General features: G+C 59.1%; 52 protein-coding genes, 2 pseudogenes and 1 riboswitch (1 of these 55 only partly in view). Of the genes and pseudogenes, 38 read left to right on the top strand and 16 right to left on the bottom strand.

Annotation, left to right across the window (positions count from 1 at the left end; all coding sequences use genetic code 11):
• The 19 genes from mshE to tldD form a co-directional block, all read left to right on the top strand.
• Nucleotides 1–1,185, top strand: the 3' portion of a protein-coding gene (gene mshE / locus BN1129_RS16520; protein WP_042037974.1) for an MSHA fimbrial ATPase MshE. Its footprint begins 525 nt before the window's first position; only the last 1,185 of its 1,710 coding nucleotides appear in the window; its start codon lies beyond the left edge, outside the window; the stop codon is at nt 1,183–1,185.
• 68 nt (nt 1,186–1,253) lie between these two features.
• Nucleotides 1,254–2,474: an MSHA fimbrial biogenesis protein MshG gene (mshG, locus tag BN1129_RS16515; RefSeq protein WP_042037972.1), complete on the top strand. Its 1,221-nt coding sequence runs from the start codon at nt 1,254–1,256 to the stop codon at nt 2,472–2,474.
• Between the two features lie 69 nt (nt 2,475–2,543).
• On the top strand, nt 2,544–3,005 hold the full coding sequence (locus BN1129_RS16510) for a hypothetical protein (RefSeq protein ID WP_042038053.1): 462 nt from the start codon (nt 2,544–2,546) through the stop codon (nt 3,003–3,005).
• A gap of 77 nt (nt 3,006–3,082) precedes the next feature.
• Nucleotides 3,083–3,754, top strand: a complete 672-nt coding sequence (locus BN1129_RS16505; protein WP_042037971.1) for a prepilin-type N-terminal cleavage/methylation domain-containing protein — start codon at nt 3,083–3,085, stop codon at nt 3,752–3,754.
• 14 nt (nt 3,755–3,768) lie between these two features.
• Nucleotides 3,769–4,248, top strand: a complete 480-nt coding sequence (locus BN1129_RS16500; protein WP_042037969.1) for a prepilin-type N-terminal cleavage/methylation domain-containing protein — start codon at nt 3,769–3,771, stop codon at nt 4,246–4,248.
• A 60-nt stretch (nt 4,249–4,308) separates the two neighbouring features.
• Nucleotides 4,309–4,812 carry a prepilin-type N-terminal cleavage/methylation domain-containing protein gene (locus tag BN1129_RS16495; protein ID WP_042037967.1) on the top strand — a complete coding sequence of 168 codons (504 nt, stop codon included), beginning with the start codon at nt 4,309–4,311 and terminating at the stop codon, nt 4,810–4,812.
• Nucleotides 4,799–5,458: a type IV pilus modification PilV family protein gene (locus BN1129_RS16490; protein WP_042037966.1), complete on the top strand. Its 660-nt coding sequence runs from the start codon at nt 4,799–4,801 to the stop codon at nt 5,456–5,458. Before BN1129_RS16495 ends, BN1129_RS16490 begins: the two co-directional genes overlap by 14 nt.
• A complete protein-coding gene (locus BN1129_RS16485; RefSeq protein WP_042037965.1) occupies nt 5,458–6,285 on the top strand; it encodes a PilW family protein in 828 nt (275 codons plus the stop codon). Before BN1129_RS16490 ends, BN1129_RS16485 begins: the two co-directional genes overlap by 1 nt.
• A 37-nt stretch (nt 6,286–6,322) precedes the next feature.
• Nucleotides 6,323–6,745 carry an MSHA biogenesis protein MshP gene (locus BN1129_RS16480; protein ID WP_157013445.1) on the top strand — a complete coding sequence of 141 codons (423 nt, stop codon included), beginning with the start codon at nt 6,323–6,325 and terminating at the stop codon, nt 6,743–6,745.
• Nucleotides 6,742–10,419, top strand: a complete 3,678-nt coding sequence (locus BN1129_RS16475) for a DUF6701 domain-containing protein (RefSeq protein WP_042037963.1) — start codon at nt 6,742–6,744, stop codon at nt 10,417–10,419. The genes BN1129_RS16480 and BN1129_RS16475 overlap by 4 nt, the downstream gene beginning before the upstream one ends.
• Before the next feature lie 204 nt (nt 10,420–10,623).
• The gene (locus BN1129_RS16470; RefSeq protein ID WP_005308111.1) at nt 10,624–11,664 is read left to right on the top strand and encodes a rod shape-determining protein; all 1,041 of its coding nucleotides are present in this window, start codon (nt 10,624–10,626) and stop codon (nt 11,662–11,664) included.
• 42 nt (nt 11,665–11,706) lie between these two features.
• Nucleotides 11,707–12,615 carry a rod shape-determining protein MreC gene (mreC, locus tag BN1129_RS16465; RefSeq protein WP_042037962.1) on the top strand — a complete coding sequence of 303 codons (909 nt, stop codon included), beginning with the start codon at nt 11,707–11,709 and terminating at the stop codon, nt 12,613–12,615.
• Nucleotides 12,615–13,100, top strand: coding sequence for a rod shape-determining protein MreD (gene mreD / locus BN1129_RS16460; protein ID WP_042037959.1), 486 nt, complete (start codon nt 12,615–12,617; stop codon nt 13,098–13,100). The genes mreC and mreD overlap by 1 nt, the downstream gene beginning before the upstream one ends.
• 51 nt (nt 13,101–13,151) lie before the next feature.
• Nucleotides 13,152–13,739 carry a Maf family protein gene (locus BN1129_RS16455; protein ID WP_042037957.1) on the top strand — a complete coding sequence of 196 codons (588 nt, stop codon included), beginning with the start codon at nt 13,152–13,154 and terminating at the stop codon, nt 13,737–13,739.
• 194 nt (nt 13,740–13,933) lie between these two features.
• On the top strand, nt 13,934–15,403 hold the full coding sequence (gene rng / locus BN1129_RS16450; protein ID WP_042037955.1) for a ribonuclease G: 1,470 nt from the start codon (nt 13,934–13,936) through the stop codon (nt 15,401–15,403).
• On the top strand, nt 15,404–19,303 hold the full coding sequence (locus tag BN1129_RS16445) for a YhdP family protein (RefSeq protein ID WP_042037953.1): 3,900 nt from the start codon (nt 15,404–15,406) through the stop codon (nt 19,301–19,303). It begins immediately after the preceding gene.
• A gap of 29 nt (nt 19,304–19,332) precedes the next feature.
• Nucleotides 19,333–19,929, top strand: a complete 597-nt coding sequence (locus tag BN1129_RS16440; RefSeq protein WP_244463071.1) for a nucleotidyltransferase domain-containing protein — start codon at nt 19,333–19,335, stop codon at nt 19,927–19,929.
• 19 nt (nt 19,930–19,948) lie between these two features.
• On the top strand, nt 19,949–20,755 hold the full coding sequence (locus tag BN1129_RS16435; RefSeq protein WP_042037951.1) for a carbon-nitrogen hydrolase family protein: 807 nt from the start codon (nt 19,949–19,951) through the stop codon (nt 20,753–20,755).
• Between the two features lie 70 nt (nt 20,756–20,825).
• The gene (tldD, locus tag BN1129_RS16430) at nt 20,826–22,274 is read left to right on the top strand and encodes a metalloprotease TldD (protein WP_042037948.1); all 1,449 of its coding nucleotides are present in this window, start codon (nt 20,826–20,828) and stop codon (nt 22,272–22,274) included.
• A gap of 144 nt (nt 22,275–22,418) precedes the next feature.
• Here the strand turns inward: tldD and BN1129_RS16425 are convergent, their stop codons facing one another.
• From BN1129_RS16425 to BN1129_RS16415, 3 genes are all read right to left on the bottom strand, one after another.
• Complete coding sequence (locus BN1129_RS16425) at nt 22,419–22,622, bottom strand: hypothetical protein (RefSeq protein ID WP_042037946.1); 204 nt, start codon at nt 22,620–22,622, stop codon at nt 22,419–22,421.
• Between the two features lie 162 nt (nt 22,623–22,784).
• The gene (locus tag BN1129_RS16420; RefSeq protein ID WP_042037945.1) at nt 22,785–23,501 is read right to left on the bottom strand and encodes a MarC family NAAT transporter; all 717 of its coding nucleotides are present in this window, start codon (nt 23,499–23,501) and stop codon (nt 22,785–22,787) included.
• Between the two features lie 144 nt (nt 23,502–23,645).
• Nucleotides 23,646–24,953, bottom strand: a complete 1,308-nt coding sequence (locus BN1129_RS16415; RefSeq protein WP_042037942.1) for an MFS transporter — start codon at nt 24,951–24,953, stop codon at nt 23,646–23,648.
• 248 nt (nt 24,954–25,201) lie between these two features.
• Here BN1129_RS16415 and BN1129_RS16410 point away from each other — a divergent pair, with 248 nt between their 5' ends.
• Nucleotides 25,202–25,876, top strand: a complete 675-nt coding sequence (locus BN1129_RS16410; RefSeq protein ID WP_042037941.1) for a Dph6-related ATP pyrophosphatase — start codon at nt 25,202–25,204, stop codon at nt 25,874–25,876.
• Nucleotides 25,877–25,981: 105 nt separating this feature from the next.
• On the top strand, nt 25,982–26,701 hold the full coding sequence (gene aphA / locus BN1129_RS16405) for an acid phosphatase AphA (protein ID WP_042037940.1): 720 nt from the start codon (nt 25,982–25,984) through the stop codon (nt 26,699–26,701).
• 181 nt (nt 26,702–26,882) lie between these two features.
• Here aphA and BN1129_RS16400 read toward each other — a convergent pair whose 3' ends face one another.
• Nucleotides 26,883–27,146 carry a hypothetical protein gene (locus tag BN1129_RS16400; protein ID WP_042037939.1) on the bottom strand — a complete coding sequence of 88 codons (264 nt, stop codon included), beginning with the start codon at nt 27,144–27,146 and terminating at the stop codon, nt 26,883–26,885.
• A 175-nt stretch (nt 27,147–27,321) separates the two neighbouring features.
• Here BN1129_RS16400 and BN1129_RS16395 point away from each other — a divergent pair, with 175 nt between their 5' ends.
• Nucleotides 27,322–28,143 (top strand): HDOD domain-containing protein, encoded by an 822-nt coding sequence (locus BN1129_RS16395; protein ID WP_042037937.1) that lies wholly within the window; start codon nt 27,322–27,324, stop codon nt 28,141–28,143.
• A 116-nt stretch (nt 28,144–28,259) separates the two neighbouring features.
• Nucleotides 28,260–28,760: a GNAT family N-acetyltransferase gene (locus tag BN1129_RS16390; RefSeq protein WP_042037936.1), complete on the top strand. Its 501-nt coding sequence runs from the start codon at nt 28,260–28,262 to the stop codon at nt 28,758–28,760.
• Nucleotides 28,761–29,003: 243 nt separating this feature from the next.
• Here the strand turns inward: BN1129_RS16390 and BN1129_RS16380 are convergent, their stop codons facing one another.
• The 4 genes from BN1129_RS16380 to BN1129_RS16370 all read right to left on the bottom strand — a co-directional run bounded on the left by BN1129_RS16380 (nt 29,004) and on the right by BN1129_RS16370 (nt 33,108).
• Entirely contained in the window at nt 29,004–29,240 is a 237-nt protein-coding gene (locus tag BN1129_RS16380; protein WP_042037933.1) for a hypothetical protein, read from the bottom strand.
• A 68-nt stretch (nt 29,241–29,308) separates the two neighbouring features.
• A complete protein-coding gene (locus BN1129_RS16375; RefSeq protein ID WP_042037931.1) occupies nt 29,309–30,514 on the bottom strand; it encodes a J domain-containing protein in 1,206 nt (401 codons plus the stop codon).
• 673 nt (nt 30,515–31,187) lie between these two features.
• Nucleotides 31,188–31,364, bottom strand: coding sequence for a hypothetical protein (locus tag BN1129_RS23535; protein WP_021139540.1), 177 nt, complete (start codon nt 31,362–31,364; stop codon nt 31,188–31,190).
• A gap of 466 nt (nt 31,365–31,830) precedes the next feature.
• A complete protein-coding gene (locus BN1129_RS16370; protein ID WP_042037929.1) occupies nt 31,831–33,108 on the bottom strand; it encodes a cation:proton antiporter in 1,278 nt (425 codons plus the stop codon).
• Between the two features lie 203 nt (nt 33,109–33,311).
• Between BN1129_RS16370 and metH the strand changes: the two genes are divergently transcribed.
• Both metH and rimK read left to right on the top strand, forming a co-directional pair.
• Complete coding sequence (gene metH, locus BN1129_RS16365; RefSeq protein ID WP_042037927.1) at nt 33,312–37,007, top strand: methionine synthase; 3,696 nt, start codon at nt 33,312–33,314, stop codon at nt 37,005–37,007.
• A gap of 239 nt (nt 37,008–37,246) precedes the next feature.
• Nucleotides 37,247–38,143 carry a 30S ribosomal protein S6--L-glutamate ligase gene (rimK, locus tag BN1129_RS16360; RefSeq protein ID WP_042037925.1) on the top strand — a complete coding sequence of 299 codons (897 nt, stop codon included), beginning with the start codon at nt 37,247–37,249 and terminating at the stop codon, nt 38,141–38,143.
• A gap of 120 nt (nt 38,144–38,263) precedes the next feature.
• Here the strand turns inward: rimK and BN1129_RS16355 are convergent, their stop codons facing one another.
• Both BN1129_RS16355 and BN1129_RS16350 read right to left on the bottom strand, forming a co-directional pair.
• On the bottom strand, nt 38,264–39,493 hold the full coding sequence (locus BN1129_RS16355) for a sensor histidine kinase (RefSeq protein ID WP_042037924.1): 1,230 nt from the start codon (nt 39,491–39,493) through the stop codon (nt 38,264–38,266).
• A 55-nt stretch (nt 39,494–39,548) separates the two neighbouring features.
• Entirely contained in the window at nt 39,549–40,217 is a 669-nt protein-coding gene (locus BN1129_RS16350; RefSeq protein ID WP_042037922.1) for a response regulator transcription factor, read from the bottom strand.
• Nucleotides 40,218–40,307: 90 nt separating this feature from the next.
• Here BN1129_RS16350 and BN1129_RS16345 point away from each other — a divergent pair, with 90 nt between their 5' ends.
• The 10 genes and pseudogenes from BN1129_RS16345 to thiH (BN1129_RS16300) form a co-directional block, all read left to right on the top strand.
• The gene (locus tag BN1129_RS16345) at nt 40,308–40,730 is read left to right on the top strand and encodes a hypothetical protein (protein WP_042037921.1); all 423 of its coding nucleotides are present in this window, start codon (nt 40,308–40,310) and stop codon (nt 40,728–40,730) included.
• Nucleotides 40,731–40,816: 86 nt separating this feature from the next.
• Nucleotides 40,817–41,308: a hypothetical protein gene (locus BN1129_RS16340; RefSeq protein WP_042037919.1), complete on the top strand. Its 492-nt coding sequence runs from the start codon at nt 40,817–40,819 to the stop codon at nt 41,306–41,308.
• Between the two features lie 300 nt (nt 41,309–41,608).
• Nucleotides 41,609–43,087, top strand: a complete 1,479-nt coding sequence (gene aerA, locus BN1129_RS16335) for a beta-barrel pore-forming toxin aerolysin (protein WP_042037918.1) — start codon at nt 41,609–41,611, stop codon at nt 43,085–43,087.
• A 105-nt stretch (nt 43,088–43,192) separates the two neighbouring features.
• Nucleotides 43,193–43,306: riboswitch (TPP riboswitch) on the top strand.
• A 289-nt stretch (nt 43,307–43,595) separates the two neighbouring features.
• Nucleotides 43,596–45,632, top strand: coding sequence for a phosphomethylpyrimidine synthase ThiC (gene thiC, locus BN1129_RS16330; RefSeq protein WP_042037916.1), 2,037 nt, complete (start codon nt 43,596–43,598; stop codon nt 45,630–45,632).
• Complete coding sequence (gene thiE, locus BN1129_RS16325) at nt 45,629–47,203, top strand: thiamine phosphate synthase (protein WP_042037915.1); 1,575 nt, start codon at nt 45,629–45,631, stop codon at nt 47,201–47,203. Before thiC ends, thiE begins: the two co-directional genes overlap by 4 nt.
• Nucleotides 47,193–47,969, top strand: coding sequence for a HesA/MoeB/ThiF family protein (locus BN1129_RS16320; protein WP_042037913.1), 777 nt, complete (start codon nt 47,193–47,195; stop codon nt 47,967–47,969). The genes thiE and BN1129_RS16320 overlap by 11 nt, the downstream gene beginning before the upstream one ends.
• Nucleotides 47,966–48,178 carry a sulfur carrier protein ThiS gene (gene thiS, locus BN1129_RS16315; RefSeq protein WP_042037912.1) on the top strand — a complete coding sequence of 71 codons (213 nt, stop codon included), beginning with the start codon at nt 47,966–47,968 and terminating at the stop codon, nt 48,176–48,178. Before BN1129_RS16320 ends, thiS begins: the two co-directional genes overlap by 4 nt.
• A gap of 1 nt (nt 48,179) precedes the next feature.
• Nucleotides 48,180–48,947 (top strand): thiazole synthase, encoded by a 768-nt coding sequence (locus BN1129_RS16310; RefSeq protein WP_042037910.1) that lies wholly within the window; start codon nt 48,180–48,182, stop codon nt 48,945–48,947.
• Entirely contained in the window at nt 48,944–50,212 is a 1,269-nt protein-coding gene (gene thiH, locus BN1129_RS16305) for a 2-iminoacetate synthase ThiH (RefSeq protein WP_084204674.1), read from the top strand. The genes BN1129_RS16310 and thiH (BN1129_RS16305) overlap by 4 nt, the downstream gene beginning before the upstream one ends.
• 140 nt (nt 50,213–50,352) lie before the next feature.
• Nucleotides 50,353–50,961 (top strand): annotated as a pseudogene (gene thiH, locus BN1129_RS16300) (2-iminoacetate synthase ThiH); the annotation flags it as partial.
• A 220-nt stretch (nt 50,962–51,181) separates the two neighbouring features.
• On the opposite strand, the gene BN1129_RS16295 reads toward thiH (BN1129_RS16300), so the two are convergent.
• Nucleotides 51,182–52,093, bottom strand: a complete 912-nt coding sequence (locus BN1129_RS16295; RefSeq protein WP_042037907.1) for a LysR family transcriptional regulator — start codon at nt 52,091–52,093, stop codon at nt 51,182–51,184.
• A 107-nt stretch (nt 52,094–52,200) separates the two neighbouring features.
• Between BN1129_RS16295 and BN1129_RS22730 the strand changes: the two genes are divergently transcribed.
• Both BN1129_RS22730 and BN1129_RS16290 read left to right on the top strand, forming a co-directional pair.
• The gene (locus BN1129_RS22730; RefSeq protein WP_084204673.1) at nt 52,201–53,103 is read left to right on the top strand and encodes a 2OG-Fe dioxygenase family protein; all 903 of its coding nucleotides are present in this window, start codon (nt 52,201–52,203) and stop codon (nt 53,101–53,103) included.
• Nucleotides 53,104–53,179: 76 nt separating this feature from the next.
• A complete protein-coding gene (locus BN1129_RS16290) occupies nt 53,180–53,797 on the top strand; it encodes a LysE family transporter (protein WP_042037906.1) in 618 nt (205 codons plus the stop codon).
• Between the two features lie 92 nt (nt 53,798–53,889).
• Here BN1129_RS16290 and BN1129_RS16285 read toward each other — a convergent pair whose 3' ends face one another.
• Genes BN1129_RS16285 through BN1129_RS16275 form a run of 3 tightly spaced genes read right to left on the bottom strand, consistent with a single transcriptional unit; the run spans nt 53,890 to nt 55,512 of the window.
• On the bottom strand, nt 53,890–54,432 hold the full coding sequence (locus BN1129_RS16285) for a GNAT family N-acetyltransferase (RefSeq protein WP_042037905.1): 543 nt from the start codon (nt 54,430–54,432) through the stop codon (nt 53,890–53,892).
• Nucleotides 54,432–54,848 (bottom strand): GNAT family N-acetyltransferase, encoded by a 417-nt coding sequence (locus tag BN1129_RS16280; RefSeq protein WP_042037903.1) that lies wholly within the window; start codon nt 54,846–54,848, stop codon nt 54,432–54,434. Before BN1129_RS16280 ends, BN1129_RS16285 begins: the two co-directional genes overlap by 1 nt.
• Nucleotides 54,849–54,876: 28 nt before the next feature.
• Nucleotides 54,877–55,512, bottom strand: a complete 636-nt coding sequence (locus tag BN1129_RS16275; RefSeq protein ID WP_042037902.1) for a Vat family streptogramin A O-acetyltransferase — start codon at nt 55,510–55,512, stop codon at nt 54,877–54,879.
• Between the two features lie 237 nt (nt 55,513–55,749).
• On the opposite strand from BN1129_RS16275, the gene BN1129_RS16270 reads away from it, so the two are divergent.
• Complete coding sequence (locus BN1129_RS16270; protein ID WP_042037901.1) at nt 55,750–56,331, top strand: hypothetical protein; 582 nt, start codon at nt 55,750–55,752, stop codon at nt 56,329–56,331.
• 102 nt (nt 56,332–56,433) lie between these two features.
• Here the strand turns inward: BN1129_RS16270 and BN1129_RS21905 are convergent, their stop codons facing one another.
• Nucleotides 56,434–57,036 (bottom strand): DUF642 domain-containing protein, encoded by a 603-nt coding sequence (locus tag BN1129_RS21905; protein WP_052449373.1) that lies wholly within the window; start codon nt 57,034–57,036, stop codon nt 56,434–56,436.
• Nucleotides 57,037–57,291: 255 nt separating this feature from the next.
• Nucleotides 57,292–57,474, bottom strand: a pseudogene (locus tag BN1129_RS16260) (GNAT family N-acetyltransferase); the annotation flags it as partial.
• Nucleotides 57,475–57,671: the final 197 nt, after the last annotated feature.

The raw sequence follows: 57,671 nt of genomic DNA, 5'->3' as shown, positions 1-57,671 counted from the left end.
TCCGGTGACGAGGGGGAGGCGACGGTGGCCAAGCTGCTGCGTTCCCTGTTCGAGGACGCGGTGCAGGTAGGGGCCTCCGATATACACATAGAGCCGGATGAGAAGGTGCTGCGCATTCGCCAGCGGATCGACGGCATCTTGCACGAGAATATCCTGAACGAGGTGCGCATCGCCCAGGCGCTGGTGCTACGTCTGAAACTGGTGGCAGGGCTCGACATATCCGAGAAGCGGCTGCCCCAGGATGGTCGCTTCAACATGAAGGTGCGCGGCCGGGACGTGGATGTGCGTATGTCCACCATGCCGGTGCAGTACGGTGAGTCCGTGGTGATGCGGTTGCTGGATCAATCCTCCGGCATACTGTCGCTGAGCGAGACCGGCATGCCGCCGGAGATCCTGGCCCGTTTTCGCCGTCAGCTCAAACGACCCCACGGCATGATACTGGTGACCGGCCCGACCGGGAGCGGCAAGACCACCACCCTCTACGGCGCCCTCTCCGAGCTCAATCAGGCCAGCCACAAGATCATCACGGTGGAAGACCCGGTAGAATACCGGTTGCCCAGAGTCAACCAGGTGCAGGTGAATCCCAAGATAGGCCTCACCTTCTCCCATGTGCTGCGTTCTACCCTGCGTCAGGATCCGGACATACTGCTGGTGGGCGAGATGCGGGACAACGAGACGGTGGAAATAGGCCTGCGTGGCGCCATCACAGGCCACCTGGTGCTCACCACACTGCACACCAACGATGCGGTCACCAGTGCCCTGCGTCTCATCGACATGGGCGCGCCTGGCTATCTGGTGGCGAGCGCGCTGCGAGCCGTGGTGGCCCAGCGGCTGGTGCGGCGGGTGTGCGAGCACTGCGTCGAGGAGCGGGCGCCGGACGAGGGGCAGGCCACCTGGCTGACTGTGCTCTCCGGCGAAGCGCCCGGTCAGCATGCCTATCACAAGGGGCGTGGCTGCCAGAGCTGCAACTTCACTGGTTACTCTGGCCGGATCGGGGTCTATGAGCTGCTGGAACTGGATCAACCCATGATGGATGCCCTGCGCCGCAACGATGCCGAAGGTTTCGCCAAGGCGGCGCGCCAGCATGAACACTTCCGGCCACTGGCCCTGACGGCGCTGGATTATGCCCGCCAGGGGATCACCTCGGTGGATGAAGTGCTGCGGTTGGCCGAGGATCTGGGGTAAGCCATGACTCACTTCAACGCCAACGCACAGGCTGGTTGCCATGACATTCTCGGTCAGGGGCGCACCTCATGAGTACCTTTGCCTACAAGGGGCGCGACAGCCAGGGCAATGCTGTCAACGGCGTGGTGGACGCAGCTAACGAGATGGCTGCGGCCGAGCAGCTGATGCGTCGCGGTGTGATGCCGACCGAACTCAAGCCGGGCAAGGCGAAATCAGCCGCCATCGACTGGTCGCTGTTGCTGGAAGGGGGCGTCAAGCTGGACGAGCTGGTGGTATTCAGCCGCCAGATGTATGCCCTGACCCGGGCGGGGATCCCCATACTGCGCGCCATCGCCGGGCTGGAGGAGAGTGCCCACAGCAAGACGCTCAAGCGAGCGCTGCACGCGCTGGGGGAAGATCTCGGCAATGGCCGGCCGCTCTCCAGCTCGATGCAGGCTCACCCCAAGGTATTCAGCAGTCTGTTTGTCGCCATCGTTCACGTGGGCGAGAACACGGGTCAGCTGGAAGAGGCCTTCTTGCAGCTCGCCAACTATTTCGATCTGGAGCTGGAGACCCGCAAGCGGATCAAGACCGCCATGCGTTATCCCAGTTTCGTGATGATCGCCATCGGCATCGCCATGGTGATCCTCAATATCATGGTGATCCCCGTCTTCGCCGGCATGTTTGCCAAGTTCGGCGTCGAGTTGCCGCTGACGACCCGGATCCTGCTCGCCACCTCCCACTTCTTTGTCCACTACTGGTGGCTGCTGCTTGGCATACTGATCGCCATGGTGTTGGGCTGGCGGCGCTGGGTTGCAACGGTCAAGGGCAAGCTGATCTGGCACAGATGGCAACTCAGGCTGCCCATCGTCGGCACCATCATTGAGCGCTCCCTGCTGGCCCGCTTCGCCCGCAGCTTTTCCATGATGCTCAAGGCCGGGGTGCCGCTCAATACGGCGCTGACCCTGGTGGCCGATGCGGTGGATAACGCCTATATGGCGGGCCAGATCCGTGACATGCGAGCCGGTATTGAACGGGGTGAGAGCCTGCTGCGCACCGCTGGTAGCAGCGGCTTGTTTACCCCCCTGGTGATGCAGATGATCGCGGTGGGGGAAGAGACCGGTCAGGTTGACGACCTACTGCATGAGGCGGCCGAGTATTACGAGCGGGAGGTGGACTATGACCTCAAGAGCCTGACCGCCCGTATCGAGCCCATCCTGATAGGCATAGTGGCCGTCATGGTGCTGGTGCTGGCACTGGGTATCTTCACACCCATGTGGGACATGATGCGGGCCGTGCGCGGTAGCTAACGGCCTTTACTCCTCTTGATGGGGATATGATGCAATGTGGTTGGTCAACAGGGTGTGAGAGAGGTGCGGGTGAGCAGACAATCACAACAGGATGATCGCTGGCTGGGGGGATATAGGAGAATAGCCGCCCTGATCTTGCTGCTGATCATAGTGGCGACCCTGGCCCAGAGCTATCGCACCCACAGAGCGGAGGCGCTGACCCTCAGCCTGGTCCTGCTGGGAGAGCAGTTTGCCGGGCGGACGCAAAGGTTGCACGGACTCTGGCTGGATCAGCGCCGTCCCGCGAGCCTGTTCGCCGATGGTCTGGTCTGGCAGTTCGATGACAGTGGTTGGCCTATCGGGGCCGGCCCCCTGCTGACGCCCTCGGAAAATTGCCGCCAGCTGTGGTTGTCGATCATAGGCACACAGAGCCAGGATCTGCCGCCGCTGCAAGCGCTGGCGAGCCGCGATGGCGGGGGATGCGAGTTCGGTTGGGAAGATAATTGGCTGATGTATCAATTTTCTGATGGCAGAGTGCTGAAAAAGCCTTGAATGAGGCCCATTGTGTGGCCCAGTTAAATGATTTTTTTATATCTGCATGAAATAATGCGGGTTATTACGGAGGGAGCATGGCAACAAATCGAATGGCATCAACACATCCCGGGTTGGTAATAACGTCTCGGGCGGCGGGTTTTTCGTTGATCGAGCTGGTGATCGTCATCGTTATCCTGGGGATCCTGGCGGTGACCGCCTTGCCTCGCTTCCTCGATGTGACCGACGAGGCCAAGAAGGCCAGTGTGGAAGGGGTTTCCGGCGGCTTTGCCACCGGTGTGTCGCTGGTGCGGGCCCAGTGGGAAGCGGAGGGACGAGCCAAGCAGGACAGCCTCAATACGGTGCTGTATGACGGTTCGCGTTTCTATCTGACCACGCCGACCGAGACCCAGGTCAGCAATGGCGAGCTGTCGCCCGGTTATCCCATGGATACCTCGGCGGGTGGCGGTATCGATGTGGATCCGGCTAACCTGACGGCCCAGCGCTGTCTCAAGATTTGGGAGGGACTGTTGCAGAACCCGCCCAAGGCTACTGCCAGCTTTGACGAGGTGCGCGGTAGCGGCAATGACCTGAAATACTATGTCAGTGTGACCAATAACGGCCTGGACTCCGTCTGTCGCTACTATCTGGTCAATAGTTTGAGTAAGGGCAGTGATGGCAAGTATCAGGATCCGCAAGGCAGTACTGATGCATTTATGAGTTTCAGTTACCGTCCGGCGTCCGGTCAGGTGACCACCAATATCAATTGACAGAGGAAAGTAAAATGAAAAAACAGGCGGGTTTTACCCTGATCGAGTTGGTCATAGTGATCATTATTCTGGGCATTCTGGCCGTGACGGCAGCGCCCAAATTCCTGAATCTGCAGGATGATGCCAAGAAGTCCGCTGCTCAGGGCGTGCAGGCCGCAGTCAGCAGCTCAGCTCAGCTGGTTTATAGCAAATCAGCATTGGAAGGCGAAGAGCGCGTCAGTAGTGCAGCGGTGTCCGGCTCTGATGGTACATCGATTGAGACTGCTTATGGTTATCCAAAGGCGGCTGATGCAGGGATCAAAAATGCAGTAACTATCGATGGCTCCTGGAAGGGCAGTGAGGTTACTAAAGATACCTCTTATCAGTTCAAAGCTGACAACGACCTGAAAAAAGATGCCAAGTGCGTTCTTTATACTCAGGCTACAAGTACCGCAACAGCAACTACCATCGTTGGCAAGTTGAATGCTGATAATGGTACGTGTGTGCTGCCCTAAGACTTTGAATGATGAGCGAGGCTTCGGCCTCGCTTTCTCTTTTCCCTGATGAGAACCTCCATGCCTGCAACCAAGGGCTTTACCCTGATTGAACTGGTACTGGTGATCCTGTTACTCGGGATTCTGGCCGCCTTTGCCGTGCCCAAATGGCTGGGTAAAGGCGGCTTTGAAACTCAAACCGTTCGCGACGAACTGCTGACCCGGCTGCGGCTGGTGCAGACCGTTAATATGCATGAACCCGCCAACCGCTGTACCCAGCTGGTGGTGGACGCGTCCCGTTTTGCCCATATCACCCTGGCGATGACCGGTGCTGTTTGCCCGGCCCCCGGCCCTATTGCCAGCTGGAGTGATAATCAGCGCACCCGGGGACGCCTTGTCACCCCATCTTCTGGCATCACTGTCTCCCTCAATAACAGCAGCAGTTTTGTGCTGCGCTTTGATCGGCTGGGTCGTCCAATCGGGAATTGCGCCACCGCAAGCGGGTGCACTCTGCTGGTGAGCGATGGCCGTGAGACCAGCCGCATCAAGATAGAGTCCGAGGGGTATATCCATGAGATCCCTTAAGCGCGGTTTTACCCTGATAGAGCTGATCGTCGGTATTGTGCTGCTGGCGGTGGCATTGACCGGCATTCTCGGGCTCTTGATCAATCAGGCACCGCAGGCGGTGGACCCGGTGCAGCAGGTACGCGCCGCCCAGTTGGCCCAGCGCCTCTCCGGGGAGATACTGCAAAAGTCGTTTGATGAGCAGTCGGATCATAATGGTGGCCGTTATCGCTGTGGCGAGACGTTGAATGGTCAGTTTTATGGGGACTGCAGTTGCCCTGTCGGTCTGGCGTGCACCCAGCGGCCTCCCGCTCCGGCCATCACCGGCTGGCAACCTAGCGTCTATGGCCCTGATGGCGGTGAACGGGCCCCCTACACCTTTAATGATGTGGATGATTATCAGACCAGTGCCATTTGTGCCAAGGGCTGGGTCGAGGTTAGCTGTTTCAACGGTGACTGGATTGATGCGGCATTTTTTACTCAAACCGATTCCAAGGTTGCAAGCGATGAGTATCGCAACTATCAGGTCAGAATCGCGGTCACTCCGGATAACCTGTTTGGAAGCACGGGCCTTAAGGTGGAGTCTATCGGCAAGCGTATTGATCTGCAGGTCAAACTACCGGATGGGAGCGTGCTCGATTTCTCCTTCTATCGGGGTAACTACTGATGAGAGGGGCAATGCGCGGTTTCACCCTGGTCGAGTTGGTGATGGTGATTCTGCTGCTCGGCATCATGGCGACCTTTACCAGCCAGTTTATCGGCATTGGCACCCAGATCTATGGGGATGCCAGCAGCCGCGAGCAGTTGATGAGCGATGCCCGCTTCGCCATGGAGCGGCTCAATCGCGAGCTGCGTGATGCGGTACCGGGCTCGGAGCGGATTGAAGACCGGAACGGTAACTGGCTTGACGAAGGAGCCTGCCTGCGTTTTTGGCCCATCAGTGCCTCCAGTCGCTATCTTGCCCTCAATCGTGCCATATCAGGCAGCAGCGATACCCTGGAGCTGGTGATGGCAACCCCCGCCTCAGCAGCCAATCCACTGAGTGTGGATGCGGCCGCCGTAAGCAAAGGTGACAAGATGATCGTGTTCCCCGTGCCGGACAAAAATGCCGGCTCACTGGCCACCAATTGCGAGTTCGGTCGCTGTGTGGCCAGCGTAACGGACGTGTTGGCGCCGGTTTCCGGGGTACAAAGCATTCGCTACACCAGTGCGCAAACCCTGGCCGGGCTCTCACCGGGCAGTCGCGTCTATTTTGCCCGCGAGCAAGTCCGCTACTGTGTGGAAGGGAGCACGATAACGAGATCGAGCGCGGCCATTGGCGCCTCTTTTCCTGCACAGGGCGTGCTGATGGCCGATTCTCTTCGAACGGGAGTGTTCTATCGGGAAACGTCGGCCTTTAACGCTGAAGGGGAGTTTGGCGTGCGCTTCGTGTTCGAGCGCAGAGGTGAGTCAGTCACCTTTAACCACAAGATAGGGGTGTTCAATGTCCCTTGATGCGCGCTCTGTAGGGCGGATGAGGGGCAGCGCCCTGATGATCGCCCTGTTTGTGATTGTGGTGATGGCGCTGCTGGCTGCTGCCATGGGTCGCTTTCTGACCGACAGTAGTGAAAAGAATACGGTGGAGGTGCGCAGTGTGCGCGCTTTGCTGGCTGCCCAGAGCGGGCTGGAAGTGGCGCTCTATCGGCTCTTCCCCAATAGGACTCTCGCTGACCCGCTACCGGCTGGGGTCTGTCTTGCTACCAGCACTGTGAGCTTTGCCGGCAATCCGGGGCTGGTCGACTGCCAGGCCGTGGTGCGTTGTGTTGCCTTGCCTGTGACTGATAACGGGCTTGTGAGCACTGGCTATCGACTCGAGAGTGTAGGCACCTGTGGCGCGTCCAATATTGACAGTGCCAATCCAGATTTTGCCGTGAGTCGCACTCTGACCGTTGAAGCCTATGATGGAGGTTCATGATGAAATGGCTATGGTGCCTGGCCCTTCTTGGTAGTCAGGCGTGGGCCTTCGATCCCATCGACACCGGCACCTTCTTCCCTGCCGTGGTACAGGGTCATCATGGTGACAACAACGACACCTGCAACCAGATCAGCGGCTATCAGCTCACCCAGCTCAACAATCCCAAGATCAACGGTACCGGTGGTCTGCCACTCAACTTCTGTTCCATCCAGCCTGATCAGAACAATACGCCCCGTTGCGATGATGGTGCTGGCGGTTACAAGGTCTGTGCCATTACTGGTAGCGATATTCGCGGCCTCCCGATGGCAACGGGGAACAACAAGTTCCCGACCATAGGTGCCAGCAATGACCTGACCTGCTCATCAGGCTCTCAAACTGCCTCCAACGCTTCTTATCGCACCATGACAGCGGACAACTGCACTATGACGTTCCCTAGTCGTAGCGAGTATCAGATCAAGACCCTGACTCTGCGTAACAGGGCGACCCTGATACTGGGGGACGGTGACTATTTTATCGACAAGTTGAATATCGACAACGTGACCATTCGCCTCTCTGGTAGCGGCATCACCCGGATTTTTGTCAATCAGGACGTCACCCTGTTCAATACGGTCAACATCAACAGCAATAACCAAGGGAGTCTTATCTGGGTTAATTACGGCAACATGGTGCTCGATAATGCCACCACATTCTATGGGTACCTCTATAGCGACAACAAATTGACCATGAATAACTATGCGGCTGTCTATGGTCGTGTCACGGCACGCTATTTGATTATGGATTCCCAGTCGAGCATCAACGAAACTGTGTTGACCCCCATGCTGACCTGTTTTGTCGACGGCTTTGACAGCGCCCAGATCAACCCGGACAGCTGGGTGGTAGCCCAGCGCAACAGCAGTACGTTGCCATCTGTGCAGAATGGTCGTTTACGGCTGACCCAAAACACGACCAATCAGGCTACGTCGGCAACCTTTCAACGGCTGTTCCCAGGAGCCAGCAACCTGGTGACGGTCGAGTTCGATCAGTTCGCCTACAAGACATCTGGTTCGAGCGGTGCAGATGGGATGGCGGTGGTGCTTTCCGATTCAACCCTGACCCCCCAGCCTGGAGCATTTGGTGGTCCGCTGGGATATGGCTTCAAAACCGGGATCAGTGGCTTTGCGGGCGGTTGGCTCGGGGTGGGGATCGACGAGTACGGCAACTATGCCAATGAAGGGGGATCTTACAATCTGGGATCCCGCCCTCAGGCAGTTTCCATTCGTGGCTCAGGCTCGGGCACCTCGGGCTACCGTTATCTGGCTGGCACTACAAGCAACCTGAACCCGGCCGTTGACAGTGGTACGAATAGCAATCGCCCCCACCGTTATCGAATTACTGTCGACTCCCGGACGGCAGGCAGCTCGCTGGCGAAAGTTGAGCGGGATACCGGCTCGGGTTACAGCACCTTAGTTGGTCCCATCAACATGGCGAGTCAGGCCGGCCAGGCTGCGGTGCCAGCCAATTTCCTGCTCTCCCTGACCGGTTCCACCGGCTCGGTGACCAATTTCCACGAAATCGACAACGTGCAGATCTGTGCCCTGCAATCCAATCCGGTCGGGGTGCAGATCGATCACTTCCAGCTCGATCACTCCGGTCAGGCACTGACGTGTAATCCCGAGACAGTGACGGTCAAGGCGTGCGCCAATGCCGCTTGCACCACCCTGATCACAGACCTTGTGACCGCGACCCTGAGTCTTACGCCTACTTCTGCCAGCAATGGTTGGATTAACGGTAATACGGTGACCTTCAGGGGCGGTTCCACTACCGTTCAGCTGCGCAACAACACGGCCACGGCGGTCACTATCGGGGTGTCCGGCTCGACCCCTACCACCAAGCCATTCAGTACCACCTTGTGCAAGGCCGGTGCCGCCGCTCCCAGTGCGGCAGCCTGTGCCCTTAATTTTGCCGACAGCGGCTTCTTTTTCGATGTGCCGGATACCTACTCCAACCAGCCGCAGACGGTCACCATCAAGGCGGTCAAAAAGAGCGATGTGACCAAGCAGTGTGTGCCGGGATTTGCCAGCCAGACCAAGAGCGTCAAATTCTGGAGCAGCTATATCTCTCCGAATAGTAACCCTTACAACAGCAAGATGAGTCTCAACAATAACGTGCTGGGCACGAGTCTGGGAACTGCGATACCTGTTTCCCTCCCATTTGATGCCCAGGGACAGTCGACCATCACGGTTCATTACCCGGATGCTGGTCAGGTGCAACTGGATGCTCGTTATGATGGCACCGGCAGTGAGGCGGGTCTGGTAATGCTCGGCGCGGATCAGTTTGTGGCACGTCCTGTCGGCTTGTGTATTACGCCCCCGCAAGGTGTCTGCGCGGCAGGTAATAGCAGTTGCCCGGTATTCAAAAAAGCGGGAGAGACATTCCAGATAGACCTCAAGGCGATGGCCTGGGAATCTGCCAATGATAGCGATATCTGCGTCGGGAATCAGACCACGCCCAACTTTGCCCAGCCCAATATTGCCTTGGGCAGTTCGCTGGTGGCGCCAACCCCCGGCACCAATGCAGCTGTGGGAACTGCCACCTATAACCATGTTGCCGCGAGCAACGGCCTCAATAGTGTTAGCCAGACGGTGAGCGAGGTGGGGGTCTTCCGGATGACTGCGACGCCACCGGTGGCAACGCCGCCAGAGGGAAGCACTGTATCTACGGGCTATTTCGGCTACACCATCCCTTCCGCCAGCAGCGTGCCGGTGGGCCGTTTTATTCCTGCCGACTTCAATCTGGTCAGTGGCGACATAGTGCCGGCCTGCAATGCGTTCTCTTATATGGGGCAGCCGTTTGGGGTCACGCTGGATGTGCTGGCTCGGAACACGACTGGTGGTCAGACCCGGAACTATACTGGGCCCTTTGCCAAGGGGGATGCCTATCTCTCGGTTGCCAACAACAAGGATGGTAACTCCCTGTCGGCCCGGTTGCGCAGCTTGTCGACGCTGCCTTGGGTCAATGGGCGGGCGCAGTTTACTGGTAATAGCGAGTTTGTGCGTCTCTCCGACACTCAACAGGACGGCCCATACAAATCTTTGCTGTTTGGTCTGTATATGAAAGACAACGATGGCGACAAAACATTGATTGCCAGCCCCAACTTCAACGATGCCGTGGTCGGCAATTGCAGCGGCAGTGGCTGCAATGCTCGTCTGATCGACAGTGTGCCCATGCAAGTCTATTTCGGCCGCCTGCTGGCCGGTACGGCAGCGGGCCTGGCCTCTGCGCCGTTGGCCGTGCCATTGCAGATGCAATATTACGAAGCGGGCAACTGGCAGTTGAACAAGCTGGATCAATGTACGGAGCTCTCTTTGGCCAATCAGGGGTTCACTTTCCTCAATCCGAGTCAGACGTTTGATGCGACCAGTCGCGATTTGAATCTGGGCGCCAGTCGCAAGATCAGGTTGGGGCTGGGGGATCCGCCCCCGGGAGTGATGTCGGTTAGAGCCAAAGATGGCGAGATCATGTTCCAGTTTGCCAAGCCGGAGATCTCGGTACGCATCCCCTACAAGGTCGATTTGTCAAAACAGCCATCACAGCCGCGCTGGTTGTCAGATCCAATTACCCTGCAAGGGGAGGCCATTTTCGGCTCCAGCCGGGGTAATGACAGAATTATTTATCGGCGCGAAGTAATGCCGTAATGGAGGCGGGGCGGCGGATCTTCGTGATCTTCCCCCCTATCTTCTTGTTTATTAGCGTTTGTCTGCCTGTGCGAGTGAGTGATGACTCGCATTTTTGTCGCGCCTGATGGGTTGGCGACAGTTTGAGCGCTTGCCCATTGGGGTGGGCATTGGTAAAGTTAGCCGGTTTTCTGCACCTCCAAATTCTTAGGATTTCCCGTAGCCATGTTCAAAAAGCTCAGAGGCGTCTTTTCCAACGATCTGTCGATCGACTTGGGAACTGCCAACACCCTGATCTACGTAAAAGATCAAGGGATCGTCCTTAACGAACCCTCAGTTGTCGCCATTCGCCAAGAGCGCGGGAACGCCAAATCGGTCGCTGCCGTCGGTCATGCCGCCAAGCAGATGCTGGGTCGTACCCCTGGCAACATCTCCGCCATCCGTCCGATGAAAGACGGCGTCATTGCCGACTTCTACGTGACCGAGAAGATGCTGCAGCACTTCATCAAGCAGGTTCACGACAACAATTATTTCCGCCCGAGCCCCCGTGTGCTGGTGTGTGTGCCGTGTGGCTCTACCCAGGTAGAGCGCCGTGCCATCAAGGAATCCGCACTGGGCGCAGGCGCCCGTGAGGTTTACCTGATCGACGAACCCATGGCTGCCGCCATCGGTGCCGGCTTGCCGGTCTCCGAAGCGACCGGTTCCATGGTGGTTGATATCGGTGGTGGTACGACCGAAGTGGCCATCATCTCCCTGAACGGCGTGGTTTACTCCCAGTCCGTGCGGATCGGTGGCGACAAGTTTGACGAAGCCATCATCAGCTACGTGCGTCGCAACTATGGCAGCCTGATCGGGGAAGCCACCGCCGAGCGCATCAAGCACGAAATCGGCTCCGCCTATCCGGGCGAAGAGGTACGCGAGATCGAAGTGCGTGGTCGCAACCTGGCCGAAGGTGTGCCGCGCAGCTTTACCCTCAACTCCAACGAGATCCTGGAAGCGCTGCAAGAGCCGCTGTCCGGTATCGTCTCCGCCGTGATGGTGGCGCTGGAACAGTCTCCGCCAGAATTGGCGTCCGACATCTCCGAGCGCGGCATGGTGCTGACCGGTGGTGGTGCACTGCTGAAGGATATCGACCGTCTGCTGATGGAAGAGACCGGCATACCGGTAGTGGTTGCCGAAGATCCCCTCACCTGTGTGGCCCGTGGCGGCGGCAAGGCGCTGGAGCTGATCGATATGCACGGTGGCGACCTGTTCCACTACGAATAAGACCCAAAGCCGGCCAGCGCGCCGGCTCTTTTTTGACGACTCATGAAACCCATTTTTGGTAGAGGCCCTTCGCTTCAGTTACGGTTGTTTCTCGCCGTCATCATCTCCATTGCTGCCATCGTAGCGGACTCTCGCTTCGGTGTGTTTACCCATGTCCGCGTCTACCTCAGTTCGCTCGTCAGCCCGCTGCAATACATGGCCAATGCGCCAGGCATCATGCTCGATACCATGTCTACCCAGGTGCAGACCCGGGCCGGTCTTATCGAACAAACCAAGCAGCAGGAACAACAGCTGTTCACCCTGCGTTCGCGCCTGCTCAAGATGGATCATCTGGAGCACGAGAACCAGCGTCTGCGTGAGCTGCTTGGTTCCCCGGTACACAAGGAGTCCCGCAAGATGGTGGCCGAGCTGCTGTCGGTGGATTCCGACCCCTTTAGCCATCAGGTGCTGATCAACAAGGGGGCGCTGGATGGTGTCTACAATGGTCAGCCGGTGATCAACGATCAGGGGGTGATAGGTCAGGTGCTGCACGTGGGTTCCACCACCAGCCGCGTCCTGCTCATTACCGACTCCAGTCACGGTATCCCGGTACGGGTGCTGCGCAACGACCTGCGTGCCATTGCCTCCGGCAGTGGCGAGCTGGACAAGCTGGAGCTGCGTAACTTGCCGCGCAACACGGACGTGCAAGTGGGCGACCTGCTGGTCACCTCCGGCCTTGGCGGCCGCTTCCCGGAAGGTTATCCGGTGGCGACCGTGACCCGCTCCGACTATGTGGAGGGCAAGCCCTTCGCCCAGGTCGAGGCCAAGCCGCTGGTGGCATTGGACAGATTGCGTTACCTGCTGCTGCTGTGGACCGACAAGAATCCGGACGTGCATGATGATGAAGAGGCGCCGCCGGCCCCGGCTGCTGCATCGGTCGCGCCGAGCTCGACTGCGGGAGCGACACACTGATGTTGCAACCCGCCAGCGGCAGGATCTGGATCTGGATCTCGATTCTGCTGGCTCTGTGCCTGTCGATCCTGCCGCTTCCCTTTCAATTTGAACCCTTCCGTCCGGATTGGCTCGCCATGGTGCTCATCTACTGGGCGCTGGCGCTGCCGCATCGGACCAACGTCGGCTCTGCCTGGGTGGCGGGCCTGCTGCTGGATGTGCTGCTGGGCAGCACCCTCGGCGTGCGGGCCATGGCCATGGCCATCACCACCTATCTGGCGGCCTTCCAGTTTCAGAAGATCCGCAACTTCTCCCTCTGGCAACAGGCGCTGATCATCGGCTGCCTCTCGCTGGTGGGCAAGGTGACCATCTTCTGGGCCGAACACCTGTTCAGCCGTGCCAGCCTCAATCTTGCCTACTTTTGGTCGACCCTGAGCACGATGCTAATATGGCCCTGGGTGTTTCTGGTCTTGCGCAAGGTGCGCCGTCGCTTCAATATCAAGTGAATATGTGCAAAAACAACGCATTGTAACCTTACCTCCTCTCATTAAGTGAATATGAACAAGCACAACGAACTGCAACTCTATCTCGCCTCGGGCTCGCCCCGCCGCCATGAACTGCTTGCCCAGCTGGGGTACCGCTTCGAGGTGCTAAAACTGGATGTGCCGGAGCGGCGGGAAGAGGGTGAAAAGGCACAGGATTACGTCTGCCGCCTCGCCCGTGACAAAGCGATGGCCGGCGTGGCCGCCGCCCCTGCGGCTCTGCCGGTGCTGGGCGCCGACACCATAGTCGTGCTGGGTGACAGGGTGCTCGAGAAGCCGTCCGACCTGCTCGATGCCAAAGACATGCTGGAGGCGCTCTCCGGCAAGGTGCATCAGGTGATGACGGCGGTGGCGCTGGCGACCCCGGAGCGCTGCGATGTGCGCCTGGTCACCACCAATGTGGCATTCCGCAAGCTGGATGAGGCCGAGATCGAGGCCTACTGGCGCACGGGTGAGCCCTGTGACAAGGCCGGTGCCTATGCGATTCAAGGGATTGCAGGCAAGTTTGTCAGCCGTATAGAGGGGAGCTACAGCGCCGTGGTCGGTCTGCCCCTGCTGGAAACAGATCTGCTGATCAAGCATCATCTGGAACAGTCTCGGTAATCTATCCGCCAGCCGTGTTCTGCAAGGCCCGTTCAGCGGGCAGGCACAGGGTCGGAACATGGCGGTCAGAATTTGAAGCCATCACAGGCAAGGCAGGGGTCGGTGAAACTCGCCGGCTGTTTCTTACTGCGTTACTCACCGGGCACGTGCCGGTTTGGCTGCCAGAATTTAAAACTAGAAAGGCAAGGTAACTTATGTCGGTAGAACTGCTGGTGAACGTCACCCCCTCCGAAACCCGGGTTGCCCTGGTCGAAAACGGTCTGCTGCAGGAAGTGCACGTAGAGCGTCAGGCCAAGCGCGGCATAGTGGGCAACATCTACAAAGGCAAAATCAGCCGAGTGCTGCCCGGCATGCAGGCGGCGTTCGTCGATATCGGCATGGACAAGGCGGCCTTCCTGCACGCTTCCGACATAGTGCCGCACACCGAGTGCGTGGCGGTGAAGGAGAAGGAGCAGTTCCAGGTTGGCAACATCGCCGAGCTGGTACGCCAGGGGCAGGACATCATGGTGCAGGTGGTGAAAGATCCACTGGGTACCAAGGGCGCCCGTCTCACCACCGACATCACCTTGCCGTCCCGCTATCTGGTGTTTATGCCGGGGAGTGCGCATGTGGGGGTGTCCCAGCGCATCGAATCCGAAGCGGAGCGCGAGCGCCTCAAGCGTACCGTGGCCAGCTATGTGGATGATCTCGGTGGCTACATCATTCGCACCGCCGCCGAAGGGGTGGGGGAGCAGGAGCTGGAGCAGGACGCCGCCTTCCTCAAGCGATTGTGGCGCAAGATCCTGGAGCGCAAGCACAAATACCCGCCCTGCAAGATCCTCTACGAAGATCCCAGCCTGGCATTTCGGGTGGTGCGCGATTTCGTCGGCGCCGAGCTCGACAAGATCCGGGTCGACTCACGCCAGAGCTTCGATCAGCTCAAGCGCTTCACCGAGGAGTACGTGCCCGAACTGGCCGGCAAGCTGGAGTACTACTCCGGCGAGTCACCCATCTTCGATCTCTACGACGTAGAGAACGAGATCCAGCGTGCGCTGGATCGCAAGGTAGAGCTGAAATCCGGTGGCTACCTCATCATCGACCAGACCGAAGCCATGACCACGGTGGACATCAACACGGGTGCCTTCGTTGGCCATCGCAATCTGGAAGAGACCATCTTCAATACCAACGTCGAGGCGACCGCGGCCATCGCCCGCCAGCTGCGCCTGCGCAACCTCGGTGGCATCATCATCATCGACTTCATCGACATGCAGTCCGAGGATCACCGCCGGCGGGTGCTGCACAGCCTGGAGCAGGCGCTCTCCAAAGACAGGGCCAAGACCAACGTCAATGGCTTCTCCCAGCTCGGTCTGGTGGAGATGACCCGCAAGCGTACCCGCGAGAGCCTGGAGCACGTGCTCTGCTCCGAATGCCCCGAGTGCAAGGGGCGCGGTCGGGTCAAGACGGTGGAGTCGGTCTGCTTCGAGATACTGCGGGAGCTCATCCGGGTCAATCGCGCCTACGATGCGGATCAGTTCACCGTCTACGCTGCGCCGGCCGTGGCAGACTACCTGCGGGGCGAAGAGTCCCACAGCCTCGCCGAGCTGGAGGTGTTTATCGGCAAGCAGGTCCGGGTGGTGAGTGAACCGCTCTGCGGTCAGGAACAATTCGATGTGGTGATGATGTAATTGGTCTATCGCTGGCTGAGTCGGGGCTGGTTAGCCCTCGGGGTCTTCTTCGTGCTGCTGGCCATCCTGGTCAGTCTGGTGCGCGTTGGTGGTCCCTTACTCAACCAGCATAGACAGGCACTGCTCGACACCCTGCTGGCCGACAGCAAGCTGGAAGCCAGCGTTGATCGCATCGGCCTGGACTGGACCCAACGCGGCCCAGCCCTCGAACTGCAACAGCTGGTGATAGCGCCCGATTCCGGCCGTTTCGCTGTGCGTCTTGGCAAGGTGTGGGCGCACCTCGACTTCTGGCGCTCCCTCAACGAGCTCAAACCCGTGTTTGGGCAGCTCATCTTGAGCGATGGTGACATAGCCCTGGATCTGGCCCAGCCAGCCGACCCCGAGCCCCGTAACGGCCGCGATCAGCAGCAAGCATTGCTGCGCTTCCTGCTGACCCAGCTCTCCACTTTCGACATTCATGACACCCGCCTCAGCCTGACCACGGCGCTGGGGGAGGTGCGGGCCCTCGACATCGCCCAGCTGCGCTGGCAGAACCGCGGCAAGCGCCATCAGGGGGTCGGCAAGGCCTATCTCATCAACGGGGTGGGCGAGAGCACCATAGATCTCATTCTGGATGTGGATGCGCCTGAAGCGCGGTTCGAGCGTCTCAAGGGCCAGCTCTATCTGGAAGCCAGCCAGCTCGATATCAGCCCCATGCTGGCACGGATCCACGCTGGCGATCCACGGGTGGCCGGCCAGCTCGATTTTCAGCTCTGGAGCACGTTTGCCAGCGGCCAGCTGGGGGAATCCGTGCTGGCGTTTGGCAACAACTACCTGATCTGGAAGGATGAGAAACAGGGTGCCATGCACCGTCTTGGCCTGCAGGGGGGCAAGATCCAGCTGCACCGGGATGGCGAAGAGTGGCAGCTCGCCAGCCATGACGTGACCTTCAAACTCGATGGCAAGCGCTGGCTGCAGAGCCGGTTGCAGCTCGAGCGGATTGGCTCCCGCATTCAGGGGTATTTGCCCGCCATCGATCTGGATCAGGTCGCCAATCTGAGCCAGCTGGTTTCCGGCCTCTACCCAGAGCTGACCGAGACCCTCAAGCACACCCGTCCGACCGGCAAGGTCCAGGACCTTATCCTGCAGGCTGACGCCGACTGGCGCGGGCTCTCTCTCAGCGGCCAGCTCTCCCACATCAAGGTCACAGCCTGGCAGGATGTGCCCGGCGTGGAGGATCTCAACGGTGAGTTCTGGCTGACCCCGATCGGCGGCAGCGCCCGGTTGGCACTGGACAAGGACAAGGTGGATCCGGCTCGCCACTTCAAGGAGCCGATCCCGGTCGACAGCTTCTCGGCGCGGCTCGACTGGTGGCAGGATCCCAGGGGCTGGGTGCTCTATGGTCAGGACGTGGCGCTGGACAACCCGGATTTGACCCTCGCCAGTCGTTTCAGAATGGATCTCTTTGAGCGCACCTTCCTCGCCCTGACCGGTCGTATCAACGTCAAGAATGCGGGCAATGCTGATCGCTACTACCCCTTGCAGGTGATGGGCAAGGGCCTGGTGGACTACCTGAGCGGTGCCATCAAGGGCGGTCAGGCCAAGGGCGCGGATCTGCTCTGGTACGGCGAGTTCAAGGATTTCCCCTTCAGCAAAGGTGAGGGGATCTTCCAGGTGGCGGTGCCGCTGGAACAGGCCACCTTCCGGTTTTTCCCCGGTTGGCAACCGCTCACCGAGCTGCAGATCGATCTGCTGTTCCAGAATGCCAGCCTCGATATGCACAGCCGTTCCACCCACCTTGGCAAAGCAAGATCCGACTCGGTGCATGCCTGGATCCCGGATCTCTACCCGGGCGCCCACCTCTATGTGGATGCCAAGGTACAGGGGGAGGGCAAGGCCATCAGCGACTACCTGCAGGACTCTCCGCTGGGGGATTCTGTCGGTCAGGCACTGCGGGAGATCGAGATCCGGGGCCCGCTCAAGGGCTCGGTCAAGCTGGATATCCCCCTCAATGGCGAGAGCGAGGTCAAGGCGAACGGTGACGCCCTGTTCAGCAACAACAAGGTGCGGGTCGCCAGCCTGGATCTGCCGCTGGAGAAAGTGCAGGGCCGCCTCGAATATGACAACGAACAGACCCGTTTCAGTAATCTCAAGGCCAGCCTGTGGAACCAGCCGCTGACCCTGGACTATCAGGGCCAGCAGCTGCCGAACCGTTATCAGGTCGATCTCAAGTTCAAGGGGCAGTGGGACAGCCGCCGCGATCAGCGCAAGATCCCCGCTCTCGATATCCTCAAGGGGCGCAGCAACTGGGCCGGCACCCTGGGGCTGACCCTGCCCAACGACAAGCCGTTCAGCTTCCAGTTGGCGCTGGATTCCAACCTGCAGGGCATGGGGCTGGATCTGCCCTCACCGCTGACCAAGGCTGCCAACAGCCGCTTGCCGCTCAAGGTGACCGCCCGTGGCCGCGACGGCAGCGCCGACATTCGCGCCGTGCTGGGGGCGGATGTAGATATGCAGAGCCGGTTGGTTTATGGCGATGGCGCACCTTACCTCAGCCGGGTACGGGTGGACGTGGGTCAGCCCGGGGCCCGGGTGCTGCGTGACAAGCCCATGCTGCTGGTCATCAACCAGCAGCATGCGGACGTGGCCGGCTGGCTGGTCCGACTCAAGCAGTGGTTGCCAGCGAGCACGGCGCCGGGCGGCAATGCCGTGGTCGGCCCCGCCTTCTTGCCCCGGGAGTGGTGGGTGGATGGTCAGCTGGTCCGCGCCGACATCGGCAGCGCCACCCTCAAGGCGGTGCACTTCACCGTGGGGCCGGTCAAGCAGGCCACCGAGGTGATGATCGACAGCCCGGACGTGATGGGGGTGGTGCACCTGCCGGTGACCGGGCGTCAGCCCATAGAGGCGAAATTTGCCCGCATCTATTGGTCCGGCAATAGTTCGGATTTGAGCCCCAAGCCCGATGCCAGACAGGACAGGGCCATCATGGACGCCATTCCCTGGCTCACCTTCAGCTGTGTGGATTGCCGCTTCGGCGCTCTGCCGCTGGGTGAGGTAAAGGGAGAGCTGGTGCCTGGCGCCAACAAGCTGACCCTCAAGGGGCTGGACATGCGACTGGCGGGTAGCCAGCTGACCGGCACAGTGGACTGGCTGGCCCAGCCAGGCCGGATGCAAACCCATGCCCGAGCCAACATACACAGCAACAACAGCGAGCTGCTGCTCAAGCGGCTCGGCTATACCTCGCCCATCGGCGATGCACCCGGCAAGATGGCGCTGGATCTGAACTGGAACGATGTGCCCTATCGGCTGGATGTGTCGACCCTGGCTGGCAGTGCCAACTATCAGCTGGAGGGGGGGACTCTGCGCGAGGTCAACGACAAAGGGGCGCGGCTGCTCTCCCTGCTCAGTCTCGATTCCCTGCTGCGCAAGCTGCGGCTCGATTTTCGCGATGTATTCGACAAGGGCTTCTACTTCGAATCCATGTCTGCCTCCGCCACCATCAAGCAGGGGCAGGTCAGCAATGATGACTTCTACATGAAGGGGGCGGCGGGCAACCTGCGCGGTGAGGGGATCGCCGATCTGGTGCGCTGGCGGCTCGACTACGAGCTGAGCTTCTCCCCCAACCTGGGCGGCACCCTGCCGGTCCTGGCGGCTTTCTCCCTGACCCCGATCACCGGCCTCTATGTGCTGGCCCTCTCCAAGCTGCTGGAGCCCGTAGTGGACGTGGTGACCCGCATCGATTTTCGGGTCTCGGGTCCGCTGGATGCTCCCAAGTTGATCGAAGCGGGGCGGGACAGGGCTCGCATCAAGCTCAACCAGCAGCAGAAAGAGGCGGTCGATTCGGTGACCCCCACTCTGCCGACGCAGGAAGTCACCCCCTTACTGCTGACCCCAAAACAGGCGGGGCCCACCCAGCGCTGAGGCTGGTCTGCCATCACAAGGAGTGAGCCATGACAAGAAGTGATGACCAGATGGACTTGCTTGCCATACCGCCGTTGCAGCGGACATTGGTGCAGGCGGTAGTGGCGTGTTTTGAACCTAGAGTCGAGGTGCTGGCTGCGGTAGTGATCGGCTCTTTGGCCAAGGGCAAGGCCGATCGGGTTTCTGATGTGGATGTGCTGTTTATGGTGGAACCTGGTTTTCATCGTGATGGGCAGCCCTGCATTGATCGGTTTCTGGCGGGCAGAGAGGTGTTTCACTGTTGGCAGGGGGCGCATGGCAATGAGGGCTACTACTGGCGTTATATCTTTTATGATTTCACCAGCATCGAGATCCATCTGATCGATGTGAACGCAGAATTCCCTCTGGCTCGCCCATATCTGCCGCTGTTCGATAAAACCTCCTGCATTCGTGCGCTGGAGGTAGACGGCCCGGCGCCAAGCCATTGGGACTTTCCCGCCTATATGGCCGAAGGGGATGGCTTGGTGTGGGAGCTGTTCGATTGCCTCAAATGGGCCGAGCGTGGCCAGCGCGGGTTGGTCAGGCATCATCTGCGTAAGCTGTTGGCCGAGATGGATAAAGACCCGGATATTGTGGATCGCGCTTAACGCGGACAAGGAGAGCGTCATGTGGTTAGCCGCAATACAGCTGGTATCAGGCCGCAGCTGGCAGGATAACCGGGAGCAGATTACCGCCGAGCTGGCGGCGCTGCCAATCGAGCGGCCACTGCTGGTGCTGCTACCGGAGAACTTCGCCCTGTTTGGCGAGCGGCAGGGCTATCTGGATGGTGCCGAGGCGATCGGTGTTGGCCCCATCCAGCAGCAGCTGGCCGAGTGGGCCCGCGACTATGGCATCTGGCTGGTGGCCGGTGCTATGCCGACTACCATCGCAGGTGCAGCGCATATTCACACCAGCTCGCTGGTGTTCGACCCGAGTGGGGATCTCAAGGGGCACTACCACAAGATCCACCTGTTCGATGTGGATGTGGCCGACAATCAGGGCCGCTACCGGGAGTCGGAGACGTTCAGTCCAGGTCAGGAGTGCGTGCTGGTGGACTCCCCCTTTGGTCCCCTCGGCCTCTCTATCTGTTATGATCTGCGCTTTCCCGAGCTCTACCGCCAGCTGACCCGGGCTGGAGCCCGCGTGCTGCTGGTGCCTGCCGCCTTTACTGCCGTGACCGGCGAGGCGCACTGGGAACCGTTGCTGCGGGCCCGCGCCATTGAAAACCAGTGCTATGTGGTGGCCGCCAATCAGGGTGGTACCCACGAGACGGGGCGCCAGACCTGGGGCCACAGCATGGTGATCGACCCCTGGGGACGGGTGCTGGCCTGCAAAGAGTCCGGGCGCGGTACCGTGCTGGCGAAGCTGGAGCCCGGGCTTATCGACGAATTGCATCGCACCATGCCAGTGCTGGCCCATGCCCGTTTGTTGTGATGGTGTGGCTTGTTGCCAACCCGTCGGCAAGACGATTTAAAACATCTCGTTACGAGAGTGGAGAAGAAGATTGAGTCTATTGAGCCAGGTTAGTGCCTCCCTGTTGGCCCCGCACGATCTCGACGAAGGTCGCCTGCAGCAGTTGCTCGGCAGTCTGATGAGCCATCAGGTGGAGTTCGGTGACCTCTATTTCCAGCGCAGCTGGCACGAGTCCTGGATGCTGGAAGATGGCATCGTCAAGGATGGCAGCTACAACATCGATCAGGGGGTCGGGGTGCGCGCCGTCAGTGGCGAGAAGACCGGCTTCGCCTACTCGGACGAGCTGAGCCTGCTGGCACTGCAACAGTCGGTGACCGCCGCCCGTGGCATCGCCGCTGCCGGTGCCCACGGCAAGGTGAAGGCCTGGGCCCGCACAGAGGCCAACCTGCTCTATCCGGCCATGGATCCGCTGCAGACCCTCGACAAGCACCAGAAGATCGCCCTGCTGGAGCAGATGGACAAGTTTGCCCGCAGCCTGGATCCTGCCATCAATCAGGTGATGGCCTCCATCAGCGGTGTCTACGAAGAGATACTGGTGGCTGCCACCGATGGCACGCTCGCCGCCGATGTGCGCCCGCTGGTTCGCTTGTCGGTGACCGTCATCGCCGAGAAGGGGGATCGCCGCGAGCGTGGCAGTGCCGGCGGCGGTGGTCGCTGTGGCTATGATTATTTCCTGGAGCTGGACGGGCTGGAGAGCCGGGCCTTTGGTTATGTGCGCGAGGCGGTGCGTCAGGCGCTGGTGAACCTCGAAGCCATCGATGCACCGGCCGGTACCATGCCGGTGGTGCTCGGTGCCGGCTGGCCCGGCGTGCTGCTGCACGAGGCGGTGGGCCATGGTCTGGAGGGGGATTTCAACCGCAAGGGCTCTTCCGCTTTCGCTGGCCGCATCGGCGAGCAGGTTGCCTCCAAACACTGCACCATCGTCGACGACGGCACCCTGCCGGGGCGGCGGGGCTCCGTCAGCATAGATGACGAAGGGACGCCGGGCGGCTACAACGTGCTGATCGAGAACGGCATCCTCAAGGGCTATCTGCAAGACAAGCAGAATGCCCGCCTGATGGGCGTGCCGCTCACCGGCAATGGCCGCCGCGAATCCTACGCTGCCCTGCCGATGCCGCGCATGACCAATACTTACATGCTGGCGGGTCAGTATGATCCGGCCGAGATCATCGCCTCGGTGAAGAAGGGCATCTATGCCCCCAACTTCGGCGGCGGCCAGGTGGACATCACCTCCGGCAAGTTCGTCTTCTCCGCCTCCGAGGCCTACCTCATCGAGGATGGCAAGATCACCACTCCCATCAAGGGGGCGACGCTGATCGGCAATGGCCCCGAGGCGATGAGCCAGGTCTCCATGGTGGGTAGCGACCTTGCACTGGATCGCGGTGTCGGCGTCTGCGGCAAGGAGGGGCAGAGTATTCCTGTCGGGGTCGGCCAACCCACCCTCAAACTGGACCAGCTCACCGTGGGTGGCACCTCCTAGGTTGGGTCAACCGCGGCGCGCGTAACCCGACGCGGCATCTGCCACATCACACCCCGGCTCTTGCCGGGGTTTTGTCATTCAGGCAGACGGCAACCAACAAAAAGCCCCGGCACATGGCCGGGGCTGCTGGATAGGGGGACGGGGTCAATTGACCGATATGGCTCTGGCGTCTATGTAAAATCGCGCATTGCCTTGTGGATCGACCCTGATCTGGGCAATCAGACGATCGCTCTGCTTGTACTCCCACCGTGTTTTTATCCTGGCCAGGACGGGGCTGGCTGCACCGACCACATTCAGATATTCATGAAACAGGCTGTAGCTTCCAATCTCGGTCAGCATTTTTTCCATTTGCACATCTCCTGCTAGTGAGTGGGTGTCTTCACCCACAAACCTATCAAGCACACTCTGAATTGAGTCTGTACAAAAATCACACTAACTCATTTGTGTGTCAGTAGCATGATCAGGCGCAAGATCAGTGACGATTGTTGGAGGTTATGACACCGTTGTCAGTCAAGGCCGACGGGTATCCTCCAATAGTTCAAATGCACCGGACACATGTGGTAATGCCTGTGTCGTTTGTGCCGCAGGGGCGCCGTGGAACACGGGATCCTGCGCCACCTCTTTGATGCCGTTGATGCAGAACTGCATACCCATGCACACCAGCAGGAAGCCCATGAGCCGGGTCATGGCGTCTATGCCGGTGGCGCCGAGGATCTTGCAGACAGGATCCGCCAGCTTGAGCACGCCCCAGCTGAATATGCTCATCAGGGCGAAGGCGGTCACTGTGGCGGCATAGATGGTGAAACGGTTGTACTCGTCGGGCAGCTCGGCGATCTGGGCGGCGCCGCTGATCACCAGCGCCATGGTACCCGGCCCGCACATGCTGGGCATGGTCAGCGGTACGAAGGCGATGTTCTGGTTGATATCGACCTCTGCCTCCTGATTCGGGGCCGGAAACAGCATGCGAAAGCCGATGAAGGCGATGATGAGCCCCCCTGCCAGGCGCAGGCCGGGAATGGAGATCCCGAACAGATCCAGGATGGAGGAGCCGATGAAGAAGCTGACGCAGAGGGTGCAGAACAGATAGATGGCGGCCAGATTGATCTGGCGGCGCACGTGCTCACGGGACATGCCCTTGCTCAGCCCCAGCAGCAGGGTGGCCGTGGTAGGCGGATTGACCATGGGCAGCAGGGCAAGCAAGGCGAGAAATACGACTTGAAAGAACATCTTTAGCCTCGAATAACAGCAATTGAAAGGGATAGTCCCGGGCTGGTCAGTCACCAGACCTGGTAGGGAGGCTAGCTTATGTCGGCCAAGCTGAACATATGCCGAATTAAAAAGCCCCTAAGGTCTGCGGGGCTCTTGGGTGGTTCAGGCCGCTTGTGGCGCCTTTTGCCGCTGTTGAAGCCAGAGTAGCAGGCCAATGGCAAAGCCCAGTGCCGACAGGCTCACCACATAGTGGGAGGGGGCCAGCATGTCGTTCTTCATCCACAGGGTGACCAGCATGGGGGTGAGGCCACCGAAGATAGCGTAGGCCACGTTGTAGGAGAACGATAATCCGGAGAAGCGCACCACAGCCGGGAAGGCGTTGACCATGACGTAGGGCACGGCGCCAACGATCCCGACCGCGAAGCCCGCCAGCATGTAGAGCGGCACCAGCAGATCTGTGCCCGCTGCCAGGCCATGGTAGAAGGCGTAGCTGGCGCCTGCCAGCAACAGGGAGCCCAGCATGAAGGTGGGACCACTGCCGATGGCATCGATCAGCCGGCCATAGAGGATGCAGCCCAGGGTCAGGGCCAGGATGGCCAGGGAGTTGGCTGTCAGCGCATCGGCGGGGCTGATGCCATGTACTTTCTGCAGGTAGGTGGGGGTCATCAGGATCACCACGACAATGCCGGCGGAGAGCAACCAGGTCAGCAGCATGGAGATCACTACGCTGCCCTTGTGGTTGCGCAGCACAGTCTTGAGCGGCAGCTCTTCTGCCAGGGCCTTGTTGGCCTGCATCTCGGCGAAAACAGGTGTCTCGTGTAGCCAGCGGCGCAGGTACATGGCGACGATGCCGAAGATGCCACCGAGCAGGAAGGGAACACGCCAGCCCCAGTCACTCACCTCGGCCGGGGTCAGGCTCTTGTTGACTGCGGTGGCGATGAGGGAACCCAGCAGTATGCCGGCCGTCAGCCCGGCGGTCAGGGTGCCACAGGCGAGCCCGACACGGCGGGCGGGCACGTGCTCTGCCACGAACACCCAGGCACCCGGCACTTCACCACCGATGGCGGCTCCCTGCAGGATACGCAGACCCAGCAGGGCCAGCGGTGCACCTATACCCAACACGGCGTAGGTGGGAAGCAGGCCGATCAGCAGGGTAGGCAGTGCCATCAGCAATATGCTGAGGGTAAACATGCGCTTGCGGCCGATGAGATCGCCGAAGTGGGCCATGATGATGCCGCCAAGGGGACGCGCCAGATAGCCAGCGGCGAAGATGCCGAACGTCTGGAACTGGCGCAGCCACTCGGGAATGTCGGCCGGGAAGAACAGCTCGCCAATCACCACGGCGAAGAAGACGAAGATGATGAAGTCGTAAAACTCCAGCGCACCGCCGAGGGCGGCCAGACTCAGGGTCTTGTAATCCTGTCGATTGAGGGGGCGGGCGTGATCGTGTTGTTGTGCGGTTGTCGTCATATCCGTATGTTTCCCATCGGTTTTTTTAGTTATTGTCGCCCCGGGCAAGGGGCATATACAGGTTATCGAGAGTATGCTGCCCGCCTCTGGTGTGTAAATCGCGTAATTCGCAACACTGTCTTGCAGCTTTTTGGTGCCGCGAGGCAGGGGAACCGGGCCCACACCCGGGATCCTGCTCCCGGGGTGAGTAACAACGATTATACCCGGGGACTCAGCCAGTTTCCGGGCACAAGACAACGGGATAAATCATGACGAAAACCAAGGTGCTGCTCTCCTGGAGCAGTGGTAAGGACAGCGCCTGGGCGCTGCACACATTGCGGCAGGATCCGACCATCGAGGTGGTGGGTTTGTTTACCACGCTCAATCAGGCTTTCGAGCGGGTGGCCATGCACGGAGTGCGCAAGCAGTTGTTGATGCAGCAGGCCGAGTGCGTTGGCTTGCCGCTGACCACCATAGATTTGCCCTGGCCCTGCACCAATGAGGACTACGCCCGTATCATGACCGAGTTCATCGCGGGCGTGGTGGTGCAGGGGATCCGCCACATGGCGTTTGGCGACCTCTTCCTCGAGGATGTGCGCGCTTATCGGGAGAAACAGCTGGTGGGAACGGGCATTGAGCCGCTGTTTCCACTGTGGGGCAGCGACACGGGCGAGCTGGCGCAGCAGATGATGGCGGCTGGCCTGAAGGCCAGGATAAGCTCCCTGGACCCGAAAAAACTGGATGCCAGCCTGGGCGGCCACGCGTTTGATCCCGCCTTGCTGGCCGTCCTGCCCACCGGGGTGGACCCCTGCGGTGAGAATGGCGAGTTTCATACCTTGGCCTGGGATGGCCCCATGTTCTCCCGTCCGCTCGGGATCCGGGTAGGGGAAACCGTGCAGCGAGACGGTTTTGTCTTTACCGATCTGCTACCCATCGAAGATTAATGTTCTGGCGTCAAATGCTCCCTTTTGCTGGAGCATTCACAGTTTGAGGGATTGGATGGGGGCACCATTGACCCCTCTTTTGATTGCAGATGATGACTCCTTCTTATGACACACTTCTCTCGACCGGCGCTGCTTGCCTCCTTGTTGGCGGCTGCGCTCTCTCTGCCTGCCCTGGCTGGTGACGCTGCGATCGTTCAGCCTGTTGCTGCCGGTGTCACCACAGTCACCCTGGCCCAGCAGGCCCCTATTCACTGGGTGTCGGTGGAGCAGATTGCCGCCAGTCTGGATGGCCTGCCGCCGATGGCGGTGGGCTTCGATATCGACGATACCCTGCTCTTCTCCAGCCCGGGCTTCTATCGCGGCAAGCAGGAGTTCTCGCCCAACGACGAGAGCTATCTGAAGAATCCCGCCTTTTGGGAGAAGATGAACAACGGCTGGGATGCGTTCAGTGTGCCCAAAGAGGTGGGCAAGGCGCTGATCGCCATGCATCTCAAACGCGGCGATCACATCTATTTCGTCACCGGTCGATCGGCCACCAGGACCGAGACGGTGAGCCAGACGCTGCAGCAGACCATGGGGATCCCGACCGAGCGGCTCAATCCGGTGATCTTCGCCGGTGATGAACCGGGTCAGAACACCAAGGTGCAGTGGCTCAAGGATAAGCAGATGAAGATCTTCTACGGCGATGCGGATGGGGATATCAAGGCGGCGCAGGCCGTGGGTGTGCGTGGCATTCGCCTGCTGCGGGCAGCCAACTCTACCTATCGGCCGCTGCCGCTGGCGGGCGCGTTGGGGGAAGAGGTAATAGTCAACTCCCAGTTCTGAACGCCGTCTGTTGGGTGGCAAAAGGGCCGGATCCTGTCAGGATCCGGCCCTTTTTTCGGGCGCCTGGCGGGCGACCAAGGTATTGCCGCTGGCGGGTTTGCCGTCTGCTCCAGGCTTGCCGCGCATCTCCTGATAGAAGGAGAGGCCTATGTAGCCGGTGCGATTCGTCGGGCTGAGGTACTTATTCGGCCCAGGGCATCTCGGGCAGGGAGTCCAGAAACTGAGCGTAACGCTCAAGATTGAAGGCACCCTGTTCGGCTTCCATCGCCATCAGCTCGGCGCCGAGGGCACAGGCGATGTATTGCAGCGCCTCTTCCCGTGGGGTGCCCTTCATCACCAGTCGCATCAGGGTTGCCTTGACCTGCAACGGGTGGCCATCGATCAGCTGGTTGTCGACCATTTCCAGCAGGGTCTGTTCGTCAAAGAACTCGGTGGGTTCGCTCATGCTCAACTTCCTCGTCATGCCATTAAAGGGGGCCAGTATAGCCACAATGCTATTAACACATTGAAATATGTCGATAAAAACATTTTCGTGAGGCTGCTTTTTGTTACCCATACTTACTGAGGGTTTGCTGTCGGCAAACGAAAACCATCATAAAATTGTATGGACGGATATCAAGATGCCCACCATAGACTCGCTATTATCCAAGCCCCAAAATCTGCCCAATGTGCCCGAAGTCATGCGCGATCTGGTGCAGACCTTCAGTGAGAAAGACCCGGATATCCTATTGATCGCCAAGAAGATCAACAAGGATCCCGTCATTTCTGCCAAGTTGCTGCGGCTGGCCAATTCCGCCAAGTTTGGCGGCAGTCGCCAGGTCGGCACCGTCAACGAAGCGGTCGTGCGACTCGGGGTCGATGTGGTGCGCAACATGGTGCTGGCGTGCGGCCTGACAGGCTCCATCAATGCGGTGCCCGGCATCGACCTCAAACACTTCTGGGGCAAGGTGTTCGACGTGGCGGAGCTGGCCAGACGGCTCGCCAAGCTCAAGGGTATGAAGGGGGAGGAGGTGTTCACCTGCGCCCTGCTCTATGACATGGGGCGACTCATCATGCATGTAGGATTGCCGGAAAACATGGTAAACCACATCAAGGATCTGGAGCCGAGCAAGGGGCGCGCCAAGGCCGAGGAGCTGGTGGTCGGCTTCAACTATGCCCAGACCGGGGCCGAGATGGCCAGGCGCTGGCAATTTCCCCTCAGCATCTGCCACGCGGTGGAGTATCACTACAACCCCTTGCTGGCCAAAGAGTTCTCTGCCGAGGCTGCGCTTATCCACCTGGGCATAGTGTTGGCGGCGCAATCGGATGTGGGGGAGGAGGCGCCCCCCGAGTGGCCCACTCAGGTGGCCGAGCGACTCGGTCTGGCCTGGCCGGATTGTGCCGCCGTGTTCATGGCCTTGCGCGAGCAGGGCAATGGTTATGCGGGCCTGCTGGCGGCCTGAGTCCGCTCATCTTGCTATCGGGGTCGCACTGCGGCCCTTTTTCATGGGGTTTACCTTGCCAACGAGGCGGAGCAGGGGCAGTCTTGAGGGCCTTTTTTGCTGAAAGAGTCCTTGCCATGATCCTCTCCGAGCGCCTGCTGCTGCGCGAACTGACCCTAGCCGATGCCCCCTTCATTCTCGCATTGCTTAACGATCCCGACTTTCATCGCTATATAGGGGACCGGGGGATACGCACCCTGCTCGACGCCGAAAACTACATCCAGCAGGGGCCTGCCGTCAGCTATGCCCGTTATGGTCACGGGCTCTATCTGGTGGTGCGCAAGGAGGATGGTGCCAGCCTCGGTATCTGCGGTTTGATCAAGCGCGATACCCTGGAGCAGGTCGATATCGGTTATGCCTTCCTGCCGCAATATCGAGGTCAGGGTTACGGCATAGAAGCGGCGCAGGCCGCCCTTGCCGATGGCAAAAACCGGTTGGGGATTGGGCAAGTGGTCGCCATCGTCACGCCGGGCAACGAGCGATCGGTGGCACTGCTGGCCAAGCTGGGGCTGGTGCGCAGTCGTCTGGTCAAGCTGAGTGAGGATGCTGACGAGTGTCTGCTGCTGGAACAGGCTTGACAGCCTTTTATGGTGGTTGCTGGCAGGCATTGGCGCTGATAATCCGTGCTCCATCATCGTCTCTCTGCAAGCCATGGGCTGATGCAGCAACAGACTGAATAATATGAGGAATCAGCATGATTATCCCATTGGCAATCCGCCTGATAGCCGTCGTTATGGCCCTCATCCACATAGCAGCCTGCCGTCCGGAAGTAGTGTCCATCCCCAGCACAGGATTGCTTGGCAAGATCTGCCCGGCCAGCGTCAGCAAGAGGGGGAGGTGATCCTGTGGTTTGCCACCCAATCACAGGCATCCTGCACCCTTCCCAGCTCAAGATAAAATTGCACCAGCGTATCGTGATGGTTTGGGGAGTCGCTGGTTTGTTGAACCCGCCCCTGGCTGGCCAGTTGCAGCCCCTTGGCAAAGCTGGCCTCACCACTTAACGCTTTCAGTTCGGCAATATCGATCAGTTCATCGAAATGGGTGGCATGGCGGGCCAAGGCACTCTCCTTCTGTGGCGTGATGGCAGTGAGAGGATGCGATATCGCGCATCGGGTGATGGGCGAGCTTAGCGAAAGAAGATCTCGTCAAATCCTGCTGCCTCATCCCAGGCAGCATACTCGCGTTCATCCCAGCGCTTTGCCAGATATGGCTTGAGGGTCTGCAGGGTGGTGATGGTCGCCAACTGTGTATGCAGCTGCTTGATGTCGCGCTGCAGATAGTGCTGGTGATCCTCGAACGCGAGATCGGTCTTCTTCTTCGAACTCTGTTTGAACTTATGCAAGACAGCCCCCTGCAACCCCTCGGTACCCCCGTAGTAACGGACCTTCAGCTCACATATCTTCAGCTTGAGCGCGGGGTTGATGGCCGCGAGGTTCTCCTCGCTCAGCAGGTTTTCTGCCTCGGGCAGATGGCTATGGGCCAGTTGCAGCAGGGTAAACAGATCCCGTTGTTCCCAAGCGAGGCTGAGCTCCCCCATGATGCGAGTCTTCGCATCCCGCTGTGCCGGGTCCTGCTCCCGGTCGGGGTGCAGCGCCATCGCCAGCTTGCGATAGAGCTGTTTGAGGGTCGAGCTGTCGAGCAGCTGCTCAACCCTGGCGACCTCGTCCGGATGGACGTGGTCATGGCGGGTCTGCCAGCGTTCGAATGGCTCATCACTGGCAAACGCTTCCTCGGCAAAGTCCGGCTCTTCGTCATCCCACTCTGCTGCACCGGCGTCACCAGCCCTTCTCATTTCCGCTTGCGCTTTCATATAGTCGCGCAGCTTCTCGGGGTGTCTGACCATCTCGCGCAGCACCTCGATATCATCGGGGCTGTCACCGAACGCCTCTTGCAGCATGTGAGTGATAAAGTCGCAGCTCGCCTCGAGCTGCGCTTCATCAAGCTGGGTGACACTGCCCGATTGCACCGCCATATAGAGTGACTCCAGATCCAGCTCTCCCCGAAACGGGTTGGATTCAAGATATTCCATCAACTCATTGAGCCAGTCATGGAGCATCTCGCGTTGCCACTGGGTAAAACTCTTACGGGCGGTAAATCCGGCCAGCCGCTGGCAAAGCTGAAAAATCAACGCACACTGCTGACGTTCGAGGGGTTCAATGTCGCTGACAAAGCGCTGATAGATGCCTGCCCCCTCCTGCTCCTGTTTGGCCAGTTTGGCCTGCAGCTTCTCGATGTCTTGCCACTGACGATGAAAAGAGGCAAGGGCAGGATTATCGTGGCGCGGCTCGACCGCTTTGCGCTTGGCCGAGGTTTTACGCTTGGTCAGTGACATGGGGGCTCCAGGGGAATGGTCAGAGATTCAACAACCTGCATCGGTCGTTGCCGTGGGCAGATTAACAGAGGGAAATAGCACTGACTACTTCCGGGGGAGAGGGAAAAGTGGCGAACGCCGCCAGCTGCGAACCTGTGTCCAAGGTTGGCAAGGGGTCGCGAACATCTGATGATTACGCTTCGCTGATCAAACCTGCGGGATCGGCGAAGAATGTCCGTTCAGCCCCTTGCGCCAGTCTTGGCAGAATGGGTCATGGGCCTTCAGGACATAGAAGTTGCTGCGCTCGGGCATGGTCACTCTTTCGTAAAGTAATCCGAATCCAGAGTCTTGATGGTTCGGGTCTGGCGCTTGCCATTGCCCTGCGACACCTTGAGTGCTACAGGCATCATGGCTTTATGGCCGGTTATCGTTTCGGGGTGATCAGTGCGAGATAAAACAGAGGCTTATCTTGCCAATGCAACTTGAATGGAGCTACTGGACATGTTGCAGATTGTGGGCTTTATCTGCTGATGCGTGCGGGGCAGGGGAGGTCAAGTCAGGTCAGTGGCAACCTTGCGCTGGTATCAGCTGATGTTGCCTTGATGGGGGTCACTTGGGTGGTGACCAAGGCCGCAAAGAGGCCGCCGTGAGTTGCGGCCTGTCTGCATCGGGCGCTGCCGGTTGGCAGGCAGGATCAGTTGAGGTCTTCGATGGAGAACTCGCCAGCGATACCATCACAGGAGATGGCGAAACCGCCGCTGAAGCGGGTGCTGAACTGGATCAGAAACGCATCGGAATCCTGCTCTTGCACAGGCAGGTTGATGGGCTTGCTACGACGCAGGGGCTTGTGTGTATGTATGGTTTTCATCATTGTATTTCTCTATATAAATTAAGTGTTTGCTCCTTGTTTTTGCAAATTTCAGGTTAATGGGCGCGGCCAACCGGTGGGGTCGACAAGCGCGCAGGAATACCCAGCCCGAGTCACGGGCGTCTGCACTGTCAAGGAATATGCTGATGCATAAATCAAATTGGGTGGGCAGATCGGGTCTGCACCGTGAGAGCCGGGCAACGCAGGCAGACAGCCTGACGGTTCTCAAGGCGAGTAAATCAGAGGAAGGTTATGTAGGTACTGGCAGGATTCATCTAACGTTGAAGCATTGCGAACATAAACAGGGCTGATTAACTAGCCGGCGCGCATTCTCTCCTCGATATGAATAAAAAGCAAACAATTATTTGGTGGTTTTGTATCAAATCCGTTTTTTTCGGTATCGCCAGTCACAAAAAGGGCTCCCGTCGGGAGCCCTTTTGCATGGTGCCACCAGTGGTCAGCGGGTGACTCAGTAGTCGCCGCAGGCCTTCTTGGCGGCGGTGATCATAGGTGTAATGGTCATGCCCTGCACCACGATGGAGAACATCACCACCGAGTAGGTCATCACCAGTATGACCTGACGCAGATCGACGTTGTGCTCGGGTATCATCATGACACCGGAAGGCAGTGCCAGCGCCATGGCCATGGCCAGACCACCGCGCAGACCGCCCCAGGTGAGGATCCGCACCGAGAAGGTGTTGTAGTTGCGGAATTTGCGGAAGGCCATGTAGGGCAGCGACACGCTGATGAAGCGGGCGGCCAGACAGAGGGGAACCGCGATGACCAGCAGGATCCAGTCTTGCCAGGCGAGCTCCAGCAACACCAGCGCCAGACCGATCAGCAGGAACAGCAGGGCGTTGAGGAACTGGTCCATCAACTCCCAGAAGTGATCCAGGTGATGGCGGCTCTGCTCGGAGAAGCCGGAGTGACGGGTCCAGTTGCCGATCATGATACCGGTGACCACCATGGCCAGGGCGCCGGAGACGCCGATCATGTTGGCCAGCGCAAAGCCGGCAGTCGGGATGCACAGGGTCAGCAGCAGCTCCAGGGAGCCGTCATCGGTGGCGCTGATCATCACGTGGGCGATGAGGCCCAGCACGGCGCCGAACAGTATGCCGCCGAGGGCTTCATGCAGGAACAGGCCGGCCACGCTGCCGAAGGTGGGTTCCACCCCGCCAAAGGCGACGGCAAACACGGTGGCGAAGATCACCAGACCGACACCGTCGTTGAACAGGGATTCCCCTTCGATCTGGATGGCGATCTGGGGGGGCGCCTTCATCTTCTTGACGATGGCCAGCACGGCGATGGGGTCGGTGGGGGAGATCAGGGCCCCGAACAACATGCAGTAGACCAGCGGCAGCTCCCAGCCCAGCAGCTTGGCGATGAACCAGAAGCCGTAGCCGATGAGTAAGGTAGAGAGCAGGGTCGCCACGATGGAGAGAATGGTGATTTCCCACTTCTGGCTACGCAATGCCTTCAGGTTGATGCCGAGACCACCGGCGAACAGCAGGAAGCCCAAGATCCCCTTCAGCAGGAAATTCTGGAAATCTATGCTCTCCATGGTTTTGACGGCCAGGGGTTCGAGATTGAACCAGCCCAGCTTACCGAACAGCACCAGCAGCGCGGAGATCAGCATGGATCCGGCGGTGATGGCGATGGTGGTCTGGATCTTCACAACATACTGATTGGCAAAGGCGATGAAGATCGCCAACGCTGCCAGGAAGCAGAGTGTGTAGTAGACGCTCATAGTTATTTTTCTCTTTAGTAAACAGCAAGCACGTACCCCTATTGAGGACGGGCATAGGGTACTCTGGGGTCACATGTTACTCATTACCTATTTATGAGTATATATAGCGAGATTACGGACAGATAGACGGCTAGATTTCCATTTGATTTGTTTGCTGCTAGGATGAAGTTCACGCAGTTGCATGGATGTAAGAGGAAAGAGCGGTGTCGAGCATAGAGTCGAATAAAAAGTCGGACATAAAGAAGAGGCTGGAATCCTGTCTCAAGGAACGGATCCTGATCATCGACGGGGCCATGGGCACCATGATCCAGGGCTACAAGCTGGGCGAGGCGGATTATCGCGGTGAGCGGTTTGCCGACTGGCATACCGACATCAAGGGTAACAACGACCTGCTGGTGCTGACCCGGCCCGGGATCATTCGTGAGATCCACGATCAGTATTGTGCCGCCGGGGCCGACATCCTCGAGACCAACACCTTCAACGCTACCCGCATCGCCATGGCCGATTACGAAATGGAGGCCTTCTCCGCCGAGATCAACCGCGAGGCCGCTCGTCTGGCCCGCGCCGTGGCGGACGAGTGGACGGCCAAAGACCCGGCCAAGCCGCGCTTTGTCGCCGGGGTGTTGGGCCCTACCAACCGCACTTGCTCCATCTCGCCGGACGTGAACGATCCCGGCAAGCGCAACGTCACCTATGACCAGCTGGTGGCTGCGTATACGGAGTCGACTCACGCCCTGATTGAGGGGGGCGCCGACCTCATCTTGATCGAGACCATCTTCGATACCCTCAACGCCAAGGCTGCTGCCTTCGCGGTGGATCTGGTGTTTGAGGAGCTGGGCTATGCCCTGCCGGTGATGATCTCTGGCACCATCACGGATGCTTCTGGCCGTACCCTCTCCGGCCAGACCACCGAAGCCTTCTATCACTCACTGCGTCATGTAAAGCCCATCTCGTTTGGCCTTAACTGTGCGCTCGGCCCCGATGAGTTGCGCCAGTATGTCGAAGAGCTGTCGCGCATCAGCGAGGCTAACGTCAGTGCCCACCCTAACGCCGGTCTGCCCAATGCGTTTGGTGAGTACGATCTGGATGCCGACGAGATGGCCGCCCATATCCGCGAGTGGGCTTCGAGCGGTTTCCTCAATTTGGTGGGGGGCTGCTGCGGCACCACTCCAACCCACATCCGCGCCATGAGCGACGCCGTGGCGGGTATCAAGCCGCGCGCCCTGCCCGAGCTGCCGGTGGCCTGCCGGCTGTCTGGGCTTGAGCCGCTTATTATCACGGCGGACTCCATGTTCGTGAACGTGGGGGAGCGGACCAACGTCACCGGCTCGGCCAAGTTCAAGCGACTGATCAAGGAGGGGCTCTACGACGAGGCCCTCGACGTGGCCAAGCAGCAGGTAGAGAGCGGTGCCCAGATCATCGACATCAACATGGACGAGGGGATGCTGGACGCCGAGGCGGCCATGGTGCGCTTCCTGAACCTCATCGCTGGCGAGCCCGACATAGCCAGGGTGCCGGTGATGATTGACTCCTCCAAGTGGGAAGTGCTGGAGGCGGGCCTCAAGTGCGTGCAGGGCAAGCCGGTGGTCAACTCCATCTCCATGAAGGAGGGGGAGGAGAAATTCATTGCGCAGGCCAAGCTGCTGCGCCGCTACGGCGCCGCCGTCATCGTCATGGCGTTCGATGAGGTGGGGCAGGCGGATACCCGTGCCCGCAAGTTCGAGATCTGCCAGCGCGCCTACCGCATCCTGGTTGATCAGGTTGGTTTCCCGCCGGAAGACATCATCTTCGACCCCAACATCTTCGCGGTGGCGACTGGCATCGACGAGCACAACAACTATGCGGTGGACTTCATCGAGGCGGTGAAGGACATCAAGACCCACCTGCCCCACGCCATGATTTCAGGCGGCGTTTCCAACGTCTCGTTTTCGTTTCGCGGCAATGAGCCGGTGCGCGAAGCCATTCACGCGGTCTTCCTCTACCACGCCATTCAGAACGGCATGGACATGGGAATAGTCAACGCCGGTCAGCTCGCCATCTATGAAGATATTCCGGCCGAGCTGAAGGCCAAGGTCGAGGCCGTGGTGCTCAACTTGAGTGACAGCGCCACCGAGGATCTGCTGGCCATCGCCGAGAAGTATCGCGGTGCTGGTGCCCAAGCCGAGGATCCGCGGGATCAGGAGTGGCGCAGCTGGCCGGTGGGCAAGCGGTTGGAGCACGCCCTGGTCAAGGGCATCACAGATTTTATCGAAGAGGATACCGAAGAGGCGCGGGCCGGCGCCGAGAAGCCGCTGCACGTCATCGAAGGGCCGTTGATGGATGGCATGAACGTGGTCGGCGACCTGTTCGGTGCGGGCAAGATGTTCCTGCCCCAGGTGGTGAAGTCGGCGCGGGTGATGAAGCGGGCGGTGGCCTATCTGCAGCCCTATATCGAAGCCGAAAAACAGGGCGGCTACAGCAACGGCAAGATAGTGCTCGCCACCGTGAAGGGGGATGTGCACGACATCGGCAAGAACATCGTCGGCGTTGTGCTGCAGTGCAACAACTACGAGATCGTGGATCTCGGCGTCATGGTCTCCTGCGAGACCATCCTCAAAACGGCGCGGGAAGTGGGGGCCGATATCATCGGTCTCTCTGGCCTGATCACACCGTCTCTCGACGAGATGGTGCACGTGGCCAAAGAGATGGAGCGCCAGGGCTTCAAGCTGCCGCTCTTGATCGGCGGCGCCACCACCTCCAAGGCGCACACCGCGGTCAAGATAGAGCAGAACTACTCGGAGCCCGTGGTCTATGTCTCCAACGCCTCGCGCGCGGTGGGGGTGGCCCAGAGCCTGCTCAACCCGGAACTCAAGCCTGCGTTTGTCGCCCGCATCGACAAGGAGTACGAGGTTGCCCGTGATCAGCATGCCCGCAAGCAGCCGAGATCCCGGCCGGTCAGCCTGGCCCACGCCCGCGCCAACCGGCAGCAGCTGGACTGGGTGAATTATCAACCGCCCAGGCCCCGCGAGCCGGGTGTACAGACGTTCGAGAACGTGCGCGTCTCTGTGCTGCGCCCCTACATCGACTGGACGCCGTTTTTCCTCAGTTGGGAGCTGGCGGGCAAGTATCCGCGCATTCTCGAAGACGAGATCATAGGTGAGGAGGCGACCAAGCTGTTTGCCGATGCCAACGCCATGCTGGACAAACTCGAGTGCGATGGCAGTGTGCGCTGCGCTGGGGTGATCGGCCTGTTCCCCGCTAACGCCGTGGGCGACAGCATTGAGGTCTACAGCGACGAGTCGCGCAGCGAAGTGAAAAAAGTGCTGCATCATCTGCGTCAGCAGAGCGAGAAGCAGGGCTTTCCCAACTACTGTCTGGCGGACTATGTGGCGCCGAAAGAGAGCGGCAAGCCCGACTGGATCGGTGCCTTCGCGGTGACCGGCGGCATCGGCGAAGAGGCCATCGCCAATGCCTACAAAGCCGATCACGATGACTACAATGCCATCCTCATCCAGGCGGTGTGTGACCGTCTCGCCGAGGCCTTCGCCGAGTATCTGCACGAACAGGTACGCAAGGTTCACTGGGGCTATGCCCCCGACGAGGCCCTCAGCAACGAGGAGCTGATCCGCGAGAACTATCGTGGCATACGTCCGGCCCCCGGCTACCCCGCCTGTCCCGAGCACACTGAAAAAGGGAGCATCTGGGAGCTGCTGGGCGTGGAGCAGGCCATCGGCATGCAGCTCACCGAATCCTACGCCATGTGGCCGGGGGCGGCGGTGTCGGGCTGGTACTTCTCCCACCCCGAGAGCAAATACTTTGCGGTGGCGCAGATCCAGCAGGATCAGGTCGAGGATTACGCTGTCCGTAAGGGGATGACCCTGGCAGAAGCAGAACGCTGGCTGGGACCAAACCTGAACTGAATAGTGATCTTCCCCGTGACACAGGTTGATCTTTGACGAGAAACGGCGGCATCCTTGGGCTGGTGGACACTCCAGCTTGGAGCCGCCGTTTGACATATCGGTGACAACGGGATTGCAGTGTGCAGTTCTGTGTGGTTTGTCTTGTTGTCAGGAGAAACAATTGGCGTTGTCTTGGCGCTGTGGCACCTTATACTCTCCCGCCCCATCCTGCCCAGGCACTGCCTTCTAGCGGAATTTTCATGAAGATCGCCATTTTATCCCGTGAGCCCAGAAACTATTCCACCCGCCGTCTGGTCGAGGTGGCACAGGCGCGCGGTCATCAGGTCGAGGTGCTCGACACCCTGCGCTGCTACATGAATATCGCCTCCCACAGCCCCTCCATTCATTACGAAGGACGAGCGCTGGAGAGCTACGACGCCGTGATCCCGCGCATCGGCGCCAGCATCACCTTTTACGGTACCGCCGTGCTGCGCCAGTTCGAGATGATGAACACCATGGCCCTCAACAGCTCGGTGGCCATCTCCCGTTCCCGCGACAAGCTGCGTGCCATGCAGCTGTTGTCGCGCCATGGCATAGGTCTGCCCATCACGGGTTATGCCCACAGCACCCACGATGTGCCGGATCTCATTACCATGGTGGGGGGCGCCCCCCTGGTGGTGAAGCTGCTGGAGGGAACCCAGGGGATAGGTGTTGTGCTGTGCGAGACCCAGAAGGCCGCCGAGAGCGTGATCGAGGCCTTTATTCAGACCAACAACAACATCCTGGTGCAGGAGTATATCCGCGAGGCCAACGGCGCCGACATTCGCTGTCTGGTGGTTAATGGCAAGGTGGTGGCGGCCATGCGTCGTCAGGCTCAGCCGGGGGAGTTTCGCTCCAACCTGCATCGTGGCGGCACGGCCGAGGCGATCAAGATAAGCCCGGAAGAGCGGGCGACTGCGGTGCAGGCCGCCAAGATCATGGGGCTGGATGTGGCCGGGGTGGACATTCTGCGCAGTGCCCGTGGCCCGCTGGTGCTGGAGGTCAACTCCTCCCCCGGCCTGCAAGGGGTGGAGGCGGCCTCCGGCAAGGATGTAGCGGGCAAGATCATCGAGTTCCTGGAGCTCAAGGCGAGCCGCAAGAACAAGCCCGCCGAATGAGCCGCAGACGGCTTGCATCGCGGTATTAACACAAGGCGCCTTCGGGCGCCTTGTCGTTTCTGGCCTCCCTTCTCCCGCTTTTTGGCATAAACGGGGAGAAGGGCTGGGGATGAGGGGGGGCTATGCCTCCGTGAGGTCGGTGGTGATCATCACCAGTCGGGCGCTGAACACACCCTCCTCCAGCCGGGTCTCTATCTGCCAGCCGAGCTTCTCGCAGATGCGTTGTATGATGGTGAGGCCGCAGCCGTAGCCGAGGATCTGATCCGGCGCTGCGGCCGTCGGGTTGCTGATGGTGAGCACGGGGCCGCACAGCTCGATCTCGATATGCCCCTCGGCATAGCTGAGGGCGTTCTTGAGCAGGTTGCCGAGCGCGATGGCGAGCAAGGAGAGAGGGGCATTGACCTCGCTCTCCTCATCCAGATGCAGCCGGATATCCAGCGTCTCCCGCTGCAGCAGTGGAGCCAGACGCGCCAGCTCCTGGCGGATCAGCGGAGTGACCTGTTGCAGTGGGCGCTCCACCGCCTCCTTGCGGCCCAGCAGCAGGAAGGTCTCGGTGAGCAGCGCCATCTCGTCGGCGGCAGCGCGGATGCGCAGGGTGGCGCGGGCAGCCGGCGCGGGCAAGTCTGTCACCTTGCCAAGCAGGGCGGCAGAACCCTGGATCACCATGTTGGGGGTGCGCAGCTCGTGGCTGGCGAAGCGGCTGAACTCCTGTTCGCGGGCAAACACGGCGCTGACTTCCTGCTTGCCTGCCAGTAGCGCCAGCTCGATATCCCGCAGCTCCTGCCAGGGGGCGTCGGGCTCGAAATCCGCCTGATCCGGGGTGAGGTGGGCAACCCTGTGTTGCAGTCGTTGCAGTGGCCCGGTGATATGGCGCACCAGCCAGATGCCAAACCCGATACACGCGAGCAGCAGGGTCAGCCCGATCAGCCGGGTCGCCAGATGCAACCTGTCTTCGTAAGGGTCGAGATAGTCATCGGCATCGTCGTTGAACACCAGATAAAGCAGGCCATCTCCCGAGGGGTGGCGGGTGACCAGAAAGTGTTTGTCCTCCTTGCCCAATTGGTGCTCGAAAAAGCCCGGGGTCTGGTAGGGTTTCAGCCACTTCGGCAGGCGGCCCGCCTCGGTCCAGTAGCTGGAGAACTGCCTGGGGCTCGGGGCGGCCGCAGCCGGGCCGAGTCGCAGCCAGTCATCGCTGTAGCGTGTCACTTCCGCCTCCAGCCAGTGGCGCAGGCTCAGCTCCTCCATCTTGTCTTCGGCCACCAGCATCAGCAGGCTGATGATGATCAGCAGCAGCATGCCAGCCCCGCTCAGGGTCAGGATCAGGCGACGGCGCAGGCTGGGCAGGCTCATGGCGGGCTCCCTTTATGCCGGGCTTGTGGCTGGCCGATGCGCGGCGTCGTTCGTCTCATGAGGTCACCAGCCGATAGCCCTGACCGTGCAGGGTTTCCAGCATGGGGGTGGGAAAGGGTTTATCGAGCGCGTTGCGCAGGGCGTAGATGTGACTGCGCAGTGCGTCGGAGTCGGGCTCCTCATCGCCCCAGACGGTGTCGAGCACCTCCTGACGGCTCACCAGATGGGGGGCGCGGCGCACCAGCAGGGTGAGGATCTGGAACGGGATCTTGCCGAGCTTGAGCTCGACCCCGGCGCGGGTGGCGCGGCTACTGGCAGGATCCAGCGTCAGCTCGCCCACGCTGAGGGCACCCATGTCGCAGCGGGGGCCGCGCAGTGCCAGCGCCTGCAGTCGCACCTCCAGCTCCTCCATGGCGAATGGCTTGACCAGATAGTCATCCCCCCCCGCCTTGAAGCCTGCCAGCTTGTCATCCAGGCTGTCGCGGGCAGTGAGAAATAGCACAGGGGTCGGGATCCCCTGCTCACGCAGGCGGGCCACCGTGCTGAGGCCATCGAGGCGCGGCATCATGACGTCCATGATGATGACGTCGAAGCGCTGCTCCGCCAACAGTTGCAGCGCGGCCTGACCGTGATAGGCACAGTCCATCCTGTGCCCCGACAGCTCCAGGTAATCCATGATGGTTTCCGCCACCTGAGGATTGTCTTCCACCACCAGTATTTTCATGTTTTGATCTCCTGGTTTTGACTGGCATTTCACGCTCGTCTCACACTGGACGCGCCATCCTGTGTGGCAGTGTAACCCCGAGGATCCCCGATGAAGAAGTCTCTCTGCGCGCTCTTGCTGTTTATCTTGTTGCCACTTGGCATCGCGCAGTCGGCCGAGTTCAAGTTAACCGGCCGCACCACCTGGCAGCTGGGCCAGCTGATGGTCAACGGCCTGCCGTTCGTGATCGACGACCAGACCCGCTTCAAGGACGGGCTGGGCGAGGACGATCTCGGTGGCACCTGGGTCGAGATGAAGGGGGGCGTGGAGAACGGTGTGCGCTATGTGCGCAAGGTCGAAGCACTGGACGAAGATGACAAGGGCGAAATGGATCTGGAAGGGCCGGTCGAAGCTGGGCGGATCTGGGGTTACACCACCTCGGACAACAGCCTGGCTCCCTTTGAAGGGCGCTGGCTCGAGCTGGAGTGCAAGTTTGACGGCATGCGCCTGAGCCGCTGCCGCGAGGATGACTGATCCGATCTCTGCTTCTCGATTAGAAATGCTCCCGAATGAAGCCCATGCTTGTCCAGCATGGGCTTTTTGTTCAGGGACGAACGAAGATGGAACAATCGAGAAAATGGTGCGCATGGATGCTGGGTGTGCCGCTTTGGGCGGCGCAGGCAGGCGCCGACGAGTTGTGGCTGGTGGCGCTGGAACACAACGATGGCATTCGGCTGCAATTTCAAGGCGCCGAGCTCGAGCTTGGCAGCGCCGCACTGGCCGGGGGGCGTCAGTTTTCCGACCTCAAGCCCGGTATGAAGCTCGCCATCCTGAGTCGCAACGGCGTCGCCGAACATATTCGCCTTTATGGATACGCGCCTGAGTCAGAACCGGCTGCCCAGTGGCGCCGGGCGGAGGGCACCTTGCTCGCCGTGACGGGTCATGCGCTGCAATTGCAGGGGCTGGGCACAATAACATTCGATGCCGGCACCCGCTGGCTCAACGGCAGTCCCGCCGATCTGCAACCGGGGCGTACCCTGGTGCTGACTCGTGACGAGACGGGCCGGGTGACCGAGATACTGATCCCGAATCCGGAGGATGAGCCGAAATAATGCCAAGGTCTTGGTCACTTAATTGGAAAATATTTAAATTGCTAAATTAGAAATCTCTTTTTTAAGAGATTCTTAAATGTTATTAAGTGACGAATTAAATAATGGAGCGCACGCTCTGATATTACATTGCTCAATATAAAGCAATGCTAAATATATCTGCCGATTAATTCTTTTTATATATTTAAGTGTGGATTTGATCGCATAATGAGATTGATGCGACTGATACAGCTATACCCACATGCCACCCGCTGATATATAAAGTTGGTGATGCATGCCAATGTTAAACATAGAGGGGTTGCTATGACAAAATTAAAACTAACTGGCTTGTCATTAATCATGTCTGGCCTGCTGATGGCGCAGGTTCAAGCGGCAGAGCCCGTCTATCCAGACCAGCTTCGCTTGTTTTCATTGGGTCAAGAGGTCTGTGGCGACAAGTATCGCCCCGTCAATCGAGAAGAGGCGCAGAGCGTTAAAAGCAATATTGTCGGCATGATGGGACAATGGCAAATAAGCGGGCTGGCCAATGGCTGGGTCATTATGGGGCCGGGTTATAACGGCGAAATAAAACCAGGAACAGCGTCCAATACCTGGTGTTATCCGACCAATCCTGCTACCGGAGAAATACCAAATCTGTCTGCCCTGGATCTTCCAGATGGTGATGAAGTCGATGTGCAATGGCGGCTGGTACATGACAGTGCGAATTTCATCAAACCAATCAGTTATCTGGCCCATTATCTCGGCTATGCCTGGGTAGGGGGGAATCACAGTCAATATGTCGGTGAAGACATGGATGTGACCCGTGATGGCGATGGCTGGGTGATCCGTGGCAACAATGACGGTGGCTGTGACGGCTATCGCTGTGGTGACAAGACCTCCATCAAGGTGAGCAATTTTGCCTACAACCTGGATCCTGACAGTTTCAAGCATGGCGATGTGACCCAGTCTGACCGCCAACTGGTCAAGACCGTAGTGGGGTGGGCTATCAACGACAGCGACACGCCTCAATCCGGTTATGACGTTACCCTGCGCTACGACACTGCCACCAACTGGTCCAAGACCAACACCTATGGCTTGAGCGAGAAGGTGACCACCAAGAACAAGTTCAAGTGGCCGCTGGTGGGGGAAACCGAGCTCTCCATCGAGATTGCTGCAAACCAGTCCTGGGCCTCCCAGAACGGGGGCTCGACCACCACCTCTTTGTCCCAGTCTGTGCGCCCGACAGTACCGGCCCACTCCAAGATCCCGGTGAAGATAGAGCTCTACAAGGCCGACATCTCCTACCCCTACGAGTTCAAGGCCGATATCAGCTATGACCTGACCCTGAGCGGCTTCCTGCGCTGGGGCGGCAATGCCTGGTATACCCATCCGGACAACCGTCCGAACTGGAACCACACCTTCGTCATAGGGCCATACAAGGACAAGGCCAGCAGTATCCGTTACCAGTGGGACAAGCGTTATATCCCGGGGGAAGTGAAGTGGTGGGATTGGAACTGGACCATACAGCAGAATGGTCTGCCTACCATGCAGAATAACCTGGCCAGGGTGCTGCGCCCGGCTCGGGCCGGGATCACAGGTGATTTCAGTGCCGAGAGCCAGTTTGCCGGCAACATCGAAATCGGCGCTCCCGTGCCGGTCGCTGCCGCCAGCCACTCGAGCCGTGCTCGCAACCTGGGTGCCGGTCAGGGTCTGAGACTGGATATCCCGCTCGATGCACAAGAGCTCTCCGGGCTTGGCTTCAACAATGTCAGCCTCAGTGTGACCCCTGCTACCAACCAATAATGGCAGTGTGTTGCAGTCAGAGAACCGGGCCCATGGCCCGGTTGTTGTTTGCACTGGTCGGTCTTGTTAAATGCTTGTGCTTTCCATTTCCCCACTTATACTGGCGCCATCTTGTCGGAGTGCTGACCGTCGAACGACGCAAAGCTGAGACCGTTAATTCGGGATCCGTGGAACCTGATCAGGTTAAAACCTGCGAAGGGAAACAAGGGTAACTTGCGGGTTACCGCGCCGGGGGCGTCACGCTACAGAGAGCAGAGCCCCCGCTCATCGAAGGGATCACCCGAGATGGGTCAGGGCGCACAGGAGGGAGTCTGTCCCGTCCGGTTGTCCATCAGGGCTCCGGGTTGCTGGCCTGAAAGCCGCAGGACAGCAGTCGCGCAGCACAGCGGAGAACCATCCCGCGCGCACTCCCTCCTGACGTGAACACCCCGCCGCAAGTTCATCACTTCTCCTCGAACTCCAGACAAGCAAACACCCATAACTTCAATCAGTTAATGAGAGTTTTGCTATGTCTACTTCCGTATCATCCGCCACTGAACAGGCCGTATCCGAGCAGGTTGTTTCCGAGCCGCGCAAGCCAGCCCCCAGCCGTCGCGAGCAGCGCGCCAGCGCCCAGCGCTTTATCGACAACCTCAAGGGGATGGCCCACCCCAACTCCCGCCGCATCTTTATCGAAGGTTCTCGGCCCGATATCCGGGTAGGGCTGCGTGAAATCGCCCTGGCCGACACCCTGGTCGGCGGCAGCAAAGAGCACCCGCAGTTCGAAGCCAATGAACCTGTCCCTGTCTATGACACCTCGGGTGCCTATGGCGATGAGCATGCCGTCATCGATGTGCGCCTCGGTCTGCCGCGCTTGCGACAAGGCTGGGTGCTGGAGCGGGGGGACACAGCCGCGCTCGATGATCTCAGCTCCGCCTTCACCCAGGAGCGCCTGGCCGATGAGGGGCTGGATCACCTGCGTTTCGATAACTTGCCCAAGCCCCGCCGCGCCAAGCCCGGTCGCCGGGTGACCCAGCTGCACTATGCCCGTCAGGGGCTGGTCACCCCCGAGATGGAATTTATCGCCATCCGCGAGAACATGGGCCGCGAGCGGGTGCGATCCGAGCTGCTGCTGCGCCAGCATCCGGGTCAGGGTTTCGGCGCCCGCCTGCCCGAGAACATCACCCCCGAATTCGTGCGCGATGAGGTGGCGGCCGGCCGTGCCATCATCCCCAACAACATCAACCACCCGGAAACCGAGCCCATGATCATTGGCCGCAACTTCCTGGTGAAGATCAACGCCAACATAGGCAACTCGGCGGTCAGCTCCAGCATTGAAGAGGAGGTGGAGAAGCTGGTCTGGTCCACCCGCTGGGGCGCCGACACCGTCATGGATCTCTCCACCGGTCGCAACATCCACGAGACCCGCGAGTGGATCCTGCGCAACAGCCCGGTCCCCATCGGCACAGTGCCCATCTATCAGGCGCTGGAAAAAACCAACGGCATCGCCGAAGACCTCACCTGGGAGCTGTTTCGCGACACCCTGCTCGAACAGGCCGAACAGGGGGTGGACTACTTCACCATCCATGCCGGCGTCTTGTTGCGCTACGTGCCCATGACCGCCAAGCGCCTCACCGGCATCGTCTCGCGGGGTGGCAGCATCATGGCCAAGTGGTGCCTGTCGCACCATAAAGAGAATTTCCTCTACCAGCATTTTCGCGAGATCTGCGAGCTGTGCGCCGCCTATGACGTGGCCTTGTCGCTTGGGGACGGTCTGCGCCCCGGCTCTGTCTATGACGCCAACGACGAGGCCCAGTTCGCCGAGCTGCGCACTCTGGGCGAGCTCACCAACATTGCCTGGGAGTACGATGTGCAGGTGATGATAGAGGGGCCGGGTCATGTGCCGATGCACATGATAGAGCGCAACATGACGGAGCAGCTTGAGCACTGTCACGAGGCGCCTTTCTATACCCTGGGCCCGCTCACCACCGACATAGCCCCGGGCTACGATCACTTCACCTCCGGCATAGGCGCCGCCATGATCGGCTGGTATGGCTGCGCCATGCTCTGCTACGTCACCCCCAAGGAGCACTTGGGGCTGCCGAACAAGGAGGATGTGAAGCAGGGGCTGATTACCTACAAGATTGCCGCCCACGCCGCCGATCTGGCCAAGGGTCATCCGGGCGCCCAGATCCGCGACAACGCCATGTCGAAGGCGCGCTTTGAATTTCGCTGGGAGGATCAGTTCAATCTGGCGCTGGATCCGGAAACCGCCCGCGCCTATCACGACGAGACCCTGCCCCAGGAGTCCGGCAAGGTGGCGCACTTCTGCTCCATGTGTGGCCCCAAGTTCTGCTCCATGAAGATCACTCAGGACGTGCGCGACTACGCGGCCAGCCTGGAAGCGGTCGAGGTGACACTGGTGGGCATGGATGGCCAGCAGGAGCGGGTGGTGGCTGAAGTAGCGAGCGGCATGGCTCGCATGGCGGAAACCTTCAAGGAGACCGGCGGCGAGATCTACCATCAGGCGGCGGTGCTGAAACAGGCCGCAGGGGAGGAGGCGTGAGCAGCCGACCCATCGTCTGGACCATAGCCGGATCCGACTCCGGCGGCGGTGCCGGCATTCAGGCCGATCTGCACACGATGCACGACCTTGGCGTGCACGGCTGCTCTGTCATCTCCGCCATTACCGCCCAGAACTCGGTGGCGGTGAAGATGGTCGACCCCGTGCTGATGCAGACCTTCACCGCCCAGATCGACGCCCTCGGTGTCGATTTGCCGCCCGCCGCCATCAAGATCGGCCTGTTGCCGACCCGGCTCCATGTGGAGGTGCTGGCACGCCGACTGGCAGCCATCGAAGCACCCTTCGTGGTCTACGACCCGGTGGCCATCGCCAGCACCGGCACCCCCATGGCCGAAGCCAACATGCTGGCGGCAGTGCGCGAACACTTGCTGCCACGCCTCGCGCTCATTACCCCCAATGGTCCCGAGCTGGAGGCGCTGACTGGTATTCCTGCCAGCAGCCCGGCGCTGGTGCGGGCGGGGGCGGCGCGCCTGCGCGAACTGGGCGCCCGCGCCGTGCTGGTGAAGGGCGGGCATCTTGGGTGGAGTGGCGATCTCTGCCTCGATTATTACCAGGACGAGAGCCGTGAATTCTGGCTGGCGGCGCCGCGCCTCGACACCCGCCACGGCCACGGCACCGGTTGCTGTTATGCCAGCGCCATCGCCGCCGTGGTGGCGCAGGATTATCCGGTGGAGGACGCCATCACGTTAGCGCGCGCCTATTTGCAACAGGGGCTGGCTGCGGCGCAAGGGGTAGGGGCCGGGCCGGGCCCCATCGCCCATCTCGGCTGGCCGACCAGCCTCGCGCACTTTCCTCGCGCCGTGTTGGCGGGGTCGAACCTGGATCGGCGCTTTGGTCTCTATCCCGTCAGCGAGGCCCGCCTGCCCGAGGGCCCCTTTGCGCCTACCGAGCACAGCCTGGGTCTCTATCCTGTGGTGGATTCGGTCAAGTGGCTCAAGCGCCTGCTGGGAGCCGGAGTCAAGACCCTGCAACTGCGCATCAAGAACCTGCCTGCCGCCCAGGTGGTACCGGCCATTCGCGATGCGGTAGCGCTGGGTCACCGCTTTGGTGCTCGGCTCTTTATCAACGACTACTGGCAGCAGGCCATAGCCGCCGGTGCCTATGGCGTGCACCTGGGGCAGGAGGATATGGAGACAGCGGATCTCGCCGCCATTCAGGCGGCCGGGCTGCGCCTTGGCATCTCCACCCACGGCTACTTCGAGCTGATGCGGGCCCGCGAGCTGGCTCCCTCCTATCTCGCGCTGGGTCATATCTTCCCGACCAATACCAAGGCGATGCCGTCCCGCCCGCAGGGGCTGGCACGGCTGCACCGCTACCGCGCTTTGATGATGGACTGGCCGACGGTCGCCATCGGCGGCATCAGCGAGGATCGCGTGTCGGCGGTCAAGGCGAGCGGGGTGGGCAGCATTGCGCTGGTGTCGGCCATTACTGCCAGTGACGATTGGCAGGGGGCGACCAAACGGCTGCTCGATGCAGTGGGGGCGGGGGATGAGCCTTGCTCTGCGCTTATCCATCAGGCCATCACGCCGCAGGAGGCCGATTATGCTCTCTGATGCGGAGTACCTGCGCTACGGCAGGCAACTGATGCTGAGTGAAATCGGCGAGGCGGGGCAGGCGAGGCTGAAAGAGGCATCCGTGCTGATCGTTGGCCTCGGCGGGCTTGGCTCGCCGCTGGCGCTCTATCTGGCCGGGGCCGGGGTGGGCACCTTGTGGCTGGCCGACGGTGATACGGTCGATTCCAGCAATCTGCCGCGCCAGATCCTGTTCGATGCGGATGCGGTCAATCACTCCAAGGCGGAGCTGGCCCGGGAGCGGTTGGCGGCTCACAACCCCCATGTGGAGCTGATTGCCATCAATCAGCGGCTCGATGAGCAGAGCCTGCCAGCCTTTGTGGCTGAGGTAGATCTGGTGATCGACTGCTGCGACAACCTGGCCAGTCGCTACGCCATCAACGCCGCCTGCATAGGGCAGGGCAAGCCCTGGATCTCCGCCGCCGCCGTCGGCTGGCAGGGGCAGCTGATGGTGAGAACCGCCCCCGAACATGCCTGCTATGCCTGCCTCTATCCGCTGGATACCCGCATCACAGAAAGCTGCCAGAGCAGCGGCGTCACCGGCCCTCTGGTGGGCGTGATGGGCGCCTTGCAGGCGCTGGAAGCCTTGCGTCTGCTGCTGGGCAAGCCCAGTCCGGTGGCGGGCACCCTGCGCCGTTTCGATGCCCTGACCCACGAGTGGCAGACCCTGTGGTTGCCTTCCGACCCTGCCTGCTCCGTGTGCGGCGGCGCCACTCCCTTTGCCAATCCCATGGAGGATGCGCAATGAAGATCCGATTGAACGATAGCGAGCTGGTGCTGACGACCAGCCCGGAGAGCCAGATCTGCGTGGCCGAGCTGCTGGCGGCCCGTGAGGTTGCCCCGCAGGGGGTGGCGGTGGCCCTTAACGGCGCCGTACTGCCCCGTAGCCGCTGGCCAGACACCCGACTCAATGAGGGGGACGAGATCCACCTTTTCACTGCCATTGCCGGAGGCTGAGATGCTGACCATTGCCGACCATGAATTTTCGTCCCGCCTCTTTACCGGCACCGGCAAGTTTGCCCGCCCGGATCTGATGACGGCCGCCATTGAAGCAAGCGGTTCCCGGCTGGTGACCATGGCCATCAAGCGGCTCGAACCCGGCAAGCGCCACGACGATATCCTCACTCCCCTTCGGCAGCTCGGGGTCAAGCTGCTGCCCAACACCTCCGGCGCCAAGACCGCCGCCGAGGCGGTGTTTGCCGCCCATCTGGCCCGCGAGGCGCTCGGTACAAACTGGTTGAAACTCGAGATCCACCCCGATCCCAAATACCTGCTGCCCGATCCCATCGAGACGCTCAAGGCGGCCGAGCAGCTGGTGAAAGAGGGCTTCGTGGTGCTGCCCTACTGCGGGGCCGATCCTGTGCTCTGCAAGCGGCTCGAAGAGGTGGGCTGCGCCGCCGTTATGCCGCTCGGCGCGCCGATTGGTTCCAATCAGGGGCTGGTGACCCGGGAGTTTCTCGCCATCATCATCGAACAGGCGCGGGTGCCTGTGGTGGTGGATGCGGGGATCGGAGCGCCGAGCCACGCCGCCGCTGCCTTTGAGCTGGGTGCCGACGCCGTGCTGGTCAACACCGCCATCGCCGTGAGCCGGGATCCGGTCGCCATGGGCCGCGCCTTCGCGCTCGCCTGTGAGGCCGGTCGCAGCGCCTATGAGGCGGGTCTCGGCGCGCGCGCTCTGCAAGCCAGCGCCTCCAGCCCGCTCACCGATTTTCTGGAGGCGCTATGAGTCAGGGCGTGGGGGAAAATGAGGCGTCTGTATGCTCCCCTCTCCCTTTGGGAGCGGGGCAGGGGGTGAGGGCAGAGACTGAACCGGCGCTTGCATGGGACGAGCCCTGCGCACCTTCCCCTGCCAAGGGGGAGGCCGGGAGGGGGTTGGATTTTGCCGACCGCTGGCGCGAGCTGGAGTGGGACGATATCGGCATGCAGATCCGCGCCAAGACGACCCGGGATGTCGAGCGGGCGCTGACCACTCCCCGCCGCACCCTGGCCGACTTTATGGCGCTGATCTCGCCCGCCGCCGAGGCGTACCTGCCGCAGCTGGCGGCAGAGGCCGAGCGCCTCACCCGCCAGCGTTTCGGCAATACCATCGGCTTCTATGTGCCGCTCTATCTGTCGAACCTCTGCGCCAACGACTGCTCCTATTGCGGCTTCTCCATGAGCAACCGTCTCAAGCGCAAGACGCTGGATGCAGAGGAAATTGAACGCGAATGTCTGGCCATCAAGGCGCGGGGCTTTGACAGCGTGCTGCTGGTGACCGGCGAGCACGAGAGCAAGGTAGGCATGGCCTATTTTCGTGAGCATCTGCCGCAGATCCGCCGCCATTTCAGCGCAGTGGCGATGGAGGTGCAGCCACTGTCGCAAGCCGATTACGCCGAGCTCAAAACCCTGGGGCTGGATGCCGTCATGGTCTATCAGGAGACCTATCACGCCCCCAGTTACGCCCGCCATCATCTGCGCGGCAACAAGCAGGATATTGCGTGGCGGCTTGCCACCCCGGAGCGGCTCGGTCGCGCCGGCATCGACAAGATTGGGCTGGGGGCGCTGATCGGCCTGTCACCGGACTGGCGTGCCGACAGCTATTTTGTGGCCGAGCATCTGGCCTGGATGGAACGTCACCACTGGCAGAGCCGCTATTCGCTGTCGTTTCCGCGCCTGCGCCCCTGCACCGGCGGCCTGCAGCCCGAGGTGGTGATGTCGGACAGGCAGCTGGTGCAGCTCATCTGCGCCTGGCGCCTCTTCTCGCCGACCCTGGAGTTGTCGCTCTCGACCCGCGAATCCCCTGCGTTTCGCAACGGCGCGGTGCGTCTTGGCATCACCCAGATGTCGGCGGAATCGCGCACCCAGCCCGGCGGCTATGCCGAAGGAGATGCAGAGGAGCTGGAACAGTTCGCCATCCACGACGACAGATCCCTCGGTGAGGTCGCGGCCGCCGTGCGGCAGGCAGGGTTGCAGCCGGTGTTTAAAGATTGGGAGCCGTTTTTGGGGAGATAGAGGGTGATTTCCCTTTGCCATACGCAGATCGGAGAGAGTGATGCCGGAACACAATAGCTATTCGCGGTAAACGTTGGGCTTCGCAAGCTCAGCCGCAACCTACATCTGTGGTAGGTTGGCGCTGAGCGTAGCGAAGCCCAACATACGAGATGGATGCCGTCATGGTCTATCAGGAGACCTATCACGCCTCCAGTTACGCCCGCCATCATCTGCGCGGCAACAAGCAGGATATTGCGTGGCGGCTCGCCACCCCGGAGCGGCTCGGTTGCGCCGGCATCGACAAGATTGGGCTGGGGGCGCTGATCGGCCTGTCACCGGACTGGCGTGCCGACAGCTATTTTGTGGCCGAGCATCTGGCCTGGATGGAACGTCACCACTGGCAGAGCCGCTACTCGCTGTCGTTTCCGCGCCTGCGTCCCTGCACCGGCGGCCTGCAGCCCGAGGTGGTGATGTCGGACAGGCAGCTGGTGCAACTGATCTGCGCCTGGCGCCTCTTCTCGCCGACCCTGGAGTTGTCGCTCTCGACCCGCGAATCCCCTGCGTTTCGCAACGGTGCCCTGCGCCTTGGCATCACCCAGATGTCGGCCGAGTCGCGCACCCAGCCCGGCGGCTATGCCGAAGGAGATGCAGAGGAACTGGAGCAGTTCGCCATCCATGACGACAGATCCCTCGGTGAGATCGCGGCCGCCGTGCGGCAGGCGGGGTTGCAGCCGGTGTTCAAGGATTGGGAGCCGTTTTTGGGGAGATAGAGGGTGATTTCCCTTTGCCATACGCAGATCGGAGAGAGTGATGCCGGAACACAATAGCTATTCGCGGTAAACGTTGGGCTTCGCAAGCTCAGCCGCAACCTACATCTGTGGTAGGTTGGCGCTGAGCGTAGCGAAGCCCAACATACGAGATGCATCCCGTTTTTTATATTATCAGTAGGCGTCTGGGATGGTTTTATGATGATTTTAATTGTATTGATAGTTATAGCGTGTCTTTAAGTTTCTCTTTGGCGAAGGCCAGAAAACTACTTATTTTATGAGTGCGAGCACTCTCTCCTGTTGCCATAAGGGCGACAATGTCAACTTGTGGTAAAGCATATTCAGGGAGTAGCTCCACCAAAGCGCCGGAATTAAGCTCGGCAATAAGATCCCATTCCGAACGATTGATTATACCTAATCCATCTAGAGCCCATTGCTTCACCACATCGGCAATGTTACTGGTAAGTGAAGGGGCGACCCTTAGACGACATTCCCTACCTGATTCGATGTGCTGGAAACGCCAGAGGGAAACATCTTCATTATTTTCCCTCAATACAATGCAATCATGCTGATTAGTCATCAATTGTTCTGGTCTTGTCAGCGATGGCATTGTGGAAATATAGTCTGGTGACGCACACAGAACACGACGAGTAGGTGAGATGACCACTCTATAAAGATGTGCTTGGGTTAATTCACCAATATAAAACATGATGTCAGGTTGGAGGTGGGTGTCACTCCAAGAAGGGCGATCAGACAGGGTAAGGTCGATTGATACTGCCGGGTGTTGTTGCTTGAATTGACCAATTATGGGAGACAGTTTTTTCTCACCAAAACCAATAGGTGCAATTATATTGATATGGCCGCACAGGTCATCCTTGGCTGACCTTAGCGATTCCTCAATTGAAGCCATTTGTCTGATGATTCCTGACCCCATGTCGATCAATATCTGGCCATGTTCAGAGACTTTTAGCTGGCGGCCTTGTCGTTCAATCAGAATAAGCCCAAGTTTTTCCTCGAGGGATCTGAGCTTCTGAGTAACATAAGGTGCTGAAACATTGAGCTGTTTTGCTGCGGTGGAGAAGTTTTTGCAAGCAGCAATGGTAATGAAAAATCTTATATCATTTATAGCCAGCATTAACTTTGCCATTAAGTGAGGATTAACAAAATGCTAAATATGAGGAACATGCTACCACATGCTATGTTCCTACCGCAACGCAAGAGCACTAAGGGGTTAATATATTCATGGATGTCACAGTCAATAACCAATCTACCTGTTCAGAATACGAAAAACTGGAGCCATTAGGGTGGCTTGCTAATGGCATGAATGCTGAAAATGGCCGCATCATATCATTTCCAACCATTCCACAGCTCAATGATACAATTGGCTCTTCTGATAGAGTCATTGAAAATGGCTATTTTTATGAGAGGGAATTATATTCCCCGATAGACATGGGTAATGATACCGACTGGCATTCATTTAAGGAGCATTGGGATCGTTTAGCTGTCGATAAATACATGGCAGATGGTGGAACCTATCGTTTGCGACGATACTCTACACTATTTTTTGAATCACATAGAATGGCGATATTGAAAATGCCATATATGCCACTGTTTAAGTCCAGTAGTTATAATTCTTTTGCTGGCGATATTTTTAGGGACTTTCAGGAAACTGAATCAACATTATTCTTCAATCCATACTTTCAGCGTCTTTTAAATGAATCGCTGCGAGTTTTTATCGCTTGTGAAAATCAACGAGGAAGAACAAAACAGAAATGGTTTATTGAAGTAGATCAATACAGAATTACCGCTGATAAAAATCAGCCAGGCAAGCCGACTCCAGAAGGTGTGCACAGCGATGGTACAAATTATTTTTCGCTGATGTTGGTCGCTCGAGAAGGGGTTCGTGGTGGGGTCAGTTCTATATATGACAATGTTCTGAATTTAAAAAAAGAAGTCACTTTGGAGTATCCGGGTGATGTCATTATGTTGGATGATGCCTCAATGATGCATGGTGTGACCAGTATTGAACCTCTCGAGGACCATGGAGTGAGAGATATTCTTCATATATCTTTCACCAATTTATTAAGACCTGGCTCCATTAATCGACGGTTTGGATTCGGCTCCGAAGATATGCTGACCATTTAGATTAGCTATTATTGATTAAATCGAGGCGCTATTTGTCGGAGTGATAGTCGATAAATAGCCCTTCAAAGGAAGCATTATGACATTTAGTATCATGCTGGTATTTTTTTTTAGCTGTGTTGCCTTTAGTTTTTCTCCTGGGGCAGGGGCAATTGCAACCATGTCAAGATCGATAGAAGATGGAATAATTCAAGCTAGGTATAACATTATCGGTCTACAGCTGGCGCTGCTGGTTCATCTCATCGTTGTCAGTGTCGGGTTGGGAGCATTTATTGCGTCATCAGAAGTTGCGTTCGATGGTATAAAATATATAGGTGGAAGCTACCTTATCTACTTGGGTGTGATGAAAATAAAGAACTCAGGGAATAGTGTTTTACGTAATGCTGAGACGCAAAGCGGAAAGTTAAAGAGCTTGGTTGATGGTTTTATTGTTAATATAACAAATCCAAAATCCATTGTGTTTTTAGTCGCATTTCTTCCGCAGTTTGTCGATAGTTCGGATAGTAGTTCTCAATACTTTAAGTTGGGTCTTTTCATTATTATAGTGGACTGCATTGCAATGTTATCATATGCATCCTTGGCGCATGTTTTATTGCGACATCTGTCTGAATCATCGCATTTAAAACGTCTGAATTTAATGTTTGGTACAGTCTTTATCATATTGGCAGTGGTGTTGTTAATGTCTGATAAATATTGAGTTAATTGTGGCTCTGAAGCATTCATCTCTTCGCATTTGATGTGGTAGCTATTTGTGGTAGAACAAGATTTTTCTTTTAGATTTGGTAGGATTCAGGCTGAGGGAACAAGGACGAAGATATGCGCATCAAGAGGCTGACCATGGAGGAATATGCGATTTTTTGCCCGGCACTTGAAGGTGGCGCCTGCGGCAATGGCGACGGCTTCGCTGGCGGTGTTGCCGACTCCCATCACGATCTCCAGTCGAAATAGTCCCAACTGCTGAAAGCCAAAATCACGCAACAGGGTGACTGCCTGTCGGGCGATACCGCAGCCTTGGCGGGATTGCCGCACCCAATAGCCAATATTGCCGTAGCGATGATGGGGCGACAGCTGGTTGATGCCAGCGCCACCCAAGAGCTGGCCGGTGGCGGTGCAGAAGAGACCCATATCGAAGGCTCGTCCCGCCGCGCGATCCTGATCGCAGGTGGCAAACCATTCCAGCGCGCTGTCCCGAGTGAAGGCGTGGGAGCACCAGCTCATCCATCTGCCGACCGTCTCGATGGATTCGTGCGCCGCGCGGACAAACTCATCGGCATCGCCCGGTTCGAACGGGCGGATCACGAGTTTGGCGTTGGCAAGGCGCTGGAATGTCATCACTTATCCTGCTTTTTCAGAAAGTAACTGATATGCCCCGGTGGCATATCGGGCAGCTGGCCAAAGATCTCGTAACCCTGCTTCTGGTAGAAGGGGAGGGCCTGAAAACTGGTGGTTTCCAGATGGTAGTGGGTGATGCCCTTGCTTTGGGCGTACTGCTCCATGGCGCCGAGCAGGCGGCCGCCCCAGCCATCGCGGCGGAGGCTTTCGTCGATCCAGAGCCAGTCGATGTGCAGCCAGCCCCACTTGATGTCGGCGATGATGCCGCCGTGTACCTTGCCCTCTTCATCCTTGATAAAGCTGGCGATCCGCTCGCGCAGATGAGTACCGGCGTGTCCTATGTTGTAGCCCGAGAGACCAATGCGCAGCGCGTCGATCTCATCCTCTTGCGGCGTTTGGGGTGTGGTTAATTGCATCGTGCTTCCTGCTTGATGGTGGTTGTCTCTATCGGGTGACAGCTTCCAGCGCGGCTATCTCGCCGCCGCTTATCAGCGGCAAATTGCGGCTGATCTGCTCTACCGGCCAGTCCCACCAGGCGAGGGCGTTGAGGCGGGCTATGGTGTCATCGTCAAAGCGGTAGCGGATCACCTTGGCGGGGTTGCCGCCGACCACGGCGTAGGCGGGCACGTTGCTGGTGACCACGGAGCGGGCGGCGATAATGGCGCCGTTGCCGACGTTCACACCCGGCATGATCAGGGCCTCGAAGCCTATCCAGACATCGTGGCCGATGACGGTATCCCCCTTGTAGGGCAGGCTGCCCGGGGCGGGGGCGGCACTCTCCCAGCCGTTGCCGAAGATAAAGAAGGGGTAGGTGGAGAACCCGGAGCTCTGGTGGTTGGCGCCGTTCATGATGAACTTGACCCCGCGGGCGATGGCGCAGAATTTGCCGATGATGAGCTTGTCGCCGATGAAGGGGAAGTGGTAGAGGACGTTGCGCTCGAAGCCCGCCGAATCCTCCGGGTCGTCGTAGTAGCTGTAGTCACCCACCTCGATATTGGGCCCCTTGATGGTGTTCTTGATAAAGCACACCTGGGGGAAGCCCTCCATGGGGTGGGGATTGGCGGGGTCGGGTCCGTGCACTGTGCTCTCCTTTCGAATCTGTCAGCACACTACCGTAAAGGAATTTGATGAGGGCCTGCCACCTTTTTTTGGTGCATCACTGGCCGGGTGCGGGTTGGCCAGGCTCTGTCGTCCAGTGTCATCTGGTGTATCGACCCGGGGCGGGTTTGTCTCTAGCATGGAGCAGATGCGGGGCAAGGGCTCCGCCACGGGCTTTTGGCGAAGTCCGTTCTACGGACTTTTGGCGGAGAGAACACGATGAAGATGCGTCACCTGCTTATGCTGAGCGCCCTGCTGTTGGGCGGCTGTGCGGTCAATCCCTACGGCGGCACTCAGGCGCCTGTCAGTGAACCGGACCAGCCTGTGAGCCAGCCGGATAAACCGGTTACCAAGCCGGATACCGGGGCGCCCCTGCCCAAGCCGGTGGCCCCGACCGGGCTGGCGCTGGCCATGGCGGATGCCTTCGTGCAGGCTCCCGAGGTGCGGGAGCTGGTGAAGAGCGGCAATCCCGTGCTGCTGCTCACTCCGCCCCAGAACGGGACGGGTGAACCCTTCGATACCCGCCCCATGGCGGCGGCCATGAGCAAGCGGATCCAGTCCAAAAGCGGTTTTCGCTTCGTCGATCCCGGCCAGGTGGCTGCCATCACAGGCCAGCTTGAGTATCAACAGGGGAGAATGAATCCGGCTTCATTGGTGCGGCTCGGCCGCCAGACCGGGGCCGGTTACATGCTCTATGGGGAGCTGGTGTCCGAGGGGAGTCGCTATCGACTCACCATGAGCCTGATGGAGTTGCGCAGTGGCGAGCTGCTCTGGAACGGCAGCCGTTCAGCCAGTCACTGATAGCTAGAAAGGGTTGCAGGAGCAACGTTGTATGATTGCTCCTGCCTTCCTTCCCTGTCTTAAGGACACTTGATAACTCGGATATGTGAATGCCAAGGCATATTAGTTGACGAGAATGGCGCGAGGTTTGTTGAGTGGAACAACATTGACATCATCAAGGACGGTAAAGTGTTCTAATGAGCTGGTATCTGTTGTGAATTTTATGGTTGTACTTGCTTGGCTTGCTACAAAAGAGAATGAGAAATAAGTCCAGTCAATGGCATCGCTGCGCTCTGTCTTCAAGTTATAAACGTAGTGTTCATCACCGATCATGACATTCAGTTTGGCCGTCCCATTCCGGTTATAGTTTTTCTGGGTGCCAGCATAAAATGTGACCAAGTACTTGGCTCCAATCTTGGTTGGAAATGATTGCTCGATGCCGCCACCATTTTTTGAATAATAATTATTTAAATCAATAACATAATCGCCATCTGGGGTGTAGATTTTGCTGCCGCCCGACGCGGATACGTGAGAAGACCACTCAACGCCCTCACCCAAGGTTTTCCACCCAGGGAGGCTGGTCTCGTCATTCCCGGGCAAGGTTTCCCAAATGGAGGGTCTGGCAGGTGAGTTTTCGAAACTGCCGTTGACGATCAACTGGTCACACTCATTGGCATAAACAAGATTGCTAAAAATAATGCCAAGTATTAATAGGAAATTTTTCATAGATAAATCCTCTTTGTTTTAAAAGGCCATTTTATAACAAACAGTACACATGTCATATGCCCATATGGGGCTTGATGAGGGGAGTGTATTAGGTGGTTGTATGCAATAAACTTTATTGTAGGGTGTTGTGTTAATGTCAGTTTTAATCACTGCTACCATTAATAAATTGGCATATGATAACGCCGCAATTCTCATACGGCGTCATTAAGTATTTTAAGATATAGTATTCTCAGCTCTATGCTGAGGTGCTCTGGCTTATTCCATCTTCTTCAGAAAATAGCTGATATGACCCGGCGGCCTATCCGGCAGCTGGCCAAAGACGGCGTAGCCCTGTTTCTGGTAGAAGGGCAGCGCCTGGAAACGGGTGGTTTCCAGATGGTAGTGGGTGATGCCCTTGCTCTGGGCATATTGTTCCATGGCGCCGAGCAGTCTGCTGCCCCGGGGCGCGAGCATGAGTTACTGAAATGTTAACCAAAAAATTTAATCACTGTCATCCCGGGGTGCAATTGCATTTTCTGCACGTATTTTGTACAGAGGTGTGCTGAAAATACGATGTCAAATTTGTTCAGCATTGGCTGAGCCACCTATCTCGTCATGAAAAACAACAAAAAATCAACTCATGCTCTCGCCCTGGC

The sequence above is a fragment of the Aeromonas popoffii genome (assembly GCF_000820025.1).
Taxonomy (GTDB): Bacteria; Pseudomonadota; Gammaproteobacteria; order Enterobacterales; family Aeromonadaceae; genus Aeromonas; species Aeromonas popoffii.
This window is presented reverse-complemented; position numbering and strand designations above follow the sequence as displayed.

Coding starts and splice junctions, on each gene's coding strand:
- BN1129_RS16295 (WP_042037907.1), bottom strand. CDS start 52,093: ATGCTGGCTATAAATGATATAAGATTTTTCATTACCATTGCTGCTTGC.
- BN1129_RS23535 (WP_021139540.1), bottom strand. CDS start 31,364: ATGATGAAAACCATACATACACACAAGCCCCTGCGTCGTAGCAAGCCC.
- BN1129_RS16270 (WP_042037901.1), top strand. CDS start 55,750: ATGAAGATGCGTCACCTGCTTATGCTGAGCGCCCTGCTGTTGGGCGGC.
- aphA (WP_042037940.1), top strand. CDS start 25,982: ATGACACACTTCTCTCGACCGGCGCTGCTTGCCTCCTTGTTGGCGGCT.
- BN1129_RS16290 (WP_042037906.1), top strand. CDS start 53,180: ATGACATTTAGTATCATGCTGGTATTTTTTTTTAGCTGTGTTGCCTTT.
- BN1129_RS16390 (WP_042037936.1), top strand. CDS start 28,260: ATGATCCTCTCCGAGCGCCTGCTGCTGCGCGAACTGACCCTAGCCGAT.
- BN1129_RS16400 (WP_042037939.1), bottom strand. CDS start 27,146: ATGAGCGAACCCACCGAGTTCTTTGACGAACAGACCCTGCTGGAAATG.
- BN1129_RS16420 (WP_042037945.1), bottom strand. CDS start 23,501: ATGTTCTTTCAAGTCGTATTTCTCGCCTTGCTTGCCCTGCTGCCCATG.
- BN1129_RS16345 (WP_042037921.1), top strand. CDS start 40,308: ATGAAGAAGTCTCTCTGCGCGCTCTTGCTGTTTATCTTGTTGCCACTT.
- mreC (WP_042037962.1), top strand. CDS start 11,707: ATGAAACCCATTTTTGGTAGAGGCCCTTCGCTTCAGTTACGGTTGTTT.
- aerA (WP_042037918.1), top strand. CDS start 41,609: ATGACAAAATTAAAACTAACTGGCTTGTCATTAATCATGTCTGGCCTG.
- BN1129_RS16490 (WP_042037966.1), top strand. CDS start 4,799: ATGAGATCCCTTAAGCGCGGTTTTACCCTGATAGAGCTGATCGTCGGT.
- BN1129_RS16500 (WP_042037969.1), top strand. CDS start 3,769: ATGAAAAAACAGGCGGGTTTTACCCTGATCGAGTTGGTCATAGTGATC.
- thiH (WP_084204674.1), top strand. CDS start 48,944: ATGAGTCAGGGCGTGGGGGAAAATGAGGCGTCTGTATGCTCCCCTCTC.
- BN1129_RS16280 (WP_042037903.1), bottom strand. CDS start 54,848: ATGCAATTAACCACACCCCAAACGCCGCAAGAGGATGAGATCGACGCG.
- BN1129_RS22730 (WP_084204673.1), top strand. CDS start 52,201: ATGGATGTCACAGTCAATAACCAATCTACCTGTTCAGAATACGAAAAA.
- BN1129_RS16495 (WP_042037967.1), top strand. CDS start 4,309: ATGCCTGCAACCAAGGGCTTTACCCTGATTGAACTGGTACTGGTGATC.
- BN1129_RS16485 (WP_042037965.1), top strand. CDS start 5,458: ATGAGAGGGGCAATGCGCGGTTTCACCCTGGTCGAGTTGGTGATGGTG.
- BN1129_RS16285 (WP_042037905.1), bottom strand. CDS start 54,432: ATGACATTCCAGCGCCTTGCCAACGCCAAACTCGTGATCCGCCCGTTC.
- BN1129_RS16435 (WP_042037951.1), top strand. CDS start 19,949: ATGTGGTTAGCCGCAATACAGCTGGTATCAGGCCGCAGCTGGCAGGAT.
- mreD (WP_042037959.1), top strand. CDS start 12,615: ATGTTGCAACCCGCCAGCGGCAGGATCTGGATCTGGATCTCGATTCTG.
- BN1129_RS16475 (WP_042037963.1), top strand. CDS start 6,742: ATGATGAAATGGCTATGGTGCCTGGCCCTTCTTGGTAGTCAGGCGTGG.
- thiS (WP_042037912.1), top strand. CDS start 47,966: ATGAAGATCCGATTGAACGATAGCGAGCTGGTGCTGACGACCAGCCCG.
- BN1129_RS16395 (WP_042037937.1), top strand. CDS start 27,322: ATGCCCACCATAGACTCGCTATTATCCAAGCCCCAAAATCTGCCCAAT.
- mshG (WP_042037972.1), top strand. CDS start 1,254: ATGAGTACCTTTGCCTACAAGGGGCGCGACAGCCAGGGCAATGCTGTC.
- BN1129_RS16480 (WP_157013445.1), top strand. CDS start 6,323: ATGATCGCCCTGTTTGTGATTGTGGTGATGGCGCTGCTGGCTGCTGCC.
- BN1129_RS16320 (WP_042037913.1), top strand. CDS start 47,193: ATGCTCTCTGATGCGGAGTACCTGCGCTACGGCAGGCAACTGATGCTG.
- BN1129_RS16470 (WP_005308111.1), top strand. CDS start 10,624: ATGTTCAAAAAGCTCAGAGGCGTCTTTTCCAACGATCTGTCGATCGAC.
- BN1129_RS16340 (WP_042037919.1), top strand. CDS start 40,817: ATGGAACAATCGAGAAAATGGTGCGCATGGATGCTGGGTGTGCCGCTT.
- thiC (WP_042037916.1), top strand. CDS start 43,596: ATGTCTACTTCCGTATCATCCGCCACTGAACAGGCCGTATCCGAGCAG.
- BN1129_RS16425 (WP_042037946.1), bottom strand. CDS start 22,622: ATGGAAAAAATGCTGACCGAGATTGGAAGCTACAGCCTGTTTCATGAA.
- BN1129_RS16310 (WP_042037910.1), top strand. CDS start 48,180: ATGCTGACCATTGCCGACCATGAATTTTCGTCCCGCCTCTTTACCGGC.
- BN1129_RS16415 (WP_042037942.1), bottom strand. CDS start 24,953: ATGACGACAACCGCACAACAACACGATCACGCCCGCCCCCTCAATCGA.
- rimK (WP_042037925.1), top strand. CDS start 37,247: ATGAAGATCGCCATTTTATCCCGTGAGCCCAGAAACTATTCCACCCGC.
- BN1129_RS16410 (WP_042037941.1), top strand. CDS start 25,202: ATGACGAAAACCAAGGTGCTGCTCTCCTGGAGCAGTGGTAAGGACAGC.
- BN1129_RS16455 (WP_042037957.1), top strand. CDS start 13,152: ATGAACAAGCACAACGAACTGCAACTCTATCTCGCCTCGGGCTCGCCC.
- BN1129_RS21905 (WP_052449373.1), bottom strand. CDS start 57,036: ATGAAAAATTTCCTATTAATACTTGGCATTATTTTTAGCAATCTTGTT.
- BN1129_RS16440 (WP_244463071.1), top strand. CDS start 19,333: ATGACAAGAAGTGATGACCAGATGGACTTGCTTGCCATACCGCCGTTG.
- BN1129_RS16350 (WP_042037922.1), bottom strand. CDS start 40,217: ATGAAAATACTGGTGGTGGAAGACAATCCTCAGGTGGCGGAAACCATC.
- BN1129_RS16370 (WP_042037929.1), bottom strand. CDS start 33,108: ATGAGCGTCTACTACACACTCTGCTTCCTGGCAGCGTTGGCGATCTTC.
- BN1129_RS16355 (WP_042037924.1), bottom strand. CDS start 39,493: ATGAGCCTGCCCAGCCTGCGCCGTCGCCTGATCCTGACCCTGAGCGGG.
- BN1129_RS16505 (WP_042037971.1), top strand. CDS start 3,083: ATGGCAACAAATCGAATGGCATCAACACATCCCGGGTTGGTAATAACG.
- rng (WP_042037955.1), top strand. CDS start 13,934: ATGTCGGTAGAACTGCTGGTGAACGTCACCCCCTCCGAAACCCGGGTT.
- BN1129_RS16375 (WP_042037931.1), bottom strand. CDS start 30,514: ATGTCACTGACCAAGCGTAAAACCTCGGCCAAGCGCAAAGCGGTCGAG.